Raw genomic sequence first — 57,110 nt, 5'->3', positions numbered from 1 at the left:
TTCGCCTCGGGCATGTTGGTCATGCCGATCACGGAATAGCCCGATGTCTTGTAGGTCATGCTTTCCGCATAGGTGGAGAATTGCGGCCCCTCCATGCAGACATAGGTGCCGCCGCGCGCAAACGCGATGCCCTCGGCTTCAGCTGCCGCCGCAAGATGGATGCGCAGGCGCGGCGAGACCGGATGCGCCATCGACACATGCGCGACGCAGCCCCGGCCGAAGAACGAGCTCTCGCGCTTGTGGGTGCGATCGACGAACTGGTCGACGAGAACGAAGGTGCCGGGTGGCAATTCCTCCCGAAACGAGCCGCAGGCCGACAGCGAGATCAGGTCGGTAACGCCGGCCCGCTTCAGAACATCGATATTGGCGCGATAATTGATGTCGGAGGGCGACAACCGGTGACCCTTGTCGTGCCGCGGCAGGAACACGATCGGCAGGCCGGCAATAGAGCCGCGCCGCAGAGGGGCCGACGGCTCGCCCCAGGGGCTCTTGATCACCTCTTCGTGCGCGCCCTCGAGACCCGGCAGATCGTAGATGCCGGAGCCACCGATGATGCCCAATACCGCCTGCGTCATGCCTGCTCCACCCGTTCGCCATGTGCGACATGGTTAAGCTATGCCAGTTTTGCGGCGGTTTTGGAACGGGGGCGGTGGGGCGATGCCGGTGCTGTGAGGGGCCTCGAGTGCTCGCCTCACTCTCAGTGTCGTCCCCGCGAAAGCAGGGACCCATAGCCACAGGGCGCAGTTTGGCGAGGATTCGTCGTTCTGTACCGCGACCTTCAACGATCGATAGATTCCGCGGTATGGGTCCCTGCGTTCGCAGGGACGACCCGGGGAGAGATAGGTAGGTCTAATTAAGCCGCGGCGGCCAGCTGCAGCTGGGTCGCGACCATCCGCTCCAGCGTCTCGACCGACTGGAAATTCTCGGGCGTGATCTCGGACTGCGGGATGGTGAAGTCGAACTCGGCTTCGACGCCGAGCATCAGATTGACCATGTCCATCGAGGTCAGACCCGCATCGACGAGCTTCGCCTGTGGTGTGATGTCCGCGGTGAGCGAGTTCTGCTCGAGGATGCCCTTCACCAGCTTGATGATGCGATCGCGCACGTCGGTATCGAAGGCCTGCATCGGTAAATTCCCATCTGTCTATTCAACGGTCGGACCGGTTGCCGGCTACGATGGGCGCGACGGGCCGATCCCACAATGGGCGCCACCATTACTTCGCCTTTCTTAGTAAACGATGACTCAGATTGTCTGGAATTCCGGGTTCTTCCAGATCCCTAACGCGATCGCGGAATTGTCGGCGATGCAAACAACCCGAACTTAACTGTTCGTTGGGAATTGCGGTTTGTTTACCCTCTATTTCATCGACGAATTTGAATTAAATCCGTAGCCTCGTCTCACAAGCAAAATGGTCGGAGGATCGCTTGCACGGCATCGCGAATGATGCCGGCGATCCTGAACGGCAAACCGGAGGCGGACGAGTATGAACGTGCGTGAAGCAGTCCTCACTGTCGACGAAACGCAAACGAGCTTTCTCGAACACGGCCCCTCCCTCATCGAACGCGCTACCCGGACAGCCGCTGCGGCGGCGGCCGACGCGGACGGGGTCGATCGCGACGCCCGCTTCCCCCACAAGGCTTTCGAGGTCGCGCGTGAGCAGAAACTGCTCGGCGTCATGATCCCGGTCGAGTTCGGCGGCCTTGGCGCTTCGATCTACGACGTCACCGACATCTGCTACACACTCGGGCGCGCCTGCGCCTCGACCGCGATGATCTATGCGATGCACACGACCAAGGTCGCCTGTGTCATCAGGCACGGCCACGGCATCCCCTGGATGGAAACGATGATGCGCCGGGTCGCCCGCGACCAGTGGCTGCTCGCCTCCTCCACCACCGAAGGCCAGAACGGCGGCAACATCCGCGCTAGCGCCGCGGCAGTCGACCACGCCGGCGACGCAGTCTCGCTGATGCGCGACGCCACCGTGATCTCCTACGGTGCGGAGGCCGACGGCCTCGTCACCATCGCCCGCCGCGCCACCGAGGCCGCCGCCTCCGACCAGGTTCTGCTGGCGCTCGCCAAGGACGATTATTCGCTGAAGCAGACGCAGGGCTGGGAGACGCTCGGCATGCGCGGCACCTGCTCGACCGGCTTCGAGCTGAAGGTCGATTGCCCGGCCGACCGCATCTTCCCGGAATCCTATGACAAGATCCATGCCCAGACCATGACGCCGTTCGCGCATCTGTGCTGGTCCTCGGCCTGGGCCGGCATCGCAGCTGCGGCCGTGACCCGTGCGCAGGCTTTCGTTCGCAAGGCGGCCCGCACCTCGGGCGGCCAGATGCCGCCGGCCGCGGCGCATTTCACGGCTGCGAAGATGTCGCTGGCCAAGCTGCGCGCGCTGATCGCAGCCAATGTCGACACCTTTGCCCGCGCCGAGCATGACGAGCGTGCGCTGAGCTCGCTCGATTTCCAGTCCTCGATCACGCTGTTGAAGGTGCAGGCCTCCGAGCTCGCGGTCGAGACCGTGATGCATGCGATGCGCACCGCGGGCCTCTCCGGCTACCGCAACGACGGCGAATTCACCATGGGCCGCCACCTGCGCGACGTGCTGTCCTCGCCGATCATGATCAACAACGACCGCATTCTCGCCAACGCCGCCACTTCGACGCTGATGAGCGGCATTCCGGCAAGCCTTCGGGACTAGAAAGCCTTCGCGACTGACGTGCCTTTCGGCCAAAAAGAACAATTTCAGATAGCAGGAAGTCGAACATGAACATTGCTGTTCTCCCCAGCTCGCCCGAGACCGCGCCGCAAATCGCCGATCCGCTCGATCATCTCGCTGACAAGCTGTTCCACCCCATGGGCTCGGACGGCGTCTACGCCCGCACCGCGCTCTATGAGGGCGTCGTCGAGCGTCTCGCCGCGCTGATCACGAGCCATCGCGAGACCGGCACCGAGGTCATGCGCTTTCCGCCGGTGATGAGCCGGGCCCAGCTCGAGAAATCCGGCTATCTCAAGAGCTTTCCGAACCTGCTCGGCTGCGTCTGCGGCCTGCACGGCACCGAACGCGAGATCAACGCGGCGGTGAGCCGCTTCGATGCCGGCGGCGACTGGACTTCATCGCTCTCGCCGGCCGACCTCGTGCTGTCGCCCGCCGCGTGCTACCCGGTCTATCCGATCGCCGCGAGCCGCGGACCTTTGCCGAACGGCGGCCTGCGCTTCGACGTCGCCGCCGACTGCTTCCGCCGCGAGCCGTCGAAACATCTCGACCGGCTGCAATCGTTCCGGATGCGCGAATATGTCTGCATCGGCAGCCCCGACGACGTCGCCGATTTCCGCGAGCGCTGGATGGTGCGCGCGCAGGCGATTGCCCGCGACCTCGGCCTGACCTTCCGCGTCGACTATGCCAGCGACCCCTTCTTCGGCCGCGTCGGCCAGATCAAGGCGGTGAGCCAGAAGCAGCAGCAGCTCAAGTTCGAGCTCCTGATCCCGCTTCGCTCGGAGGATCAGCCGACCGCCTGCATGAGCTTCAACTATCACCGCGAGCATTTCGGCACGACCTGGGGCATCCAGGACGCCAATGGCGAACCGGCCCACACCGGCTGCGTCGCCTTCGGCATGGACCGCCTGGCCGTCGCCATGTTCCACACCCACGGCACCGATCTCGCCGCCTGGCCCGCCAAGGTGCGGGAGATCATGGGCATGCAGCCGTTAGTCACGGCCGATGCCCATGGTGAAGGCTGGCGCTAGAGCATGATCCGGAAAAGTGCGGGGCGGTTTTCCGAAAAGATCGTGCTGAAACGATAGAGCGAACGAGGCCTCCCATTTCCACGGGTAAAACGAGCGTGATCCACACCAAGGTCCGATGCCGCGAGATCACCGAGGCCGACGTCGATGCGGTCGCGGACCTGCTGACGCGCGGCTTCGTCGGCCGCTCGCGCAATTACTGGATTCAGGGGCTGCGCCGACAGGCCTTCCGGCCCGTGCCGGAGGGCTATCCGCGTTTCGGCTACATGCTCGACAATGACGGCGCGCCCGTCGGCGTGCTGCTGCTGATCTACACGGCGCGAAAGCACGGCGAAGAGGCCGCCATCCAGTGCAATTTGTCGAGCTGGTATGTCGATCCGGCCTACCGGAACTACGCCCCGCTGCTGACCAAGATCGCGCAGCGGCACAAGGATGTCACCTATCTCAACATCAGCCCGGCGCCGTGGACCTGGCCGATCATCGAGACGCAGGGCTTTCGTGCCTATTGCCACGGCATCTTCTTCTCCGTGCCCGCCCTCGCGCGCCCTCCGCGCTGGAGCAAGATCGAGGTCATCTCGCAGCACGCCAAGACGATCGAAGGGCTGACCGACGACGAGACGCAGCTCCTCACGCGGCATGCCCGCTACAATTGCCTCAGCCTGGTCTGCCGCACGCCGAAGGGGACGTTCCCCTTCATCCTGCAGCCGGTGCGCATCCGCCGCGGCTTCATCGCGCCGCCGGCGATGAAGCTGATCTATTGCCGCAGCGCCGCCGAATACGCCGCCTGCGCAGGCCGCATCGGCCGGCTGCTGCTGCGACTCGGCAAGATCTCGGTGGCGATCGATTCCAATGGCCCGATACCCGGCCTCGCCGGCATCTACACCGAGCGGCGCGGTCGTAAATATTTCAAGGGCCCGCACCGGCCGCAGCTCGGCGACCTCACGGACACGGAACTCGTGCTGTACGGGCCGTAAGGGACACTCGACCCAAACATCCGCTGTCGTCCCTGCGAACGCAGGGACCCATACCGCGTGATCTGTCGGTAGGGGCGGGTATTGGTACTGCGGGAGACCCGCTCACTGCCAGTCTTCGCCAAACCTCTTCCTGGGGGTATGGGTCCCTGCGTTCGCAGGGACGACACCTGATTTGTTGCAGGCTCTCGGCCAACTCTGGCTTGCAGGCACTTCCGCATTCGCGCGCTTGGCGCACGCCGCTCCGCATCCCCAGTCACCCTCCGTAAACTACTGCGCTTAAGGGAATTTTCCGGCCTCTTCGTTACGCTCAGTGGCTGAATTACGTTGCGTTAAATCTATTGCCGGCCGAGACCCGTCGATCCCATGACGCCGATCCGCGATAACGAGCTTGGTGCACGCCACGCAGAGGGCCCGCAGGCCCTCGTCGGGCTGAGCCAGCTTGCGCTCGATCACATGGAGCAGGGCGTCTGCGTCTACGACGCCGACAACCGGATCGTGCTGGTCAACCAGAGCTATCTGTCGCTGTTCGACATGTCGGCCGACATCGTGCATGTCGGCACGAGCTACCGCGAGGTGCTCGCACACAGCGCGGCGCGCGGCAACTTTCCGCAACACGAGATCGACGCGCTGTATACGAAGCGAATCGCGCAGATCGCAGGCGGGCAGCCGTTCCGCACCGAACAGACACTCGCGAGCGGACTCGTCATGGCGCTCGAGCTGAAGCCGCTTCCCGGCGGCGGCTGGATGACGATCTGCGATGACGTCAGCCGCCTCGCCCGGCTCGAGGCGGAATTACGCGTGCAGACGGAGCGCAGCCAGCACGCGCTCGCCAACATGTCGCACGGCCTCATCATGTACGATGGCGACAGCCGTGTCGTCGTCTGCAATGAGCGGTTTCTGAACCTCTACAATCTCGACCCCGACATCGTGAAGCCGGGCGTCTCGCATTGCTCAGTGATCGAACACTGGATGTCGCGCGGCAACCTGCCGGGCATGTCGGCCGACGAGTTCCATGACACCAGGCTGGAGGATGTGCGCAGCAGAAAGGCGAAGAGCCTGCTGGTGATGCGCTATGACGGCCGGATGGTGCAGGCGGTGTCCCGCTTCCTGCCCGACGGCGGCTGGGTGACGGTGCATGAGGACGTCACCGAGCGGCTGCAGTACGAAGAAGCGCTGCGGCAACAGAACTTCATCCTCGATGCGGCGCTGGAGAACATGGCGCACGGGCTCGCCTTCTACGACAGCGACATGCGCCTGCGCGTCTGCAACACCACCTACCGCAAGATCTATCGGCTGTCGCCGGAGGAAACCAGGCCTGGCACGCATCTCGGCGAGCTGATCGAGCGGTCGATGGTGAACGGGGCGTTCGTATCCGAATACAGTCCGCAACAGCTGCTGGAAGCCGCCAGTGCGAGGATCGCGAACCACGATTCCTCGCCGATGCGCCGGCGCATGTCGAACGACACCGTGATCTCGGTGCGCTACTGCGCGCTGCCCGAGGGCGGCTTCGTCGCCACCTACGAGGACATCACCGACCGCGAGCGCGCGATCGAAGAGCTGAGCGAGCAATACCGCCGCTTCGACGCGGCGCTGAACAACATGAGCCAGGGCCTGTGCATGCTCGATGCGAGCCTGCGCGTCATCGTCTGCAATCGCCGCTACATCGAGATGTATGGGCTGTCGCCCGATGTCGTGAAGCCCGGCGTCTCGATGCGCGAGATCATGGAGCATAGCTGCGACCTCGGCATCCATCCGAACACGACCGCCGCGAGGATCTATGCCGACTATGTCGAAAGGCTGCGCGAGGGCGAACACACGCTGCACCGTCACCTGAACGACGGCCGCATCATCAAGCTCAATCACAAGCGGATGGAGCACGGCGGCTGGGTTGTCACCTATGAGGACGTCACCGAGCGCCACAAGGCCCAGGCCCGCGTGGCGCACATGGCGCAGCACGATTCACTCACCGACCTGCCCAACCGCACGCTGTTCCGCGAGAAAATGGGCGAGGGACTGAACCAGGTCGCGATCGCCGGCGGAGCGATGGCCGTGCTGTGCTTCGACCTCGATAATTTCAAGACGGTCAACGACCGCCTCGGCCACGCCGCCGGCGATCGGCTTCTGCGCTGGGTCGCGTCACGGCTGAAGGAGAATGTCGGCGAGCATGACACCGTCGCCCGCCTCGGCGGCGACGAGTTCGCCGTTCTCCAGCGCGGACCGCAGCCGCAATCGGCGGAACGGCTCGCCCGCCGCCTGGTCGAGATCATCGGCCACCCGCCGCCGCTGGAAAGCCAGTCGATCCATGTCGGCGTTTCCGTCGGCATCGCGATCGCGCCCGATCACGGGCTCGATGCCGACGAGCTGATGAAATGCGCCGACCTTGCGCTGTACCAGGCCAAGGCCAAGGGGCGCGGCGCCTACCAGCTGTTCGAGCCGGAGATGGAGGAACAGGCGCGCGGCCGGCACGCGCTGGAGCACGATCTGCGTGGCGCGCTTGAGGCACGCGAATTTCACCTCGTGTTCCAGCCGCAGGTGCGGCTCGACACCACCGAGCTCACCGGTTTCGAGGCGCTGCTGCGCTGGAAACACCCCTCGCGCGGCTTGGTCTCGCCGGCCGAATTCATTCCTCTCGCGGAAGAGAACGGGCTGATCGTCCCGATCGGCGAATGGGTGCTGCGCACGGCCTGTGCGACCGCGGCGTCCTGGCCCGATGTCACCGTCGCGGTCAATTTGTCGCCGGTGCAGTTCCGCTCGCGCGGACTGGTGGCGATGGTCACGAGCGCGCTTGCGGAAGCCGGCCTGCCGCCACGGCGGCTCGAGCTCGAGGTCACCGAGACAGCGCTGCTCGACGACAGCGAGGCGACAATCGAGATCCTGCACCAGCTCCGCGCTCTTGGCGTGCGCGTCAGCCTCGACGATTTCGGCGTCGGCTATTCCTCGCTGAGCTATTTGCGCAAGTTTCCGTTCGACCGCATCAAGATCGACCGTTCCTTTGTCGGCACGCTCGGCGAAAGCCCGGAGAGCGTCGCCATCGTCCGCACCATCGCCAGCCTCGGCTCCGTGCTCGGCGTCGAGACCACGGCGGAAGGTGTCGAGACGATCGAGCAGCTCGACTTCGTCCGCGAATGCGGCTGCACCGCGGTCCAGGGCTATTATTTCGGCAGGCCGTGCCCGGCAGCCGAGGTCGGCCACACGATCGAGCGACTGAACGCGGTCAGGCGCGTGGCGTGACGCTCCGCTTCACCTTGCCGCTCTCTCTATCGTTACGCCCGACACGACCTCAGGCGATTGAGCGTGGCACGATCGGCCGATGCGAGCGCATTGCTCCACTCCCGTTCGGAGAGGTCTCCGACCAGGCTGGAAAGGCTGATGGCAAGCGCACGAAGCCGCGCATTCTCCTCAAGAAGCAAAAAAACGTCGTTCGACGGGGATTCATCGTCCGAAAAGCTAGCGCCTTCGCAGAGCTGCTGCGACAAGAGTTCGAAAGACTCATCACGCACGATATCTTCGGCAGTGGAAATCAGCTTCTGTCTCTTATGACGCATTAAATCTTCATCACTCATGGCAAATTCCCCAACTCAGGACATGCCTCCAACCGCATTTGGATACATCGATTGAGTCGGCGGCGGATTTGAGTCCGAAATGGGCTCGCACGATGTACGCCTCGTGTCCCCCGACGCCTCGCTTGCTTATTCGTTCGCTTCGCCGGCGTCTTTCAGACCGGCTCGCAGTGCGGTCACGACGCGATGGGCCACGTCGATATCCCTGACCGACAATCCATCCGCAAGGCCGTTGACCCACGGGACCTGCAACCGGCCGGCGGCGTCGTAGACCTGCCTGCCCTTGTCGGTGAGCACCACGAGCTGCGCCCGGCGGTGATGCGGGTTGGTCTCGAACACGACGAGACCATCCCGCGCGAGGTCGTTGACGATACGCTGCACGTTCTGGCGATTGGCGCCGAGATTGCGGGCGAGCCAGGCGACCGGCTCCGGGCGCTCGGCGTCGGCGATCGCCCCCAGGATCTGCCAGCGCGCACTGGTGAGGCCGAGCGACGTCACCAGCCGATCGCCAGCGGTCAGAAGCAGGCTGTTGGCGCGGAACAGGTCGAGGATGAGGCCGGTCAGGGCTTCGCCCGCCGGGGTCCGTTTGGTCTTGTTCATTTGGAACTATTGCTCCGTATTGACATCATGATGTCAATTGCCTATATCCGGGACTGTCGAATTGACATTATGACACCAACTTGACCGGAGCAATGTCATGCCCCTCATGCGTCCCCTCGACCCTGCCTTCCCGATCGACCGTCAGATCGCGCTCGAAACCGGCCCCGTGGTGCTCGTCAACGTGTTCACGCTCGACGCCGAGGATGAGCGGGTCTTCCTCAAGACGTGGCAGGACGACGCCGCCTTCATGAAGCGCCAGCCCGGCTTCATCTCCACCCAGCTTCACCGCGCCGTCGGCGACAGCCCGACCTATCTGAATTACGCGGTGTGGGAATCCAACGCGCATTTCCGCGCCGCTTTCACCCACCCGGAATTCCGCGCAAAGATTGCCGCCTACCCCGCATCGGCGGTCGCGAGCCCGCATCTGTTCCAGAAGGTCGCGGTACCCGGTATTTGCGTGGGGTAGCTGCCTCATCGTCATTGCGAGCGCAGCGAAGCAATCCAGACTGCCGCCGCGGAAAGATTCTGGATCGCTTCGCTGCGCTCGCAATGACGGAGGAATGTGGCGCGAGGGGTGGGCGCGCTTCCGCCTTCGCCCTTCGAGCTACGGCGGACAAGCCGCTTCGTCCACCTACGATGTCTCAGCTCGCCGCGGGCAGCGCGCTGTCCGGCGGCGTGCCCCATGGGCGGTCGGCTGAGGCGAGCCCGATCAAGCGGCCCTGGATGTAGTCGCAGCCCCAGTCGCGCAGCATGGCGGCGGCCTCTTCGTCCTGCACCCACTCGGCGACCGTCTTGATGTCGAGGCGGCGGGCGAGGTCGATCAGGGTCTGCACAAAGGCGCGGTCGTCGGCGGAACGGGTGATGTTCTGCACGAAGGCGCCGTCGATCTTGACGATGTCGACGCCGAGCTTGCGCAGGTTTCGGAACGAGGTGTAGCCGGCGCCGAAATCGTCGATGGCGATGCGGCTGCCGAAATTCTTCAGCCGCGTGACGAAGCCGCGCACGTCATCGATGTCCTGGATCGCGACCGTCTCGGTGATCTCGACGATCAGCCGCTCGGCGACGCCGGGATGGGCCAGCATCAGCGACTCAATTCCAGCCCACCAGTCCGGATCCATCGTCGTATCAGGCGAGATGTTGAGGCTGAGGCAGATGTCGGGCGCGGACGCGAGCTCGGCGACCACGAGCTCGAGCACGCGGTGATCGACCAGGCGGATCAAGCCGAGCCGTTCGGCAACCGGCACGATGTCGGGCGCCAGCAGCACCTGGCCGTCGCCCTGGTCCATCCGCACCAGACATTCGTGGAACGCGCACTCGCGCGAGGCGGCCGCGACCACCGGCTCATAGGCGAGCTTGATGCGGCGCTCGTTCAGCGCGGTGACGATCTCGTCGGTGACACGGATGTTGACGCGGCGCTGTGCGTCGCGCGCAGCATCCGGGCGCCACGCCGCGAACGAACCGACGCGGCGTTGTTTTGCCGCGTCCAGCGTCTCATGGGCGCGATTGACGGCCTCGTCGGTGCTGCGGGCATAGCGCGGCACGCTGACCGCGCCGATCGACGCTGTGACCGAGACCGGGCCGGATTTGGTCGGCACCACCTCGTCGCGGATGCCGGCAAGGAAGCGCTCGGCGGCGACGTTCATGTCATCGACGGTGCAGTTCTTCAGGATCAGGCCGAACTTGTTGCCGGAAAAACGGCCGAGCACGTCGCCGCCGCGCAGGCGGGCGCGGATGCGCTTGGCCACGTCGAGGATCACGGCGTCCGCGACATCGAAGCCGAAGGCGTCGTTGACGCGGGCGAGATGATCGATGCCGACCAGCATGAAGGCTGCGGTCGAGCGGAAGCGGGTCGTCTCCTCGATCGCCTCGGCCAGCGCCGCGATCAGGTGGGAACGATTGAGCTCGCCGGTCAGCGGATCGAGCCGAGCCAGCTTGGTCAATTCCTCATCGCGGGCGTGGCGCTCATTGTTGATGCGGATAGAGCCGATCGCGCGCACCGGGCGGCCATCGGGGCCGGCGAACCAGCGGCCGGTCTCCTCGATCCAGACCACAGGATCGGCGGCGCTCATGCGCACGCCGTATTCGACCCGGTAGGGCGTGCCGTCGGCGCCGTGCACCGGCGAGGTCTGCGCCAGCGCGGCGGTCCGCAGCGTCTGCGCGGGCTCGATCAGCTTGGCGAATTCGGCGCCAGTCGCGAGCCGCTCGGGCGGGATGCCGGGAAAGACGCTGGCGACCTGCTCACCCCACACGATGGAATCGCTGGCGATGTCCCAGGCGAAAACGGCCTGACCAAGAGCGGCCAGGATGTCGGAGGCTTGCGGCAATGCAGGGGTCAAAATCGCCTCGTTTCGGGACAGCAGGGAGTCCTGAGTCGGCACAGAATACGGCCAGATTCGACTCCGACTCTAGGCAAAGTTCATAAACAATTTGGAAACCATGTTTCGCAGGCCCGTGGAACCAAACCGGCCCGGCCGGCATAGGCCTTGCGAGTACATGACACGCACCGGCGCCAGCGTCTCGAAACGCGACAGGCCTCGCCGGATCAACGGTGATTGCGATGTTAAGTACTGATCGATCGGACTGCACGGACAATGGCGCGGGCACGGCCCTGGTGCCGCTGCTGCCGACGTTGCAGTGGGTCCACAAGGCGCCGCTGCCCCGTCCCGATCCGAGCTTCGTCACCCAACTCATCGCCAATGCCGAGCACCTGCCCCAGGCCAGCCGGCTCCGCCGCGCCTCGTCCGAGGATGCGCAGATGGCCTATGGCGACAAGCACCCGCTCGGAAGCGTCACCGCGCGCACGCGGCAGGTGGCTTAAGCACGACGAATTTGCTGAGAGAGGTGGTGCCCTTCACCTCGCCCCGCTTGCGGGGAGAGGGAGCGCACCGCCATTGCGGCGGCGACTCACGATCAGCGCGGCGCGTCGGGAGACGGCGGCGTGCCGTTGCCCGGTTGCAAATCCGGCGAGGGAATTTCCGGCGAGGGCGGGTTCACCGGCTTCGGCGCGGGGTGATCCTTCAGCACGGATTCGGCGACCGACTGCGCTGACGGCGCGGGTGGCACCGCCGGCGCAGACACCGGCTCGAACTTGGGTTCGGGCGCCGCGTCGTCCGCTGCCGCTTCGGCCTGGCGCTTGGCCTTGCGCGGCGCCGGCACTGTCGTCTCCGCGACATAGGTGACGCGGCGGCGCGTGCGCTGGGCGATACCGCCGAGGAAATCGGCCATCGCGAGCAGCACCAGCAGGAAATAGGTGGAGTTGCCGAACTTGGGCCACATCACGAATTCGGCCGCGGCAGCACCGAACACGATCAGCGACAGCAGATGATCCATCAGGAATTTCGAGCCGGGCCGCGCGCCTTTGACCACCTCTAACAGCAGCAAGACGATACCGAGCGCGAGCATCACGTCGGCAAGCGTGACCGGCCAGGTCTCGCCCGTGATCATCGGCACCTTGAACAGCACGTCCGTGAAGGACACGGACGGCATCAGGAAGGCGATGATGTTGTAGACCGCGAGCGGGATCAGGAGCAGCGGGAAACCGACCATCGGCGAAATGCCTTCTCGATCAAGATATCCGGACAGGACAATGCGGCCGCGAAGCATTAGCTCCGCCGCCGTCATTGTCATATCTCATTGGGTGGCCGAAATCAGGCAGGCGAAATGATCCTGCCCGGAGAAAGGTCCTAAATTCAGGACTCTTTCTTCTTCAGGACCTGACGGCCCTTGTACATGCCGGTCTTGAGGTCGAGATGGTGCGGACGACGGAGCTCGCCGGAGTCCTTGTCTTCCGCATAGGTCGGCTTCTTGATGGCGTCTGCCGAGCGGCGCATGCCACGACGCGACGGCGAGGTTTTTCTTCTCGGAACGGCCATTTCAATATCCTCTAGGGATTGGTGTTGTCAGGGCATCGTCCGCGAGGGGACGGCTCAGCACCCGCAAACCGAGGCGAGCTGAATGCCGATCAAGGCCGGGCTTATAGAGGAAGGCTGGCCGTAAATCTAGGCTTTTGGACCGGAAAATACGTCCGAAAAGGGCCCAAAATCAGCGAATTTCCCGCCAGCAGGTCAAAAGCGAGTTCGCCTGCGCCCTCGCCACATAGGTCCCCGCCAGCCGCCGGACGCCAGGCCCGGGGGTCCGGGCGCTCCGTTTGACCGGATTGGGCAGGATCGAGGCCAGAAGTGCCGCCTCCCGAGGCGAGAGGTTGGCCGCCGATTTGCCGAAGGCATAGGCGCTGGCCGTCTCGACCCCGAACTGGCCCTGGGGACCGAGCTCGGCGATGTTGAGGTAAATCTCGAGGATTCGCGCCTTGGGCAGCACGAGATCGATCCACAGCGCCAGCGGGAATTCCAGCGCCTTGCGGACGAAATCCCGCCCCTGCCAGAGGAACAGGTTTTTTGCCACCTGCTGGGTGATGGTGGAGGCGCCCCGGAAGGGCGTACCGTCCTCCTTCGCATCGTCGATCGCCTCGCGCAGCGCGCCCCAGTCGATGCCATGATGCTTGCAGAAATGGGCGTCCTCGGCCGCCACCACCGATCGCAGCAGCGAGGGCGACATCGCGGCCAGATCAATCCACTCCCGATGCATCGGCGCACCCCGGAGCGACCGCCAGGCCATCAGCGTCGAAACGGGATGGCCGGTGCGGTAGAACGGCGCGATCATGTAGGGCGCGAGAGCCACGACCACGAGCGCTACCAGCAGGATCTTGACGATGCGCAAATCGACCTTTCCGGCGCAAAATGAAACGCGGCCACGGATCCCGCCATTAAGTCTGTGATAATTCGGGCCTTTTCCAGCACTTTTTAGGCCTTCCAAACGATTGACTGAGGCGGGCGCATAAAGGATTGTCCCGCCGAATTTTAGTTCTGGAGCCCTTCTTGATGACCGGCACGTCCCCGTCCGATTTCGCCAAACGCCTGGACAAGACCGCTGATGACACCGAAGCCCTGCTTGGACGCCTGCTGGCTGACGACATCCTGCACGATGAGATCGCCCGTCCCAAGCGACTGATGGACGCAATGCGCTATTCGAGCCTCAACGGCGGCAAGCGTCTGCGGCCGTTCCTGGTGGTCGAGAGCGCGGCCGTGTTCGGCGTTCCCCGCGAGGCCGCCCTGCTCGCCGGCGCCGCGCTCGAATGCATCCACTGCTACTCGCTGATCCATGACGATTTGCCGGCGATGGACAATTCGGACCTGCGCCGCGGCCGTCCCACCCTGCACAAGAAGACCGATGACGCGACTGCGATCCTCGCCGGCGACGGCCTGTTGACGCTCGCCTTCGACATCATCACCCGCGATGAGATCCACCGCGACGCCAATGTGCGCCTTCTGCTGACGCGCGCGCTGGCGCGCTGCGCCGGCATCGGCGGCATGGTCGGCGGCCAGATTCTCGATCTCGCCGGCGAAGGCCGTTTTGGCGGCAACGAGCCGATCGATGTCGCCCGCATTCAGCAGATGAAGACCGGTGCGCTGCTGCGCTACGGCTGCATCGCGGGCGCGATCCTCGGCCAGGCCTCGCAAAAGGAATATCAGGCGCTCGACGATTACGGCCGCGCGCTCGGCGAAGCCTTCCAGATCGCCGACGATCTGCTCGACGTCGAGGGCGATGCGGCAGCACTCGGCAAGCCGGCCGGCGCCGATGCCGCGCTCGGCAAGACCACCTTCGTCACCCAGCTCGGCATCGAAGGCGCCAAGCAGCGCGTGCGCGACCTGCTCGCGCGGGCCGACGGCGCCGTGTCGATCTTCGGCGACCGCGCCGCCGTTCTGCAGGCCGCCGCGCGCTTCGTCGCCGAGCGGAAGAACTGATGTAGTGCACGGTCTTCACCTCGCCCCGCTTGCGGGGAGAGGTCGATATTCAGGCACGGCTTGAATATCGGGTGAGGGGGAGCCTCCGCGAATCCAGCTCTCACCGTCCTTGCGGAGGCGCCCCCCACCCCGACCCTTTCCCCACAAGCGGGGCGAGGGAGCAGGCCGCCGCTGCGGCGACAACGAGAGTTGAGCGAGAGGGCTGGAGCCATCATGGCCACCGACAAAGACGATCCCGTCCTCGTCCGCTTCCGCAAGATGTCGCGGCCGATGCGGCTGATCTATGCGCGGCCGCGCACCTTTATCGCGCTCGCTGCCGGCATCCTGGTCTGCCTGCTGCTGCCGGGATCGCACCGGCTGGTGACGCGGCTGCTGTTCGGCTGGGATGCGTTGATCGCGGTTTATCTCGTGCTGGTCTACGCAATGATGCTGTGCAACGACCAGCAGCACATCCGCCGCAGTGCCGCAATGCAGGACGACGGCCGCTTCGTGATCCTGCTGGTGACGGCGATCGGCGCCTTCGCCAGCATCGCAGCGATCATGTCTGAGCTCGGCACGCCGCATCGCGGGGCGTGGGAGTTGACCATCGCGATCGCCACCATCGCGCTGTCATGGGCCGCCGTGCACACGACCTTCGCGCTGCATTACGCCCATGATTATTACCGGCACCCGCCGGGCGGATTGCAGTTTCCGAGCGGCGATAAGGAAGATCACGCCGATTATTGGGACTTCGTCTATTTCTCGTTCGTGATCGGCATGACCGCGCAGGTCTCCGACGTCGGCATCACCGACAAGACCATCCGCCGCACCGCGACCGCGCATGGCATCGTGTCGTTCATCTACAACACGGCGTTGCTGGCGCTGACAGTGAACATCGCGGCAAGCGCGATCTCGAACTGACGTCGACGGCGCGATCCTAGTTGCACACCTCGGCATTGGCGTCGTTGCCGGGGCCGCCGCCGCCGCGATATTCGAGATGACAGCCGTGGTTGACCGGGCGGCAGCTGCCGCCATTGCAGAAAATCTGCCCGCCACCCGAGGCGCGGCCGGCGCTCGCGGCAGCCGCAATGCCCGCCGCGCCACCGGCCTGACGGCGCTGCCGTGCGGGACGCTCATCGCCGTCGTCGCGCTTGGCAGTTGCGGGCTTGGCCGTCGCAGGTTTGGCGACGCGCTGCTTCTCGCACTCATTGTCATCGTTGATCGCATAGCCCTCACGGCAAACGATCTTCGTGCACTTGTCGCCGTCGGCCTTGAAGCCGTGCTCGCAGACCAGCGGGCAGACGCGCGACGGCTTTGACTTGACCGTATCGAGCGCATCTGTGCTCGCCACTTTCACGTCGAGCCTGGTGCCGGCATAGCGGTTGAACTGCGACAGCGAGCGCCGCGAAGTCGTATTCCAGTTGCCATCGGCCTGCCCGGAGAAGCAGCCGACGCGGCCGAGCTCGGTCTGCACCAAGCGGCTGAGGTCGACCGGCGTGGTCGTCGGCGTCAGCGAAGCGACGCTGGTGCCGGCGGGGCTCGCCGTGCTGGCGGGTGCAGCACCTGGCGCCGCTGCGGCGAGGTTGACGCGCTGCTGCTCGGCCGCGGCCGCCTGCTGCTGCACCTGCTCCTTGGCCTTCTGCGCGGCGAGCTGCGCCTGCTCGGCGGCTTTCGCATCAGCCGCAGCCTTGGCCTGCGCATCCTTCTGCGCGCCGAAGGTGGCAAGACGATCGCGTTCGGCCTCGGCCTGCTTCGCCTTCTCGGTGGCCGCCGCATGGGCCTGCTCGGCACCGATTTTTTCGACCTGAAGCTTGGCGAGATTCGCATAGAAGCCGTCAGGATGCTGGGCCAGGAATGCTTCCCAGGCCGGCCTGTTGCCAACCTGGAGCGCGAGTTCGTAATCGCGGCGGATATCGGCCGCCTGCGGGCTCGCCACCGGCGCCACCGGAGCGGCCGCGACCACCTTGACCGGCACCAGCGGCACGTCCTCGCCGCCGAGCGAGCCGTACACGAACGGCTCCTGCTTGTTGCCGGTCGATTTGAGCACGTCGTCGCGCACGAAGCCGAAGGCGCGGCGGACGTCGAGGCCCGGCGTCGTCAGATGCTTCGACAGTGCCATAGTAAAGGGGCTGTTGGCGCCGTCGCCGTCCTGCGCCGTGAAGCCGGCCTTGGCCGAATACGCGATCAGCGTGTTGGGGCTGTTCGGCTCGACCTGGGCCAGGCCGCGGCCGATGCCGCGCGAGACAACCGTGCGCTTCATGGTCTTGCCGAACGGATTATCGCGGCAGGCGTCGAGGATCACCAGGCGAAGCTGCTTGGCGGGCTCGACCGTGACCAGGACGCGGTCGAGCGACAGCCCCTGGTCGTAGACATCGGTGTCGCGTTCGAGCTTGGCGTCAACAGGGATCAGATAGTTCGAGCCTTCGACCTCGATGCCGTGGCCGGCATAGTAGACCACGGCGATGTCGGCATCGCGCGTCGCATCGGCAAAATCGCGCAGCACGCGCCGCGTCTCCAGCGCGGACAGATCATGCCGGGACTCCACAATTTCGAAGCCGGCGTCCTTCAGCGTCTTCGCCATCACTGCACCGTCATTGACGGGGTTCGCGAGCGACGGCGCGTACTGATAGGACGAGTTGGCAAGGACCAGCGCCACGCGCTTTCCGGCGAGAGCGGGCGCAGCGCCGAACAAGAGAGCCAGAAAAAGCGGACAAAGTCCGAGCAGGCTACGCATGACAGAACTTCCAGAGATCGGGAACAATTCGGTCGCCCTTTGGGGATTGCCTTAGCAGAATCCGCCGTCGCATTTGTGATTGAGATCACGAAGACGATGCCTGCAAACTGCCAAGGAACTCTTTAGTCTCGCCAGAGCGATAGCGGTTCGCTGGCGCAGGCCAAGTATGCGCTCAGTCACCCCCGATGTGTCCCCGGTATTGCGGCAGCTCGTCCGTGATCTCATGCCAGGGCGCCTTCGAGCCCACGAAAATGTGGGCGCTCGGCCGAATCGAGGGGGCGTCAACCAGGGTTCCCATGGCGACATGGACCCATTTTCCCTCGCGCACCCGGGAATAAAGCAACGAGCCGCAGCGGGCGCAGTGCGCGTCGTGGGTTGTGTCGTCGCCATAGATGAGGCGCTGGTCCTCGCCACGGACGATGCGGAGCTTGTCCTGCACGATCCCGGCGAACGGCTTGAAGGCGGAGCCGGTGGTGCGGCGGCAGTTCGAACAGTGGCAGTTCAGTGCGTAAGAGAACGCGTCCACGACCTCGTAGCGCACGGCACGGCAATAGCATTCACCGGTGAGGATCCGAGCGTTCGAATTTTCTGATCCGGTCATTCCAGCGTCCTCGCGCAATTGGCGCAGACACCCATAGCGCATTTTGATGTGTACGACTAAGTTCGCCCCGAGCCATCATTCAAAGGGATGACCCATGAGCCAGAACCGTTCGAGCGTCGAAGCCGTCGTGCAATCCTATTTCGACGGACTTTACGAGGGCGATGCCGAAAAACTCGGCGCCATCTTCCATCCCTCCGCCGATTTGCGCTGGGTCGAGAAGGGCGAGCTTCAGGTGCTGACCGTGCCCGACTGGCTCGATCGCGTCCGCAAGCGCCCTTCCGGCAAGGCCGAAGGCAAGCCGCGCGAGGATTTCATCGTCACCATCGACCGCTCGGACGACAAGACCGCCTTCATCAAGGTCAGGTGCCAGCTGCCGCCGCGCTTTTTCACGGACTATCTGGTGGCGATGAAGCTCGCCGACGGCTGGCAGATCGTGTCGAAATCGTACCGGTATGACCTGAGGGAGTGAGGGCACCCTCGCACTGCCCGAAATCCGGCACACTCGCCCCGCATTCTCCGTCATTGCGAGCGCAGCGAAGCAATCCAGTCTGTCTCCGCGGAAAGATTCTGGATTGCTTCGCTGCGCTCGCAATGACGATGCCTGAAAGTCCCTTATGCCGCTCGACCGCCGTACCCTGCTCGCCTCTCTCTGCTGGATGGCCGCCTCCCCCGCGCTCGCCGCGGAGGCGCCACCCGAGCTCGAATCCTACGAGCGCGAAACCGGCGGCCGGATCGGGGTCTATGCCGAGAACCTCGCGACTGGCGCGAAGCTCGCATGGCGCGCCGACGAGCGCTTCGTCATGTGCTCGACGTTCAAGGCTTCGCTCGCGGCCTGCGTGCTGACGCGGGCCGATCGCGGCGAGGAGCAGCGTGCGGCCATGATCCCCTACGGCAAGGCCGACCTGCTCGACTACGCGCCGGTCGCCAAACAAAATCTCGCCGCCGGCACGATGTCGGTGACCGACATGTGCAAGGCGATCGTCGAGCTCAGCGACAACACCTGCGCCAACCTGCTCTTGGCGCGGATCGGCGGCCCCGCCGCGCTCACGGCCTTCTGGCGATCGCTCGGCGACACCACCTCGCGGCTCGACCACAACGAGCCCGAGCTCAACCGCTCACCGCTCGGCAATCCCCAGGACACCACGACGCCGGCGGCGATGGCCGGCAATCTGAAGCGGCTGGTGGTAGGCGAAGCACTGTCGCCGGCCTCGCGGACCCAGCTCACCGAATGGATGGTGGGCTGCAAGACCGGCGCCAATCGGCTGCGCGGCGGCCTGCCGGCAGGCTGGAAGATCGGCGACAAGACCGGTAACAACGGCAAGGATGCGTCGGGCGATATCGCGGTCGTCTGGCCCAAGCTCGACAACAAGGCGGACGTACCAATCCTGATCGCGGCCTATACCCAGGGCGGCAGGCCCAACGCCGCGCAGATCGAAGCCGTGTTCGCGCGCGTCGGACGCATGGTGGCCGAACGGCTGGCGTGAGCCGCGACGCATTGACCTTTTGGCCGCTTCCGGGCCAAGACAGGCCATGATCGCAGCGAAATTTCAGACCTTTCTCATCCTGCTCACGGTGCTGGCCGGCACCGCGCTGGTCGCCCGCCGCTTCAACATCGCACCCGCCATTCTCCTGATGCTGTCCGGGGTCGGCCTCGCCTTCGTGCCGGGCATGCCGCCGGTGGAACTGCCGCCGGAACTGGTGCTGCTGATGGTGCTGCCGCCGCTGATCTACTCGGCGAGCGTCGCGATGAGCTGGCGCGAGTTCAGGAACAATCTGCGGCCGATCGTGCTGCTCGCGGTCGGCGCGGTGATCTTCACCGCGGCGCTGGTGGCTGCGGCCACGCATTATGTGATCGGCCTGCCCTGGACCATCGGATTCCTGCTGGGGGCCATCGTCGCGCCGCCCGACGTGGTGGCGCCGCTCGCGATCGCGCGCCGTCTGAACATACCGCGCCGGCTCCTGGTCATCCTCGAGGGCGAAGGGCTCGCGAACGACGCGACCGCTCTGATCCTCTACCGCTTCGCGCTTGCGGCCATCATGGTCGGCCATTTCTCACTGCCGCTGGCGGCTGGCGAGTTTGTCCTCATCGTCGCCAGCGAGATCGCCTTTGGCATCGGCATTGGCTGGCTCTCCCTTCGCTTCCGCAAATGGTCCAGGGATCCGCAGGTCGAGCTGACGCTGTCGCTGATCACGCCCTACGTCTCCTACTGGCTGCCCGAGCATCTCGGCGGCTCCGGCGTGATCGCGACCGTGGCCTGCGGCCTCTATGTGAGCTGGAACGGGCCGCTGCTGATCTCGGCGTCGACCCGCCTGCAAGGCATCTTCTTCTGGGATCTCATCATCTATCTGATCGAGGGCCTGCTATTCCTGCTCACCGGCTTCCAGATGCGGGCACTCTACGAGAAGTCGAAGGCGTTTCCGCTCGACGATATCATGATCGCGACCGCGGTGGTCCTGGCGGTCATCGTCATCGCACGCTTCGTCTGGCTGTATCCTGCGATCTATCTGCCGCGGATATTGAGCAAGAGCCTACGCAAGCGTGACCCATCGCCGCCATGGCAATGGCCGTTCGTGCTCGCCTTCACCGGCGTGCGCGGCGCGGTGTCGCTGGCGGCCGCGCTGGCGCTGCCGTTCGCGTTGCCTGATGGCAATGCCTTCCCGTATCGCGACCTGATCCTGTTCGTCGCCTTCGGAGTCATCTTCGTGACGCTGATCGGCGTCGGCCTGACGCTTCCGCCGGTGGTGCGCTGGCTCGGTGTCGCCGAGGCCGGCCGCAACGAGCATGTCGCCGAGCACGAGGCCGAGATCGCGGCACGCCGCCAGGCGCTCGAGGCGGCGCTGAAGTCGCTCGACGCGATGACCGAGGAAAAGGATGTGTCGGACGAGGTGATGCGGCTCCTGCGCGCGCGTCACGAGATTCGTGTCAACCAGCTTCCGGATTCACTCGACCCCAACCATCACGACGTCTCCGCCGCCGGCACCGCCCTGACTCGCGACCTGATCGTCGCCGAGCGAAAGTTCATCCACGACCTCCTGCGCGACGGCCAGATCACCGACGAGACGCGGCGCCGGATCGAGCGCGACCTGGACCTGGAAGAGGCAAGCCTGGCGAACAGGGAGTATCGGGGGGTGCCGTTGTAGCTTTTTCGTCATTGCGAGCGAAGCGAAGCAATCCGGACTGCTGCCGTGGAAAGACTCTGGATTGCTTCGCTTCGCTCGCAATGACGGCAGCGCCAACTATCGCCGCTCGCAAAATTCCCCGACCCCCGCCGCGACGGCGCCCGCAATCAACTCCTGCCGCTCCGACGAGTTCATCTCCATCTCCTCGTCGCGGTTGATGATCGAGCCGGCTTCGAGCAGCACTGCCGCGCTTCGCGTTCGCGACAGCACGATGAGCCCGTCATAGCGGTAGACGCCGACATCCTTGTCGAGCAGCTGGCGCCGGTAGCGGCCCATCACCGGCAGGGTGTATTGGCTGGCGTAGTGCAGCCCCTGCTCCTTCAACTGCCTGCCGATCATCCGGGCCAGCTTCAGGCTGCTGGTGAAGTGCGGATTGCGCTCGGACACGAACAGCGAGTGACCTGAGAAGCGGTCGCTGAAATAGCTCTTTGCGCCGTCGAATTCCCAGGTCTCGAGCAGCTTGTCCGGCACTGAGTCGTGATGGATCGACAGCACGAGATCGGCCCGGCCGTCATTCGCGGCACTGACGCGCTTGAACAGGCTCGGCCGCGCCTTGCCGTCCGTGACGAGCAGCCGGGTTGCGGTAAAGCCTTCGGATTTGAGTTTTGCCGTGACCAGCCTTGCGAGCCGGAAGTTGAAGCCGAACTCCGGATCATTGCGCGCGCTGAGAGCGCCGTAGGAGTCCGGGGTGTGCCCGACGTCGACGACGATCCGGAATTTCGGCATCTCACATTTGGCTGGTGCGGGCGCAGGCTTAGGTCTGGCTTTCGCAACCTTCCGGGCCGGGGCAGCACGGCCCGCGTCGATCGACGGAAGCAACAGTGCGACCAGCGACACGAGGAGAATTGTGACGATGCCCCGTCCTAACGACAAGTCCTACTCCGCTGCCACGATCAGATCGGACAGCTCGGGCATAGCGTCCGCCGGGACCGAGCCGGACTCGATCTGGAACTTGTTGTCCTCGGCGCGGAGCATGGCGGATCCTCCCGATTTGATTTTCGGGAAGATTGGCGCGGACGCGGGAAGACGTCAACGCAAGAACGGCTTCGTGAAGTGGGTTGGCGCAGCGCAATCGCCGCCTTTATCGCAGGCCGAAGGGGGCAGATCTTAGGGCTCCTATCCGCCCCCATCGCAACTACCTGACGGTGACGGCGACTGTGTATACCTTGCCATTATCCGGGTCGGTAGGGTCCGCCGTCACGCGCCGATACGTGAAGGAGTCTTCACCGACATACCCCTTCTTGGATTGGTACACCACGCTGGTGAGCCGCACGGTCTTGGCCTCTCCGCTTCTCAATTTGCGTTGCCCGGTGCTCGCTCGCGTCGTCACGGCACCGCTCTTCGGCGGAGTCACGACTTCAATGCTGACGGGCCAGACCTTGCCACTGCTGTCGACGCGCCAGTGTCCGCCGCATTTGCAGATTTCCTTTGCCTCGCCCGATTTCACGACGAGCGACGTGTTCCCCCCGCCCGCATGTGCGCCACAGAGGATTCCGAAGAACAGGACGAGCCCCGCGGTGATTTTGATCAAGAGGGCCGACGGTAGGCGTACCGGGTAGGTTGTCATTTCATAAGTCTCCAATGAAAAAATCTTAGAGTTATTGTATGGGATTGTTCCGGCTGGCGAGGCCGATGCACTCGTGCCCGGCTATCTCAAGGTTCTCGCGACTCGAAATCCAACGTTGCTCACGCGTCCTTCGGACTGCACGCCGTAACGGCTCCCCGCTTCGACTGCATCCGCCTTGCTGACCCAGGAGCCTCCCCTGAGGACACGCTGCTCGCATCGGCCTTTCAGCCAAGGACTCCCGTCCACAGGCGCGCCCTCATAAGTGTCGTTGACGCAATCCTCGACCCATTCCCAGATATTGCCGTGCACCTGATAGAGGCCCCACGGATTCGGCTGGAAGGAATCGACAGGAGCCGTCTTTTGCCCGGAGGCACCCTTTGCATTCTTGTCCTGGCTGGCCCTGTCATCGTAGTTGGCCTGGCCCCGAGACACGGAGACTCCCCACCAGAACGATGACGTCGTTCCCGCGCGCGTCACATATTCCCGCTCGGCTTCGCTCAGGAGGCGGTACGTCTTGCCGGTGCGGGCCGACAACCAGGCTGCATAGCTCTTGGCATCCGACCAGGAAATGTTGATCGCCGGTCGTCTCCCGCGGCCCCAACCGTTGTCCCAGGGCTTGTACCCATTGCATCCCCCATCGGCGACGCAGGCGTCCCATTCCGCAAACGTGACAGCGTAACGGCCAACCGCGAATGAATGGGCGAACGTCACCTTGTGGCGAGACGATTCCGCGGTGCGTTTCGATGCACTCTCCGACGTCCCCATCATGAACGCGCCCGGCGGGACCACAACCATCTCCGGACACTTTTCACATTCCTTGAAGCTGGCCTTCTGCTTCAGAGCCGCCTCTTCCGAATCGGACAACACCTTGATGCCGAGCGCCGTCAATCCTTCGCGCTGCTGGGTCGTGTCAGGAGCCGGAAGCGTGGCGTTGGTGGAGGCCACCTGCACCGCCTGTAACGCCTTGAGCCGCTCGCGAACCTCTGCCGACCGCGAGCTTTCGGGAAATTTTCTCAGAAATTCTTCGAACATGGCCGGCGACCGGCCGTCCTTTATCGCGTTCCAGACGATCTCATCGGTTGCGAGCGGGGCGGAGGAGGTGCCGCTGCCGCCGCGCGTTCCTTCTTCAGCTCGTCACGACGCGACAGTGCGGCGGAGAGGTGCGAACTGTTCGAATATTTGGCGGAATATTCCTCGAAGATCGCGGGGTCGTGCGACTCCTTGATCGCGTTCCAGACGATCTCATCTGCAGGCGGAGGTGGCGGCGCTTGAGCGGCGGCGATCTCCTTCCGCAGGTCATCCCCGCGCTGTCGTGCGGCCGCGATGTGCGGGCTCGCCACATATTTACTCACGAACTCATCGAAGATCGCGGGATCGCGCGATCCCTTGATCGCGGCCCAGACGATGTCCTCGGCGGCGGGAGGTGGCGGAGCTTGCGTGGCGGCAATCTGCTTTTTCAGCTCATCCCTGCGCCTCTGGGCGTCCGCCAGATGCGGGCTTGCCGGAAACTTGCTGGCGAAATCATCGAAGATTGCCGGATACGTCGAGCCTTTGATGGCATCCCAGACGACCTCGTCGGCGGTCGGAGGCGGTGGAACGCGGGCGGCAGCGGCGGCGATCTGCTTTTGCAGCTCGTCGGCGCGCGATTGCGCCTCGGCTCGATGCTTGCTGGCTGGAAACTTGCTGAGGAAATCATCGAAGATCGCGGGATAGTTCGAATCCCTGATCGCCGCCCAGACGATTTCGTCGGCGGTCGGCGGCGGGGGTATGCGCGCGGCAGCCGCAGCTTGCGCCTGCTTGAGCTCATCACGCCGTGATTGGGCCGCCTTCAGATGTGGCGTCGTCGGAAACTTCGCGATGAACTCCTCGAACACGGCCGGATAGGTCGAATCCTTCACGGCGTTCCAGACGATGTCATCCGTCGTTGGCGGTGGCGGCAGTTTCGGTGCATCGACGATCGAGATGACAGAGCCGCCCAGTGATCCATAGACGAACGGCTCCTGGTGACGATTGGTGACCTGCAGCACTTCGTCGCGAACTCGGCCGAATGCAATCCTCAAGTCCAAGCCGGGAGCGGCGATGTTGTGCAGCAGCGCGGCCGTGAAGGGACTGTTTTTGGCATCGCCGTCCAACGCAACCGATCCGGCCTTGGCCGCGAAGGCAATCAGCGTATCGGATATCGCGGGCTCGACCTTCGCCAACCCGCGACCGATCGATCGGGACGCTATGGTTCGCTTCATGGTCTTCAAGAACGGGTTGTCCCGGCACGCATCCAGGATGACGAGGCGAAGCCGCCTGGTGGGCTCGATCGATTTCAGAATGCGATCGAGGGAAATAGCCTCATCCTCGATGTCGAAATCGCGCGACAACTTCGCGTCGACGGGGATGACGTAGTTTGCACCATCGACCTCGATGCCATGGCCGGCGAAATAGACGACGGCCACGTCGGCATCGCTTGCCATCTCGGCGAAATCGCTGATCGCGCGCCGCATGTCTGAAATCCCAAGATCACGGCGGGCATCGACCGCGGAAAATCCTGCAGATCTGAACAGGGAGGCAATCTCGGCGGCGTCATTCCGGGGATTCGGAAGGCTCGGGACATTCCGGTACGACGAATTGCCAATCACCAGAGCGACGCGCTTCTCGGCCAGCGCCTGACCCGCGAACCCGTAAAAAACGAGCGCAAGAATGGTAGCCGCCACCCAGCGCATAATTCCCCCCAAATCGCCCTTTGCGAGTATATCGCTGGTTGTAGCCCCTGCAAGCAGCACCGCGAGCCCACATCATTCGACGGGGGCGATACCAAGTCCGTGATTCAGGTCACTGAGCGATTGGCGACGGCGGCGACTTAGATCGGCCTTTCCCCCTTCACCGTCACGCGCGTCCCTGAACGCGTATGCGGCCAGTAGTCCCACATTGCGCGGTGCTGGGTGCAGCGGTTGTCCCAGAACGCGATGGCGTTCTCGGTCCAGCGGAAGCGGCACTGGAACAGCGGGTTCTCGGCGTGCTGGTAGAGATAGGCGAGCATCGCATCGCTCTCGTCGTGCGGGATACCGTTGATGTGGCGGGTGAAGCCGCGGTTGACGTAGAGCGCCTTCCTGCCCGTCACCGGATGCGTGCGCACCACCGGATGCTCGGCGCTCGGATAGGACGGACGATCGGCGACGCCGTAATTGGCGTAAAGCCCGCGATAGATCGGCTCGCCGTCATGCAGCGCAGTCAGCCCGTCGAGATAGGCCTTCATCCGATCCGACAGCGCCTCATAGGCCGCGTACATGTTGGCGAACAGCGTGTCGCCGCCGCGCGGCGGGCACTGCTTGATGTAGAGGATCGAGCCCATCGGCGGCTCGAGATCGCAGGACACGTCCGAGTGCCAGCCCTCGCCGTTCGCCCGCGGCGAGTTCTTGTCGGCGTAGATCTTCATCAGCGCCGGATCTTCGTCCTCATGCGGCGCGGCAGGATGGAAATGCAGCTCGCCGAACTTGCGGCCGAACGCGAGATGCTGTTTTGGCGTGATGTCTTGATCGCGGAAGAAGATGACGAGGTTTTCGGCAAGCGCGCGGTGGATCTCGTCCATCTGTCGGTTGGAGCGGGCATCGCCATCGACGAGACTGCCGAGGTCGACGCCGGATATTTCCGCGCCGATGATGGGGGTGAGCTTTTCGACCGCGATGGTCTCGTAAGCCGCGCCGTCTTCAGCCGTGTGGCGGTAGCGCGGACCTTGCTTGCCGGATAGCGAGCTCATGGGTGTTGCTCCCAATCATTGTTGATTGGGGACATCGTAGCCCGGACGGAGCGAAGCGCAATCCGGGAACGGTCGTTCCGCGGTGGGCAGCGCCCCGGATTTCACGGTCGCGCAAAAAATAAGGCGGGTTACGCTTGCGCTAACCCGCCCTACAATTTCAATGTTGAGTGGGCGCTTACTCCGCCGCGGTCACCGGCACCTTGGCGCCCTGGCCGTAGCGCTGGTCGATGTAGTCGATCACCAGCGCCTTGAAGTCGGCGGAGATGGTCGGGCCGCGCAGCGTGCGGAATTTCTTGCCGTCGACGAACACGGGCGCGGCCGGCGCTTCGCCGGTGCCGGGCAGCGAGATGCCGATATTGGCGTGCTTGGATTCGCCGGGGCCGTTGACGATGCAGCCCATCACCGCGACGTTGAGCTCTTCGACGCCCGGATATTTCGTCTTCCAGCCCGGCATCTCGTCGCGGATGAACGCCTGGATCGAGCTCGCCAGCTCCTGGAACGTGGTCGATGTGGTGCGGCCGCAGCCGGGGCACGCCGCAACCAGCGGCACGAAGGTGCGGAAGCCCATGGTCTGCAGCAATTCCTGGCCGACCTGCACTTCGCGGGTGCGGTCGCCGCCGGGCTCCGGCGTCAGCGAGATGCGGATGGTGTCGCCGATGCCCTGCTGAAGCAGGATGCCGAGCGCGGCCGACGAGGCCACGATGCCCTTGGTGCCCATGCCGGCCTCGGTGAGACCGAGATGGATGGCGTAATCGGAACGCGCCGCGAGATCCTGATAGACCGCGATCAGATCCTGCACCGCCGACACCTTTGCGGACAGGATGATGCGATCCTTGGGCATGCCGAGCTCTTCGGCGCGCGCGGCCGAGAGCAGCGCCGACTGCACCATGGCCTCGCGCGTCACCGCGCGCACGTCGCGCGGATTGTCGGACGCGGCGTTCTCGTCCATCAGCTTGGTCAGCAGCTCCTGGTCGAGCGAGCCCCAATTGGCGCCGATGCGGACCGGCTTGCTGTTCTTGTTCGCGATCTCGATGATGTCGGCGAACTGGGTGTCGCGCTTGTCCTTGAAGCCGACATTGCCGGGATTGATGCGATATTTCGCGAGCGCCTCGGCGCAGGCCGGATAGGCCGCGAGCAGCTTGTGGCCGATATAATGGAAGTCGCCGATCAGCGGCGTGGTGATGCCGCGCTTGGCGAGGCCATCGCGGATGTGCGGAACGGCGGCGGCAGCCTCCTCGCGGTCCACGGTGATGCGGACCATTTCGGAGCCGGCGCGCGCGAGCGCTGCGACCTGGGCGATGGTGCCGTCGATGTCGGCGGTGTCGGTGTTGGTCATCGACTGCACGACGATCGGCGCACCGCCGCCGACGGCGACGTCGCCGACCTTGACCTGGGTGGTCCGGTGCCGGGGCGCCGGGCCCGCGATGTCGGAATCAATGGGGTTTTCGAGCTTGTTCATGGGGTCCAAATATCAGGTTTTGGTGACGTTGAGCAATGCATCGCGCGGCGCCGCAGCCGTTGAGCTGGGACGGTTAACCAGGAAAAGCCCAGCAATTACAAGGATCGCAGCGGCCCCGAATGTCAGGCTCAAGGTGTCGTGCATGATGAAATAGCTACCCACCACGCCAAACAAAGGGGTGATGAAGGTAAAAGCCGACAATTTGCTGGCCGAATAGGTCTTCACCAGCGCAAACCAAAGCGTGAACGTGGTTCCAACCACCCAGATCGCCTGGAAGGCCATCAGGCCGAGCGACAGCGGCGACGGGGTCCGGGTGATGGTCTCGCCAAACAGCCAGGCGGCGGTGCCCAGGATCGGGATCGAGGTCGCGACCTGATAGCCGAGTGCCTTTTCCGGCGCCGCGAAGCGCAGCCGGGTGCCCTTGGCGACCAGTGTGGTCGCCGCCCAAAGCCCCGCGCCGGCCACGATCAGGAGATCGCCGAGCAGGATGTGCGAATCCACATTGGGCTGCGGCACGCCGATCGCGAGCGCAACTCCGGCAAAGCTCACAGCCAGCCCCAGCCATTGGGTGCCGCCGAGCCGCTCGCCGAGCACCTGGTAGGACCCGAGCGCGACGAAGAATGGCGCCGTGTAGAGGAACACCACCGCGCGCGAGGCCGAGGTCAGGCGCAGGCCCTGGAAAATCAGCACGAACTCGACGCCGAACATCAGCCCGGCGATCAGGCCGGCCTTCCAGGTGCCGTCGCGCTCGAAGAATTTGACGCCGCGCAAGCTGCCGATAATGAACAGCACGGGCAACGCACCCATCGAGCGGATCATCGCCTGGAGCATCGGCGGCACCTCCGGCAGCACCAGCTTCACTGCGATCTGATTGAAACCCCAGGTCAGGCACAGCATGAGCATCAGGGCGATGGCGCCGGCACTGAGGGGGCGACCGGCGGACGGTATGGCTTGTGGTGCGGACATTTCTTCCCGAATACCGGCTTGCGCCGTTGTTGCTTTATGCAGCTTTCTGACAATGGGCGCAGACGCCCGTAATCTCCACCACGGACAATTTTGGTGCGAAGCCTGAGCTGCGCGCGGCGGCATTGAGGTCCTTGGCGAAGGACGCCGACGGGATCTCGCCGACCAGGCCGCAGCGCTCGCAGATCAGGAACGCTACCGCCGAGGTCGCGTCATGGTCGTGGGCGGCGCAGGCGAGATAGGCGTTGCGGCTTTCGATGCGGTGCACGAGGCCGTTGGCCATCAGGAAATCGAGCGCCCGGTAGACCGTGATCGGCGCCGGCCGCGGCATCGACTTTGCCAATTCGTCGATGATCTCATAGGCGCCGAGCGGCCGGTGGCTGGAGAGCAGCGCTCCCAGCACCTGGCGGCGGATCGGCGTGAATTTCTGCGCGCGAGCCTCGCAAACCGTCTCGGCGTGCGCCAGCGCGTCCGCGGTGCAGCGGCCGTGATCGTGGTCAGGCGTTGGAAATGCCGGCTTTGCGAGGGTCATGTGGCCTGCCTTCTAGCATTTCGGCCGTGGAACCCAAAGCGCGACGGGGAATGCGCCTGTCAGCCATGCTCTTGCTGCGGGACAGCGTCCCGCTAATCCGCCACGAAATAATCATAAGCTTGCTTATTATAGTCAAGCTCATTGGAGATAACGTTATGACCCGCGGGTCCGTCGACCAGAACTTCCTGTTCACGCTCGGTGAACTCTACCGCCTCTTGCGGGTCTATGCCGACAAGGAAGCATCGCGCTTCGGCATCACCCGCGCGCAATGGGCGGTCCTTGCCAAGGTCGAGCGCAGCGAGGGCATGAAGCAGTCGGAACTCGCCGAGTTGCTGGAGATGCAGCCGATCACGCTGACGCGCCTGATCGACAAGCTCTGCGACAGCGACTGGATCGAGCGCCGCAGCGACGCCTCGGACCGCCGCGTCAAGCGCCTCTATCTCAAGAAGGCCGGCCGTGCGCTGCTCGGCAAGATGAGCGGCCTGAAATCGGAACTCACCGCGAACGCACTCGACGGCATCAGCCCGGCGGACGCCCACCGTCTCCTCACCCAACTCGAATCCATCAAGGAAAACGTGCGTAACGCGATCCAGACATCCGGCGCGGAACAAGCGCGTAAGGAGCAGCGCTATGGCTGATCAGGTCCTCAAGTTCCAGCCCGAGCAGAAGAGCGACAGCGGCAAGCCCACCAAGAAAGCCGGCACCGATCCGCGCCGCCGCCTGGTGGCGGGCCTGCGCCGCTATCGCCGCTTCCTGCTGCTGGTCGTGCTGCCGCTCGTCGTCGCCGTCGGCGGCCTCACCTTCTATCTGAACGGCGGCCGCTATGTCGGCACTGACGATGCCTATGTCGGCGCGCAGAAGGTCCTGGTGACGCCCGACATCTCCGGCAAGATCCAGAAGGTCGTCGTGAGGGAAGGCCAGATCGTCAAGCAAGGCGACGAGCTGTTCGAGATCGATCCCGTGCCGTTCCGCCTCGCGGTGGACGAGGCCAGGGCGCAGCTGATGCAGGCGCAGTCGACCTATGACAATCTCCGCGCCAACATCAAGATCTACGGCGACATGCTCAACCTCGCGCAACAGGGCGTCGACCTGAAGCAGCGCGACGTCGAGCGCAAGCAGGCGCTGGTGAAGAACAGCTACGGCTCGCAACTCGACCTCGACAACTCCGCGAACGCGCTGGTCACGTCCGGTTCGATCGCGCAATACGTCAAGCAGCAGATCTCGACGGCCAAGACGCAGCTGCTCGGCGACACCGACCTGCCGCTGGAGAAATTCCCCCCTTACGCGCAGGCCAAGTCCAAGCTTGACAATGCCGAGCGCAATCTCGACCACGCCGTGGTGCGGGCATCGATGGGCGGCGTTGCGACGCAGGTCGAGCAGATTCAGCTCGGCCGCTACGTCACCGCCGGCACGCCAGTGTTCTCCATCATCGACGTCGCTCACCCCTGGGTCGACGCCAATCCGAAGGAGAGCGACCTCACCCACGTCACCGAGGGACAGCCTGTTACCCTCGAGGTCGACGCGTTTCCGAACCACGTCTTCAAGGGCAAGATCGGTTCGCTCTCGCCCGGCACCGGCGCGCAATTCGCGATCCTGCCGCCGCAGAACGCCACCGGCAATTTCGTCAAGGTGGTGCAGCGCGTGCCTGTCAGGATCTATTTCGACGAGACCGACAAATACGTGCGAAAGCTGAAGGCCGGCATGAGCGTCTACGCCACCATCGACACCGGCCACAAGCGCTCGCTCGCCGGCCTGTTCGGATTGTCGGCGACGGCGAACCAGGACAAGGACTGATCCGATGTCCGGCCCCAATGCCAGCCTGATGGTCCCCGGCCTACGCCGGAACATGGTGACGATCTGCGCCATGACCGCGACCATCATGCAGGCGCTGGACACCACCATCGCCAACGTCGCCTTGCCCTACATGCAGGGCTCACTGTCGGCCTCGCAGGACCAGATCAACTGGGTCTTGACCTCCTACATCGTCGCCGCCGCGATCATGACGGCGCCGGTCGGCTGGATCGCCAACCGCTTCGGCCGCAAGCGCATCTTCATCATCTGCGCCGCCGGCTTCACCTTCGCATCCGTGCTGTGCGGGCTGGCGCAGGACATCAACCAGATGGTGCTGTTCCGCCTGCTGCAAGGCGTGTTCGGCGCGGCCCTGGTGCCGCTGTCGCAATCGGTCATGCTCGACTATTACACGCTCCAGGAACGCGCCAAGGCGATGTCGATCTGGGGTATGGGCGTGATGATGGGCCCGATCATGGGACCCTCCCTCGGGGCCTGGCTGACCGAGACCTATTCCTGGCACTGGGTGTTCTTCGTCAATTTGCCGTTCGGCGCCATCACCGTGCTCGGCCTGATCGTCTTCATGGACGAGACCCGGAAGGATATCAGCCTCAAATTCGACTGGTTCGGCTTCGCCGCGCTGGCGCTCGCGATCGGCTCGCTTCAACTCGCGCTCGACCGCGGCGAGCAATTGGGCTGGCTCGAATCCGGCGAGATCATCGCGGAGTTTATCGTCTCAGCCGTCGCCTTCTATTTCTTTCTCGCGCACTCCTTCACGACGTCGACGCCGTTCATCCGCTTCGCGCTTTTCAAGGATCGCAATTTCGTCACCGGCTGTATGTTCATGGTCGTGATGGGGCTCGTGCTGTTCTCGACCATGGCGCTGGCCTCGCCCTACATGCAGAACGTGATCGGCTATCCCATCATTACCGCCGGCCTGCTGCTGGCGAGCCGCGGCTTCGGCACCTTCTTTGCCATGATGCTGGTTGGCCGCATGATGCGTTATTTCGAGGCACGCACACTGATCATCACCGGCCTGACGCTGACCGCGGGCTCGCTGTTCCAGATGACCGGGTGGACCGACCTGACCCAGGTGCCGGAGATCGTCACCGTCAGCGTCATCCAGGGCTTCGGCTTCGGCCTCGTCTTCGTGCCGCTCTCGACGGTGGCGTTCCTGACCTTGTCGAACGAGCTGCGTACCGACGGCACCGCGATGCTGACCCTGATGCGCAACGTCGCGAGCTCGGTCGGCATCTCCGTCGTCATCGCCGAGCTGACGCAGGGAACGCGACGGACCTACGCGATCCTGTCCGAATACATCAACCCGTTCAACCACGCACTCCAGATGCCCAGCGTCAGCGGTATGATCAATCTCTCCACCGACGCCGGCCGCGCCATGGCCGACAGAATGGTCAGCGTGCAGGCCCAGATCATCGCCTTTGCGCACGACTATATGCTGGTGATGATCTTCATCCTCTGCACCATCCCGCTCGCCTTGCTGATCGGCTCGACCAAGGCCACGCTGCGCAAGCAGGCGGCCGGGCCGGAACATGCGGTGATGGAGTAGCCACAGGTGTCATGCCCCGGCTTGACCGGGGCATTCAGTAAGCCGCGGCTTCTCTGAATCCCACAACCGTCTCTGGAATACTGGGTCGCCCGGTCAAGCCGGGCAACGACAGCGAACAGGTGGCACGAGCTTCTACAACAACTCCTCGCAGCCCAAATCGTCCACCGCCATCATCACCCGCTCCAGATTGTTCCACCAGATCACCGGCGGGATGTTGATGCTCCACTGCCAGACCGGCTTGGTGATGTGCCAGAGCACGGACCAACGGTAGTCGCGATCGAGCGCACCTCGCGTGTAGCCCGTGATGCCGCTTTCGATCAGCGTGTCATGATAGAAATTGAGCAGCGAGCGTTCGAGCGCCTGCCGTCGCTCCGGGTACCATTGCATCGCCATCATGTAGGCGAGATCGTTGGTCGGGACGTCGATGCCCCACAGGTCGAAGTCGAAGATGCGCGCGGTATCGGCGACACCGGTGCGGGGCAGCAGGAAATTCCAGCTATGGGCATCACCATGGGTGATGCTGAGATGACGGCGCGAATGATAGCGCTCGGATAGCCGGGCCGACTGATCGATGAGGCGACGGTAGATGAGGCGTCGCTCCTCGCTGAGACGGTCACCGAGCAAATCGGCAAAGCGGTCGTAATGACCCGCGAACGCCTCCATGTGCTGCGTGCTGTCTTCGGTACTCGCCCAGCGGCCGACGGTCTCGCCGAGATCGGGATGGTCCCACCAGGCCGCATGCCAGCGCGCCAGCGTCGTGACGATCGCGATCGCCTGCTCGCGTGACGGCGGCAGCGGCCATTGCGTTGCGACCTCGTGGCTGTCGGTGAGATCCTCGAGCAGCAGGTGCCAGGCGAGGCTCTCCTCGTCGAAATGCGCGTCGAAGCAGCGCGGCACGAGTCCCAGCGGCATCTTCGGCGCGGGCTGCGTGTAGTAGGCCACCTCGTGCCGGCCGGCATTGGCGAGCGTCTGTGCGAACGCGGAATTGGCGGTCTTCAGGATCAGCGATTGCGGCGCACCGGCGGATTCCCCGACATAGCGCAGGCCGAGGCGGACGATGTGTGACACGACGGTGTCACGCTGATGCAGCACCTTCACCTCGCGCACCGCGCCAGCGTCCAGCACGCCACCCCTGCGCAGCGCAGCCGTCAGTTGGGCGGGCTCAACGACCGCCGGCAGTTGTGGAGGTGTCATGACCACGATGCCCCTGTCCCGCGCCATACTGCACGATCACGACCCCACGCACCAGCCGCAGACCTCGCGCCCGGCTCAAGCCGCTGCGGTCGAGTCGCGCACGGTCCGGACGACGACCGACCGCAGCGATTCCAGGTTGGCCGCCATGCCCGCGATCGCCTGCCTCACCTCCGTGGCGCGCTCGTCCACCGAGGCGGCGTCGCGGCTGACATTGGCGATCTTGGCCGAGACCTCCTTCGCAGCGGATGCCGATTCGGAAATCGATCGCGCGATCTCCCGCGTTGCGGAGTCCTGTTCTTCCATCGCCGCCGCGACCGATGTCGCCACGCCGTCGATCTCGACGATGTGGCCTCCCATCGTCTCGACGGCATCGACTGCGGCCTGGGTCGAGGCCTGAACCTCGGCGATCAGGCGCCCGATCTCTTCGGTGGATTTGGCGGTCTGGTCGGACAGCGATTTCACTTCGGCCGCAACCACCGCAAAGCCGCGGCCGGCCTCGCCGGCCCGCGCGGCCTCGATCGTGGCATTGAGCGCCAGGAGGTTGGTCTGGCCGGCGATGCCGCCAATGAGGTCGGAGACCTCCGCAATCTTCTTCACCGCGCCCGCCAGCGCCTGGATGGTCGAACGCGCCTGCTCGCGGCCCGCGACCGCCGATTTCGTGACCGTGCTGGTCCGCGCCACCTGCGTTGCGATGTCCCGGATCGAGGCGCTCAGTTGTTCGGCGGCGGCCGAGACGGTCTGCGAGCTGCCCAGCGCCTGGGTGGAGGCCGAGGCCACCGCCTGCGACCCCGCGGACAGCGACCGGGCGATCTCGGACAGGCTGGAGGCGGCCCGTTCGACGCCCTGGCTTGCCACGCTCGCGGAATCGACCGAGCGGCCGGTCTCGCGCTCGACGGTCTCGGCCATCTGGTGCAGGGCGCCGCGCTTGGCAGTCGCGGCCTCCTGGTCCTTCCGCAACTGCTCCTCGCGCAGGCGCGAATTCTCGATCGCCCCCTGCTTGAACACCTGGAGCGCACCCGCCATCGAGCCGACCTCGTCCTGGCGGTGCGCGAAGGGGATGTCGACAGCGAGTTCGCCGGTCGCGAGCTTCTGCATCGTGTCCGTCATGCGCACGATCGGGCGCACCACGCCAAGCGCGACGCCGAGCAGGCCTGCAGCAATGAGGGCCAGGACGGCTGCGGAGACGCCGAGGAGAAAGTAGAGGATCGAGCTGTCGCGCTCGGCCGCCAGCTTCTCCATGTCGGCATTCTGCTTGTTGGAGCTCTCGACGATGCTGTCGATGACGGCGCGGTGCGCGGTGTAGGCGTCCTTGAGCTGCGCATAGGCGCGTTCGGCGCCGGCCACGTCCTTGGCTTTGAGGGCCGGCAGGAGCTGGTCGGACAAAAGCTTCCAGAATTTCTGCACCTCGGCGTCGGATTTCGACACCAGCGCCGTCTTCAGATCGGTGGAGAGGCTGGAGGTGGTCCAGAATGCCTTGCGCTCATCGTAATCCTTGCGGAGCTGGACCAGGCGTTCGCCATGGGCCGACAGCTGGTCCGGCTCGCGCATGGCGAGCGTGGCCTCGAGATAGGCTTCGATCACATATTCGGGCGGCGGCAGGATGTCCGCGATGAGGTCGTTGCCGAGCTTGATGTCGGAGTAAAGCGGACCGCCGACCTTGAGCTCGCGCAGGGCGTAAAGGCTGGTCGAGACGACGGCAGTAAAGCCGATGGCGAGCACGATCCCGAATGCAATGACTGCAGAAGAAAGCGAGAGACGAATTTTCATGAAACAATCCAATGGCGCAGGTCGAAATCCGAACGGACCCTAAACAACTGCGGTAAACACGGGATTGCTTCGCGCGGAAATTGTATCCCGCGGGCACCGGAAAATTACGAAAAGAGGACGTCAGTCGGTCGTTTTTGAGTCAGCGAGACCGACTCGGGGCACGAACAGAAACGTCTCAGCCCCGATTCAACGCAGCGACCAGCTCAGTTGCGCTGGATGAGAAACGCGTGGCGGCTGCCGATATCGCCGTCACGCGTTGCTGCCTCACATGTCGAAGAAGACCGTCTCGTCGTCGCCCTGAAGCCGCAGGTCGAGCCGATAGACCGCCTTCCCCGCCTCGCGCGTCGCGATCAGCGTCGCGCGGCGATCGGCCGGCACCAGTCCCAGCACGGGATCGGCGGCATTGCCGGCCTCGTCGCTGAAATAGATACGGGTGTAGAGATGCCGCAGCATGCCGCGGCCGAACACCGCAAGCACGATGTGCGGCGCCTGTGGCTTGCCGTCGGGATCGGGCACCGCGCCCGGCTTGACGGTGTCGAAGGAATAATTGCCGTCCTTGTCGGTGCCGCAGCGGGCAAAGCCGCGGAAGCTGGCATTGGGCAGCGCGCGCTTGTCCTGGGGGTCGGCGAAGCGGCCCTGCGCATCCGCCTGCCAGATCTCCAGCATGACGTCGGGCACCACGACGCCGTCGCCGTCGAACACGCGGCCTTCGATGCGGACGCGATCCCCGGTGACGTCGGGCGTCAGCGTCGAGTTGGTGAACGCGTCGTTCCAGGCGTATTCGCCGGTCGGCGTCAGGCCGTATTTGAAGAACGGACCGACGGTCTGCGATGGGGTAATACCGTTGTCCTGCACTTAAGTGTTCTCCATTGGCGTGGCGTTCTTGCCGCGCAGCACGATGTCAAAGCGGTAGCACAGCGCCCATTCGGGCTGGGTGTTCTCGAGGTCGAATGACGACACCATCCGCGCCCGCGCCTTCTCGTCCGGCACCGAGTTGAAGATCGGGTCGAACGGAAACAGCGGGTCGTTCGGGAAATACATCTGCGTCACGAGCCGCGTGACGAAGGAATGGCCGAACACCGACAGATGGATATGCGCGGGACGCCAGGCGTTGTGGTGATTGCCCCAGGGATAGGCGCCAGGCTTGATGGTGACGAAGCGGTAGTAGCCGTCGGCATCGCTCACGGTGCGGCCCGCGCCGGTGAAGTTCGGATCGAGCGGCGCCGGATGCTGGTCGCGGACGTGGACGTAACGGCCGCAGGAATTGGCCTGCCAGATCTCGACCAGCGAGTTCGGCACGCCGCGGCCATCCTCGTCGCGCACATGGCCATGCACGATGATGCGCTCGCCGATCGGCTCGCCGGTATGCTGGGTGGTGAGATCGGCATCGCCCTCGCGCACGGTCTCGTGGCCGTAGACCGGGCCGGTCAATTCCGACAGCGTGTGGCGCATCGGGATCAAGGGCTTGTTCGGCGCGCGCTTGATCGAGCTCTTGTATTCGGGCGACAGCGGCAGGGGATGCGCCTTGTTGCTGTCGACGGGATAGATGAATGTCATTGGCGAACTCCTCCCCGGCCATTTTGCTCCGGCCGGTCAACGCTTCCCCCGATCATTATAGAACATAACTAATCTAGGGAAGCGGGTTTGGCAGGTGTCCTGCGCCCGGCAGGACCGCCCTATTTGATCGGCGGACGCGGCAGTACGGCCTCACCGGCCTCCAGCCGGTAGGTGTGGTCGAGCGAATACCAGGGGGTCGGGACGTCTCGTGCGGTCGGATGCGGCGTGTCGTGGCGCTGGAACTTGCCGATCAGTGCCTGCGTCACCCCGAACTGCACGTCGCTGTCGATATGCGGGTCGGCGGGGTCGTAGACCTGCGAGATCAGCACCTTGAATCCGGGCTTGAAGATCAGCGCGTGCAGATGCGCGGGCCGATAGGGATGCCGGCTCTGCGCCTCGAGGAGGCGCCCGACCACGCCATTGGTCGGGATGGGATAGCCCACCATCATCACCGAGCGGAAGGCGAAGCGTCCGTCCTGGTCGGTCGTGAACTTGCCGCGCAGGTTCATGTCGGCCTGATCAGGGTCCTGGTTCTCGTAGAGACCGACCGGCGAGGCGTGCCAGACATCGATCTCCGCACCCGTGACGGGACGGCCGTCCCTGTCGATGACGCGGGCGCTGACGAACAGCGGCGCGCCGGGCGTCTCCGAGCGGACGATCGAGCCGCCATTCTCGACCCGCGGCGAGTTCAGCCGCCAGAACGGGCCGAGCAGCGACTGATCGGTTTCGGTATTGCCCTGATCGCCGTTGTTGAGCAGGCACACCAGCGGCGAGACGCCGAGCGAGCCCGCCATCAGCACGACTTCGTTGTGCGTGTCGGTCGTGAGCTTGCCGAGCTCGGCCACGATCGCGGTCGCGTCCCGGAATTCCTTCTCGGTCAGGCGGACATCGCGGACGAAGGCGTGCAGATGCTTGACCAGGGAGACCATGATCTGGCGCAGCCGCGGATCGGACGTCCGCTCCATCACCGCCAGTGCAGCGGCCGTGACGTCCTGCTCGCGCTCGATGATCACGGGACGGTCCCCTCACCTTGCGTCATGGCCGGGCTTGTCCCGGCCATCCACGACTTTCTTCTCGCGGCACCAAGAACGTGGATGCCCGGGACAAGCCCGGGCATGACGAGTCTGTGGCACCCGTCTCCGGGATGACGGGCCACTTGGTGGCCCGTCAGTTCAGCTTCTCGATCGCAACGGCAACGCCCTGGCCAACGCCGACGCACATCGTGGCCAGCGCGAGCTTGCCGCCGCGCTTTTCCATGCCGTGGACGGCGGTGAGCGCAAGACGGGCGCCGCTCATGCCGAGGGGATGGCCGAGCGCGATGGCGCCGCCATGCGGATTGACGAAATCGGCGTCGTCGGCAACGCCGAGCTGGCGCATGCAGGCGATGCCCTGCGAGGCGAAGGCCTCGTTGAGCTCGATCAGGTCGAAATCGCTGATCTTCTTGCCGAGGCGTTCCATCAGCTTGCGGGTCGCCGGCACCGGGCCGATGCCCATGATGCGCGGCGGCACGCCGGCCGAGGCGAGGCCGAGGATGCGGGCGCGCGGGGTGAGGCCATGCTTCTTCACAGCGGCTTCAGAGGCCAGGATCATCGCGGCGGCGCCGTCATTGACCCCGGAGGCGTTGCCGGCGGTCACGGTGCCGGGATTGCGCACGATCGGCTTCAGTTTTGCCAGGCCCTCCAGCGTCGTCTCCGGACGCGGATGCTCGTCCTTGTCGATCGTGATCGGGCCCGCCTTGCCGCCGGGGATGGTGATCGGCGTGATCTCCTCGGCAAAATAACCCGCCGCGATCGCTGCGCCCGCGCGCTGCTGCGAACGGATGGCGAAGGCGTCCTGGTCGGCGCGCGAGACCTGGAATTCCTCGGCGACGTTCTCGCCGGTCTCCGGCATGGCGTCGACGCCATACTGCGCCTTCAACAGCGGATTGATGAAACGCCAGCCGATGGTGGTGTCAAAAATCTCGGCGGAGCGGGAGAAGGCCTCCTGCGCCTTGCCCATCACGAACGGCGCGCGGGTCATGGATTCGACGCCACCGGCGATCGCAAGCTCGATCTCGCCGGAGCGGATGGCGCGGCCGGCCGCACCGACCGCGTCCAGGCCGGAGGCACAGAGCCGGTTCAGGGTCTGGCCGGGAACCGAATCCGGCAGGCCCGCAAGCAGCAGGGCCATGCGCGCGACGTTGCGGTTGTCCTCGCCGGCCTGGTTGGCGCAGCCGAAGAAGACTTCGTCGACCTGTGCCCAGTCGAGATTGGGATGCTTGGCCATCAGCGCCTTGATCGGGGCCGCCGCGAGGTCGTCGGCGCGCACCTTGGCGAGCGAGCCGCCGAAACGGCCGATCGGGGTCCGCACGGCATCGCAGATAAAGACGTCACGCATCGTTGTTCTCCCTGAATGCCGCGGTCCGGCCCAAATTCTTCAATGTCCGCGGAGTTTTAGGAGGGCGCCCGCGGCAGGTCAATTGACGGTTTCTTGCTTGTTCCGAGGGGGGCGCACGCTGCCAATGCATGCCGTGGTGCGGACAACGTGGAAAACCTCCCCTCGCCGGCCAAACCGGTAGGAGCAGGAGGCGAAATTTTGTAGGTTGCGCCGCCCATGACAATGCAACAGCCGATACCTGTGCCGCCCCCTGACGAAGCGCCCACGCCGCCGGCGGAAGCCATCGCGCGCGTCACGCCGATGATGGAACAGTACCTTGAGATCAAGGCGGCGCATCAGGGCCTGCTGCTGTTCTACCGGATGGGCGACTTCTACGAGCTGTTCTTCGAGGACGCCGAGATCGCCTCGAAGACGCTCGGCATCGTGCTGACCAAGCGCGGCAAGCATCAGGGCGCCGACATCCCGATGTGCGGCGTGCCGGTCGAGCGTTCCGAGGATTATCTGCATCGCCTGATCAACGCCGGCCACCGGGTCGCGGTTTGCGAGCAGACCGAGGATCCCGCCGCCGCCAAAGCACGCGGCAACAAGAGCGTGGTGCGCCGTGGTGTGGTGCGGCTGGTCACGCCGGGCACGCTGACCGAGGACACGCTGTTAGATGCGCGCGCCAACAATTATCTGCTGGCGATCGCGCGCGCCCGCGCCTCCGGTGGCGGCGACCGTTTTGGGCTTGCCTGGATCGACATCTCGACCGCCGAATTCACGGTGATGGAATGCTCTAGCGGCGAGCTCGCCGCAACGCTGGCGCGCATCAATCCGAACGAGGCGATCGTCACCGACGCGCTCTACAATGACAGCGAGCTTGGACAGACCTTGCGCGAGCTGCCGGCGGTGACGCCGCTGACCCGCGACGTATTCGATGGCGCCACCGCGGAAAAACGCCTGTGCGATTATTTCGCTGTCGCGACCATGGACGGGCTGGCGCAACTCACGCGGCTCGAAGCGACCGCTGCAGCCGCCGCCGTCACCTATGTCGACCGGACCCAGGTCGGCAAGCATCCGCCGCTGTCGCCGCCCGCGCGCGAGGCCTCGGGCGCGACCATGGCGATCGATCCGGCCACCCGCGCCAATCTCGAATTGACGCGAACGCTCGCGGGCGAACGCCGCGGCTCGCTGCTCGACGCGATCGACTGCACGGTGACCTCGGCCGGCTCGCGCCTGCTGGCGCAGCGGCTGGCGGCGCCGCTGACGGACGCGCCGGCGATCGCGCGGCGGCTCGATGCCGTGAGCGCCTTCGTTGCGGACTCCGCTGCGCGCGAAGACATCCGCAGCATCCTGCGCGGCGCGCCCGACATGTCGCGGGCGCTGGCCCGCCTCTCGGTCGGCCGCGGCGGACCGCGCGACCTCGCCGGCCTGCGCGACGGCATCATCGCCGCCGACCAGGTGCTGACGCGCCTCGGCGAGCTCGACCAGCCGCCGCAGGAGATCGCCGTGGTGATGGCGGCCTTGCAGCGTCCGTCGCGCGAGCTCGCATCCGAGTTTGCCCGCGCCCTCGACGAGCAGCTGCCGCTGATCAAGCGCGACGGCGGCTTTGTTCGCCAGGGCTACGAGCCCGCCCTCGACGAAGCGCGCAATCTGCGTGACGCCTCGCGCCTCGTGGTCGCCTCGATGCAGGCGCGCTACGCCGACCATACCGGCGTGAAGGGCCTCAAGATCCGGCACAACAACGTGCTCGGCTATTTCGTCGAGGTCACCGCGCAGCACGGCGACAAGCTGATGTCGGCGCCGCTGAACGCGACCTTCATCCATCGCCAGACGCTGGCGGGCCAGGTGCGCTTCACCACCTCGGAGCTCGGCGAGATCGAGGCCAAGATCGCCAATGCCGGCGACCGCGCGCTCGGCCTCGAGCTCGAGATCTTCGAGCGGCTGTCCGCGAAGGCGCTTGATATCAGCGACGATCTCCGCGCCGCCGCCCATGCCTTTGCGCTGCTCGACGTCGCGACCTCGCTGGCCAAGCTCGCGGTCGACGACAATTATGTGCGGCCGGACGTGGATGACTCCCTCGGCTTCGCGATCGAGGCGGGCCGCCATCCCGTCGTGGAACAGGCGCTCAAGCGCAATGGCGAGCCGTTCATTGCCAATGCCTGCGATCTCTCGCCAACACCGGCGCAAAAATCCGGCCAGCTCTGGCTGCTCACCGGTCCCAACATGGCCGGTAAATCGACCTTCCTGCGCCAGAACGCGCTGATCGCGCTCCTGGCGCAGATCGGAAGCTTCGTGCCGGCGACGCGCGCGCGGATCGGCATCATCGACCGCCTGTTCTCGCGCGTCGGCGCCGCCGACGATCTCGCGCGCGGCCGCTCCACCTTCATGGTGGAGATGGTCGAGACCGCAGCGATCCTGAACCAGGCCGGCGAGCGCGCGCTCGTGATCCTCGACGAGATCGGCCGCGGCACCGCGACGTTCGACGGCCTCTCCATCGCCTGGGCCGCGATCGAGCATCTGCACGAGAGCAACCGCTGCCGCACGCTGTTCGCGACGCATTATCACGAACTGACGGCGCTCTCGGCAAAACTGCCGCGCATGTTCAACGCGACGGTGCGGGTGAAGGAATGGCAGGGCAATGTCGTGTTCCTGCACGAGGTGCTGCCGGGCTCGGCCGACCGCTCCTACGGCATCCAGGTCGCCAAGCTCGCAGGCCTGCCGCCGGCCGTGATCACGCGCGCCAAATCCGTGTTGGCGAAGCTCGAGGCGCAGGATCGCGGCCAGACCGCGCGGGCCCTCGCCGACGACCTGCCGCTGTTCGCCGTGCCCTCACGCGCCGCCGCGGAAGCCGCGCCGCCGAGCGAGGCCGAGCTATTGATGGACGCCGTGAAGGCCCTCCACCCGGACGAGATGTCCCCGCGCGAGGCGCTGGATGCGCTCTATGCGTTGAAGGCCAAGCTGCCGAAGCAGTGACGGTGCCGTAGGGTGGGCAAAGCGCAGCGTGACCACCATTCAACGACCAATTCGCGGAAAGATGGTGGGCACGGCGCGCGAAGAGCGCGCCTTTGCCCACCCTACGACTTCTGCGCGCTTGGCTTACGCCCTTGCCGCCATCGCAGCAGCTTCCGCGGCGGCGCGCTGCATGCTGGTCGACATCTCGTTCGTGACCGTGCTCTGCTCCTCGACGGCGGCGGCTGTCGAGGTGACGTATTCGCTGACGTTGTTGATGGCCTGCTTGATCGAGCCGAGCGCGCTGACGACGTCGCCGGAGATGCCGTTGAGGCTGCCGATCTCCTGGCCGATCTTGTCGGTCGCCTGTCTCGCCTGATTGGCGAGGCTCTTCACCTCGGAAGCGACCACCGCGAAGCCGCGGCCAGCCTCGCCGGCGCGCGCCGATTCGATCGTGGCGTTGAGCGCGAGCAGGTTGATCTGACTGGTAATGCTGTTGATCATCTCGATGATGCCGCTCATCGCCTTCGCCGCCTCGGTCAGCCGCTGCGCCTGCGCGTCGGCAGAGGCAACCTGCTCCACCGCGCTCATCGCGGTCTCGCGGGACTTGGTCATCGCTTCGGAGATCTCGCGCACCGACGCGTTCAGCTCCTCCGAGCCTGCGGCGACCGATTCCATCATGCCGCGGACGCGCTCATTGCCCATGCGGACCAGCACCTGCCGCGTGGTGTCAGTGGCGTATTTCACGACCTTGAACGGCTTGCCGTTGAGATCGAGGATCGGGTTGTAGGAGGCCTGGATGTAGACCTCCTTGCCGCCCTTGCCGATGCGCTTGTATTCAGCCGCCTGGTACTGGCCGCGATTGAGCGTTGCCCAGAACTCGCGATAGGCAGCGCCGTCGCGCTCCGACGGCTCGACGAACATGCTGTGATGCTTGCCCTTGATCTCGGCCAGCGAATAGCCGAGCGTGCCGAGAAAATTGGCATTGGCGGTGATGATCGTGCCGTCCATGTTGAATTCGATCACGGCCTGCGCCTTGTCGATCGCCGAGATCTGACCAGCGAGGTCGGCGTTCTTTAGCTTCTCCGCGGTGACGTCGGTCGCAAATTTGGCAACGCCGAACGGCTTGCCGTTCTCGTCGAGCAGCGGGTTATAAGAGGCGAGGATCCAGACCTCGCGGCCGCCCTTGCCGATACGTTTGTATTCGCCCGCCTGGTATTCACCGCGGTTGAGCCTGGCCCAGAATTCGCGATAGGCCGCGCTGTCGCGCTCAGCGGGGGCTACGAACAGGCTGTGATGCTTGCCCTCGATCTCGGCCAGCGAATAGCCGAGCGCCTGGCAGAAATTCTGGTTCGCAGTCACGATAGTGCCGTCGAGCTTGAACTCGATGACGGCCTGGGCGCGGCCGATGGCGGACACCTTGGAGGCTTCCGTCATGGCATTGATCTTCTTCGCGGTGATATCGGTCGCGATCTTCACGACCTTGACTGGCTTGCCGTCGCCGTCAAGCACGGGATTATACGACGCCTCGATCCAGATCTCGCGACCGCCCTTTGCAATCCGCTTGAACTCCGCGGCCTGGAACTCGCCGCTCTTCAACGCGGACCAGAACGCCTTGTACGCCGCGCCGCCTCGCTGATCGGCGGGCACGAACATGGAGTGATGCTTTCCCTTGATCTCCTCCAGCCCATAGCCCAGGGCCTTCAGGAAATTCTCGTTCGCGGTGAGGATGGTGCCATCCAGTGCAAATTCGATCGTCGCCTGCGAACGGCCGATGGCGTCGAGCTGTGCCTGGGCATTTCCATGGGAATTACGACCAAACATCAAAACATCTCCGGAATGGATCGCATGGTGCCGCAGCGCAACGCGCCTCAAAGACAGGCGAGCGGACGCCCTCGGACAGACCGAGCGTTGGAATATGACTAGCTGTGAACTATGTGGGTCCGTTCACGCGTACAGAGGACCCGCCTTGATGCCCATGTCCGCCCAAACGCGGAAACGACAACCGACGAGTAGCTTTACGGGGAATGCACCAAATTTAGATTAATGCACCTATCGGAATCGGGCAGCCCATCTCCGAAGAAATACGGAGTGATGGAACCGAAAATGGCCGGCGGAAGAAACGGCCGAAACGCGAATTAGCAACGATCAAATCGATACTTAGCGACGTCGCGACATGAACGGATTGCGGCCCCGCGCGCGCTTTTCCGCGCGACTACCGTCCAGGATGCTGCCCCATTAACGCAACGCCTTCCGGCGGCCGTCAGCGGCCCGCCCTGGCAAACGGCTCGATCAGCTTCAAGGTGGCGGCGAGGCGGATGCTGCGCTTGCCGGCGAGCGCGATCGCTTCCATGTCGGCGCCCTTGTCATCGCAGTGGCCGGAGAAGCCGATGCCCACCTCATAGCCACCGAACAAGGGATGCTCGCTCTTTGCCAGCGTGTGTTCCTGATTAACGAATTCACCTTTCCAGCGACCGTTCGCCGAAGAATAGGCGCCGAGATAATAGAAGAAGGCATCGCCGCCGAGGATCCGGCCGTCGCGCAGCAACATCACGCCGGTATGGCCACCGGTAATTCCATCCAGCATCCGGATGTCGATCGAATAGAGTCCGCTGACGATGCCGCCTTCGCCGACCGCACCGGGTGGGGGAACGTCATCGTCGCCGAGCGGCGTCATCACGGCGCGAAACACCGAGGCGTCCTCGACCACTTCTCCCTCGAAGCGGTAGAGCTTGCCCTGCGGTCGACCGCGAATGCTGATTGTGACGGCGTCGGAACTGACCAGCGACCTGTGCTGCGGCGACCGGCTGTGGCGCTTCGTCCGGAGCCTGGCGACGATTTCGCCGTCCACAATCTCGTAGGTGCCGAAGTGGGCGAAGGCCGTATTGCCGCCAAGCATTTTCCCGGCATGGGCGTACAGCACGCTGCGGCCGGAGCCGTCGTTGATATCGTATTCGACCTTGTACAATCCCTCCACCGCACGCCCCGATCTTGCTCTGTTGCCAGTTTAGCGGGTCTGCCAGCCCGGGTAACTAACTATCCTGACGCAGGGTTGAGGTCCCAAGCGTAGCGTATCTCGCCTTACGAAGCGCGGCGCGGCTGATGCATCGGCCTCTTCCGTCGTCCCATCCACCACAGCGTCAGGTTCCAGCCGATGCAGGTGGCGAGTGCGCAACTCAAGCCGATCGCCGAGCCGAACTGCGTGACGGCGACGTGCAGCACCGCAATTGCCAGACCGAAGCCGAGCAGGCCCCAGGCGGAGTTGGCGAGCACGGCGGCGGTCGGCGGGCCGCCGATGCGCGGATGCAGGATCACCATCATGCTGGTGAACACGATCGGGTAGAGCGCGATGACGCCGCTCACCCGCGGGCCGACCCAGCCCGAGGTCGAGACCACGATCGCAACCAGCGTCGCGACCAGCGAGGCGCGGAATGGAATGTCGTACCAGCGACGCGTCACCAGCGGCATCTTCACATGGCGGTACCTTGCGAGCAGCGGAATGCAGATGCCGAAGGCGACCAGGTTGACGGCGAGCCCGGCGGTCAGGGTCCAGTCGAACAGGCGGATGATGGAGGCCAGCACGATCCACACCGCGACCGCGCTGCCGGCGCTCACCAGCAGATTGTTCCGCTGCGCCAGCACGACATAGGTGAGCCCAAGGACGATCGTCGCGGCGTTGACCGGAAGGCTCGACAGCGCGCCTTGCGCGATGAAGGCGGCGTCATGGTCGAGCGCGAGGAAGACGTAGGAAGGACCGGCCGAGATCGGCAAGGTCGCCACCAGTCCGCCGATCACCGGACCGGTGCGCTCGGCAATGAACGACGCGGACACGACGAACGCCGCGGCGATCGCCATGCGCAGGACGAGGAAGATGATGAAGTGGAGCTCGGGGGGCATTTTTTGCTTCTTACCCTGCCCTGGCAGGGGTCCGAGACGAGCGAAGCTCGCTCGTGGGTCGGCTCATCTGGAGCGTAGCGAAATATGAGACGGGGTGGGGTGACAGTCTCTCGACGGATACGGTGCCCGAGTGGAGAGATCACCCCACCCCGCTCGCGCTACGCGCGATCGACCATCCCCCTCAAGGGGAGGGGCAGGAAGTCACATCCGCTGCATCGACACCGAAACCTTCGGGCCGCTCTTGATGGTCTGGTAGACCACGCAATAGCGCTCGGTGAGTTTGAGCAGGAGATCGAGCTTGTCCTGCGGCGCGTCGGTGTCGACCTCGAAGCGCAGGCGGATCTCGGCGAAGCCGACCGGGGTCTCCTTGTCGACGCCGAGCGTGCCGCGGAAATCGAGATCGCCCTCGGCATAGACGTTGCCGGTCTTCAGCGGGATCTCGATGGCGGTCGCAACCGATTTCAGCGTGACGCCGGCGCAGGCGACCAAGGCTTCCAGCAGCATGTCGCCGGAGCAGAGCTCGAGGCCGGAGCCGCCGGTGGCCGGATGCAGGCCCGCCATCGCGATGGCGCGGCCGGTCTCGACCTTGCAGGCGATGCCTTCGCTGTCGGTCGAGCCCTTGGCCTTCAGCGTGATCATCGCGGTCTTGGGATCGGTCTTGTAGCGTTCCTTGATCGGGGCCTGCATCTGGCGCAGTGCTGCGGCGTCCATCTTGTTCTCTCCCGGAAAAATCGTCCTTCGATGTACCGGCTCAGAGAGAAAATGTCACCACCACATGGCCTGACCGGGACCCTGGGTTGCGTCACGGTCGGGCACGTTGCGGTCCAGCGAACGGTCGAGTGACGTCAGCACACTTCGCTTGAAATTCTCGAACAGCGGCGAATTGCGGTCGCGCGGCCGGCCCAGATTGATCTCGATCTGGTCGAACAGCCGGCCCGGCCGCGGCCGCATCACCAAAACGCGATCAGCCAGCACCACGGCCTCGTCGACGTCATGTGTGACGAGGATCAAGGTCGGCCGCGTATCGGCCCAGAGGTCGAGCAGATGATCCTGGAGATCCCTGCGGGTGAAGGCGTCGAGCGCCGAGAACGGCTCGTCGAGCAGCAGCACTTCCGGTTGCGGCACCAGCGCACGCGCGATCGCGACACGCTGCGCCTGCCCGCCCGAGAGCTCACGCGGCCAGGCCTGCGCCTTGTCGGCGAGGCCGACGCGGGCGAGCGCGCGCGCCACCTTCTCGCTCCGCTCAGTCGCGGGCAGGTCGGCAAGGCCGAAGCCGATATTGTCGGCGACGCTGAGCCAGGGCAGAAGCCGCGGCTCCTGGAAGATGATGCCGATTTTTGCGTGCGGCGAATTGATCGCCTCGCTGTCGAGCGTCACCGTGCCTGCGCTCGCGCGATCGAGGCCTGCGATGGCGCGCAAGAGCGTGGACTTGCCGCAGCCGGAGCCGCCGATGATGGCGACGATCTCGCCCTGTTTGATCTCGGCGGAGAAGCGCGCCAGCGCCTGCACGCCGTTGGGATAGGTCTTGCTGACCCGGTCGAGCGCCAGCATCGTGTTACGTTCCCTTCGCGCGCCCGAAGGCGTCCTGCCAGCGCAGGAACGGCGCGGCTGCGACCTCGATCAGCCAGTCGGTGAGCTTGCCGAGGATGGCGAAGATGACGATCGCGGCCAAAATCTGCGCGGGCTTGCCGAGCTGCTGGCCGTCGAGCAGGAGATAGCCGAGGCCTTCCGAGGCGCCGATCAGCTCGGCCGCCACCACGAACATCCAGCCAAGCCCGAGGCCGACACGCAACGACACCACATAGGCCGGCAGCACGGCAGGCAGCAGGATGCGGCGGATCATGGCGAACCCGGAGAGGCGGAAGGTGCGACCAACCTCGACGATCTTGCGATCGACGGAAAGGATCGCGCCCATCACGCCGAGATAGACCGGGAAGAACACGCCGACCGCGATCAGCGCGATCTTGGAGGTCTCGAAGATGCCGAGCCAGAGGATGAATAACGGCACCCAGGCCAGCGAAGGGATCGCACGCAGCGCCTGCACGGTCGGATCGAGCAGCCGCCGCGCCAGCGACCAATAGCCGGAGATGGCACCGAGCACGGTGCCCGCGATCACGCCGAAGGCGAAGCCGAGACCGACCCGCCATAGCGTCGCGGCGATGTGGCGGACCAGCTCTCCGGAGCGGGCGAGCTCGGCGATGGTCGCAAAGACGCGCGAGGGCGGCGGCACCAGACGGCCGTTGGACCAGCCGGACCAGACCACCAGCTCCCAGCCGAGCGCGAGGATGAGCGGCAGCAAGATTCCAAGCAACGGCCGCGCATAACGCGACAGCCGCGAGGGCGCGGCGGCGCTCTCGGCCGGTTCCGATGTCTGTTGCAGGACTGGCGCGTCGGTGATCATGGCCGGTAGGAAGCGCGTCTGGCGAGGGAATGCAACACTACTCTTGCCGCGCTTTCTTGCGTCGTCCCCGCGAAGGCGGGGGACCCATAGCCACAGGCAGACATGGCTACGGGGACTCGGAGTGACCGCCTTCGCGTCAAACTACTCCCTGGGCTTATGGGTCCCGGGCTCGCTTCGCGCCCCGGGACGACAGCGGAGTTTGTTGCGCGCACCTGCCTCTTGCGCAGAACTAGTTCGTCGGCAGCGGGACCTGGTCGTCGATCAGGGCATCCAGCGTGGCCTTCACGTCGACCTTGGCGTCGACGACGCCGGCCTGCTGCAGGGCAAGGCCGGCGGCGAGGATCGACTCGCGCTGGGGTGCGCCGATGCGGCTGTGGGTGAGCTCGGTGCGCTCCTTGAGCTGCTTGTCGACGACCGCGTCCGGCAGCTTGGTCACGGCGATGAAGGTCTTCTTCAGGTCGTCGTAATTCGCCAGCGAATATTTGCGGGCCTCTTCATACACCGCGAGCACGCGGCGGGCGGCGTCCGGATAGTCCTTCAAGAACTGCTCGCGCACATTGAGGATGCCCCAGGTGTTGGCATCCGCCTTGCGATAAAACAGTTTTGCACCTTCCTCGACCTCGGCCTGCGCCATCATCGGATCGAGGCCGGCCCAGGCGTCGACGTCGCCGCGGATCAGCGCGGTCTTGCCGTCGGCGTGCTGGAGCAGCACCGGCGTGATGTCCTTCTCAGTCAGGCCTGCACCGAGCAGCGCGCGCACAAGGAAGATGTGCGGATCGGTGCCGCGCGTCACCGCGACGCGCTTGCCCTTGAGATCAGCAACGCTCGCGATCTTGGAATCCTTTGATGTCACCAGCGCCGTCCATTCGGGACGCGAATAGACGTAGATCGACTTGATGGGGTTCCCGTTGATCTTCGCCACCAGCGCCGCCGAGCCCGCGGTCGAGCCGAAATCGATCGAGCCGGCGTTGAGGAATTCGAGCGCCTTGTTGGAGCCGGCCGACTGCACCCAAATGATGCTGATGCCGTCCTTGGCGAACTCCTTCTCCAGCAGACCCTTCTGCTTCAGGACCATCGACACCGGATTGTAGGTCGCCCAGTCGATGCGGATTTCCTTGAGCGGATCCGCCGCCCGTGCCGCGGGGGTCATGGCGAGCGCAACAGCCCCCGCCAACAGAATGCGTCGTGTAATCCCGGTCATGCCCAGCCTCCTCAAAAACTTCATTGTTTTTCAATGAGTTATTTCTAGAGGTCAACGAGAAAATCGCTATCCCGAAAGCCCCTCGGCCGAGAACGATTTTGCCCGAGGCCGGCCTTTTCCAGCATGGAACGACTATTGCCAGAGAATGGCGGGTGACAGCGCCTGTCACCTCTTATATCCGGTGAGACATGGACAGCGTCGCGACTGAGCACAAGCCAGAGGTGGACGATCGCTTCGACACCGCGCGGATCACCGCCGCGGTCGATGCGCTTGCCGAGAAGCATCAGGGACGTGAGGACACGTTCCGCACGGCCATGGCGCAAATGCTGAAGGCCGAGCTGATCGCAGCGCGCGCCGCGGCGCAGGCGATCCTGCTGAAGGACCGTCACGGCCGGCGCTGCGCCGAGCGGCTGTGCCACGTGCAGGACGAGATCATCCGCATCCTGTATTCGGCGGCGACCCGGCATCTCTACCGCTCGCCGATCCCGAGCGGCGCGGAGCGCATGGCGGTGGTCGCGACCGGCGGCTATGGCCGCGGCCTGATGGCACCGGAATCCGACATCGATCTCCTGTTCATCCTGCCCTACAAGCAGACCGCCTGGGGTGAGCAGGTGGCTGAGGCTATTCTCTACTGTCTCTGGGACATGGGGCTGAAGGTCGGGCACGCCACGCGCTCGGTCGATGAATCGATCCGGCAGGCGCGCGGCGACATGACCATCCGCACCGCGATCCTGGAAACGCGCTTCCTGACCGGCGACCAGCCGCTCTATGACGAACTGGTCGCGCGCTTCGACAAGGACGTGGTGCAGGGCACGGCGTCCGAATTCGTCACCGCAAAGCTCGCCGAGCGCGAGGAGCGCCACCGCCGCGGCGGCCAGTCGCGCTACCTGGTCGAGCCCAACGTCAAGGACGGCAAGGGCGCCTTGCGCGACCTGCACACGCTGTTCTGGATCGCCAAATACGTCTACCGCGTCCGTGATACCGACGAGCTGGTCGAGCGCGGCGTGTTCGACGCGCAGGAATACCGCACCTTCCGCCGCTGCGCCGACTTCCTCTGGTCGGTGCGCTGCAATCTGCACTTCTACTCCGGCCGCGCGGAGGAGCGCCTCTCCTTCGATCTCCAGCGCGAGATCGCGGTCCGGCTCGGCTACACCTCGCATCCCGGCATGCAGGACGTCGAGCGCTTCATGAAGCACTACTTCCTGGTCGCCAAGGAAGTCGGCAACCTCACCGCCATCCTCTGCGCCAAGCTCGAGGACCAGCAGGCCAAGCCCGCGCCGGTGCTGAGCCGGATGATGGCGCGGCTGCGCCCCGCGCCCGCGAAGCGCCGCGTCCCCGACAGCGACGACTTCCTCGTCGACAACAACCGCATCAACGTCGCCGCGCCCGACGTGTTCAAGCACGATCCGGTCAATTTGATCCGGATCTTCCGTCTGGCGCAGAAGAACAACCTCGCCTTCCATCCGGACGCGATGCGCGACGTGACGCGCTCGCTCGGACTGATCAACGCGCAGCTGCGCGAGAACCCGGAAGCGAACCGGCTGTTCATGGAGATCCTGACCTCCGACAACGCCGAGATCGTGCTGCGGCGGATGAACGAGACCGGCGTGCTCGGCCATTTCATCCGCGCCTTCGGCAAGATCGTCTCGATGATGCAGTTCAACATGTATCATCACTACACCGTCGACGAGCATCTGATCCGCTGCGTCGGCTTCCTGCAGGACATCGAGCGCGGCGGCATCGAGGAGTTCACGGTCGCCAGCGATCTCTTCCGCAAGATCCGGCCCGAGCACCGTGCGGTGATCTACATCACGACGCTGCTGCACGACATCGCCAAGGGACGGCCGGAGGATCACTCGATCGCGGGCGCCAAGGTGGCGCGCCGGCTGTGCCCGCGGCTCGGCTTCAGCGCGGCCGACACCGAGCTCGTGGCCTGGCTGATCGAGGAGCATCTGACGATGTCCACGGTCGCGCAGTCGCGCGACCTCTCCGACCGCAAGACCATCGAGAATTTCGCCGCCGTGGTGCAGTCGGTCGAGCAGATGAAATTGCTCACGATCCTGACCACCGCCGACATCCGCGGCGTCGGCCCGGGCGTGTGGAACGGCTGGAAGGCGCAGCTGCTGCGCTCTCTCTATTATGAAACCGAACCGGTGCTGACCGGCGGCTTCTCGGAAGTCGACCGCGGCAAGCGCCTCACGGCCGCCTACGCCGAATTCCGCATGGCCTTCGCCGAGTGGCCGGCGGACGAGCTCGATGCCTATATCGGCCGGCACTATCCCGCCTATTGGCTCAAGGTCGAGCTGCCGCGAAAGATCCGCCATGCCCGCTTCGTCCGCTCCAGCGAACAGGCCGGCCACAAGCTCGCGATCAATGTCGGCTTCGACGAGGTGCGCGGCGTCACCGAGCTCACGATCTTCGCCGCCGACCATCCCTGGCTGCTCTCGATCATCGCCGGCGCCTGCGCCTCGGCCGGCGCCAACATCGTCGACGCGCAGATCTACACCACGACCGACGGCCGCGCGCTCGACACGATCTCGATCTCCAGGGAATACGATCGCGACGAGGACGAGGGAAGGCGCGCCACGCGCATCGGCGAGATGATCGAGGACGTGCTGGAAGGCAAGCTGCGGCTGCCCGAAGTGGTGGCGCGGCGCACCGTGCGCAGCAAGGCGCGGCCTTTCACGATCGAGCCGGAAGTGACCATCAACAACCAATGGTCCGACCGCTACACGGTGATCGAGATGTCCGGCCTCGACCGCCCCGGCCTGCTCTACGAGCTGACCACCGCGATCTCGAAGCTCAACCTCAACATCGCCTCGGCCCATGTCGCGACCTTCGGCGAGCGTGCCCGCGACGTGTTCTACGTCACCGACCTCCTGGGCGCGCAGATCAACGCGCCGACGCGCCAGTCCGCAATCAAGAGCGCGCTGACCCACGTGATGGCCGGCGACAAGGCGGTGCAGCCGGCGGCGTGAGGAGAGAGCTAAATCTCTACCCCCTCATGCCGCAGCAGCCAGCGCTTCCGCTCGAGCCCGCCGCCATATTTCACCAGCGAGCCATCCGCGCCGATCAGGCGGTGACAGGGCAGCACCACGCTGATCGGGTTTGAGCCGTTGGCATGGCCGACGGCACGAATGGCTTTGGGCATATCGATCCTTGCGGCCATCGCGCCATAGCTCATCGTGGTACCGGCAGGAATTTGCGCGAGCGCGGTCCAGACCCTTTGCTGGAAAGGCGTGCCGGCGATGCGCCATGCGACGCGCGAGAGCTGGCCGAGATCGCCTTCGAAATAACCCGACAGCGCCGTCCGCATCTCCGTCGGCGCAGGCAGATCGCTCAGATCCACGGCGCCGTATTGCAGGCGCAACAGCTCGCGCATGCGGTGCTCGTAGTCTTCCCAGTCGAGCGCACGCAAGGCGCCCTCGGCATCGGTGACGAGCAGCGCGATCCCGATCGGCGTCGTCAGGCGATCGAGGCCGAATCGTTCAGGCGGTTTGGTTGATCGAGCGGGCATTGCGACACCAGGCCATCGAAACACGCCATCGCACTTGCCATGCCGGCCGTGCTAACGTCCACCCGAAAGCTGACGCTTTGGGGGGCTCAACTTGATTCTGATCACCAATGTCCTGGTGGCGCTGGTCGCCGCACTGCACGCCTACTTCCTGATCCTGGAGATGTTTCTCTGGGACAAGCCGCTTGGCTTGAAGACATTCCGCAATACGCCTGAAAAGGCCGAGATCACGAAGGTGCTGGCGGCCAACCAAGGGCTCTATAACGGCTTCCTCGCCGCCGGCCTGATCTGGGGCCTCGTCCACGGCAACCCGGCCTTCGCATTCCAGATCAAGGCATTCTTCCTGCTCTGCGTGATCGTGGCCGGCGTCTACGGCGCGGCGACCGTCAGCACCCGCATCCTGCTCGTGCAGGCGCTGCCGGCGGCGATCGCACTGGTTGCACTGTTTCTGACCTGATTCTCGTGACCTGAGACGCTACGGCGCAGCGTCGCGATCCTTGCGCGGCGCCGGACCTTCCTCCACACTCTCCGGCAGCGATGGCGACCGTTGCAATCAACGGGAAAAGACCGTCGACCGGAAATTCCGTCAGGAGGAACAACCAAGATGAACAATCGCAGAGCCTTCATAGCTGCCACGGCGGCGCTCGCCTTCGCGTTCTCCGCCAGCCAAGCCCTCGCCCAGAAGAAATATGACACCGGCGCGAGCGACACCGAGATCAAGATCGGCCAGACCGTGCCGTTCTCCGGCGCCTATTCCGTCTACGCCAATATCGGCAAGACCCAGGCCGCCTACTTCAAGATGATCAACGATCAGGGCGGCATCAACGGCCGCAAGATCAATCTGATCCAGTATGACGATGCCTATTCGCCGCCGAAGACGGTCGAGCAGGTGCGCAAGCTCGTCGAAGGCGACGAGGTGCTGTTCACCTTCCAGATCATCGGCACGGCCGCGAACGCCGCCGTGCAGAAATATCTCAACGGCAAGAAGATCCCGCAGCTGCTGGCCTCCACCGGCGCCGCACGCTTCAACGATCCGCAGAACTATCCCTGGACCATCGCCTACAATCCCAACTACGTGTCCGAGGGACGCATCTACGCCAAGTACATTCTCGCCAATCATCCCAATGCCAAGATCGGCGTGCTCTACCAGAACGACGACATGGGCCGCGACTATCTCGCCGGCCTCAAGAGCGGCCTCGGCGAAAAGGCAGCCAAGATGATCGTCGGCGAGGTGTCCTACGAGGTCACCGACCCGACCGTCGACTCGCAGGTGGTCAAGCTGAAGTCGCTCGGCGCCGATCTTTTCTACGATGCGTCGACGCCGAAATTCGCGGCGCAGGCCATCAAGAAGGTGGCCGAGCTCGGCTGGACGCCGGTGCACATCCTCGACATCAATGCGAGCCCGATCTCGGCGACGCTGAAGCCGGCCGGCCTCGACATCTCCAAGGGCATCATCTCGACCCAATACGGCAAGGAGCCGAGCGATCCGCAGTGGAAGGACGATCCGGGCGTGAAAGCGTTCTTCGCCTTCATGGACAAGTATTTCCCCGAAGGCGACAAGCTCAACACGGTCAACACCTATGCTTATTCGGTCGCCGAGTTGCTGACGCAGGTGCTGAAACAGTGCGGCGACGACCTGTCGCGTGAGAACGTGATGAAGCAGGTCGCCAACATCAAGGACTTCACCCCGAGCTTCGCGCTGCCCGGCATCAAGATCAACACCGGACCGAACGATTATCGCGTCAACAAGCAGATGCAGATGATGAAGTTCAACGGCGAGCGTTGGGAGCTGTTCGGCCCGATCATCGAGGACAACGGCCCGGCGGGTTAGTAACTGCGTAGGGTGGATTAGCCCTGCAGATGCGCAAAGCGCATCTGCTCGGCGTAATCCACCTCTTCGACATCCGCGGCAACAGAAGTGGTGGGTTACGCCTGGCGGACTGCGCTTCGCGCAGCCGCAAGGCTGACCCACCCTACGAACTGCGCGTCTCCACCCACCTTGCGTTGCAGCAACGCCTCATCCACAATCGCCCTCAGCGGTGACGTCCTGTGCGCAAGAGCACCCGGGCAGATCATCGACAATAACAAACCGAGGAAATTGCGAATGAGGAATGGAATGCTGCATCTGGCCACGGCAACGGCGCTGGCCCTGGCGCTGTCCGTCTCTGCGGCCAATGCCCAGAAAAAATATGATCCGGGCGCCAGCGACACCGAGATCAAGGTCGGCCAGACCATGCCGTTTTCGGGACCGGCGTCGGCCTATTCGTCGATCGGCAAGACCCAGGCCGCCTATTTCAAGATGATCAACGACCAGGGCGGCGTCAACGGTCGCAAGATCAATCTGATCCAGTATGACGACGCCTACTCGCCGCCGAAAGCCGTGGAGCAGATCCGCAAGCTCGTCGAGAGCGACGAGGTGTTGCTGACCTTCCAGATCATCGGCACGCCGGTGAACGCGGCGGTGCAGAAATATCTCAATTCCAAGAAGGTGCCGCAGTTGTTCGCGGCCACCGGCGCATCGCGGTTCACCGATCCGAAGAACTTCCCGTGGACCATGGGCTTCAATCCCAACTACTTCGTCGAAGGCCGCATCTACGGCCAGTACATTCTGAAGGAGCATCCCAACGCCAAGATCGGCGTGCTCTATCAGAACGACGACCTCGGCAAGGACTATCTGAACGGCATCAAGGCCGGCCTCGGCGACAAGGCCGCCAAGATGATCGTGACCGAAGCCTCCTACGAAGTCTCCGATCCGACCGTCGATTCGCAGGTCCTCAAGATCAAGGACGCCGGCGCCGATCTGTTCTTCAGCGCCACCACGCCGAAGCAGGCCGCACAAGCGATCAAGAAGATCGCCGAGATGGGCTGGCATCCGGTGCAGATCGTCGACATCAACGCCACCTCGGTCGGCGCGGTGCTGAAGCCGGCCGGCCTCGATGCCGCCAAGGGCTTGATCAGCGTCAACTACGGCAAGGAACCGCTCGATCCGACCTGGAAGGACGATGCCGGCCTGAAGAGGTATTTCGACTTCATGGCGAAGTACTATCCGGACGGCGACAAGGACTCGAACTTCAACACCTACGGCTACAGCACGGCGCAGCTGCTGGTCCATGTGCTGAAGCAGTGCGGCGACGACCTGACGCGCGAGAACGTCATGAAGCAGGCCGCGTCGCTGAAGGACGTCGTCAGCGACACCGCGCTGCCCGGTATCAAGGCCAACACCTCGGCGACCGACTACCGCGTCAACAAGCAACTTCAGATGATGAAATTCAACGGTGAGCGCTGGGAGCTGTTCGGCCCGATCCTGGAGGATGCCGGCCCGATCGATTAGTTCTCGGAAACAACTGCCTCAACGACGTCATGCCCGGGCTTGTCCCGCCTGCGCGGCCGAAGCCGCTTCGGCGCGGCGAAGGCCCGGGCATCCACGTTCTTGGAGCGGCAAGTCAAAGGCGTGGATGGCCGGGTCAAGCCCGGCCA

General features: G+C 64.6%; 51 protein-coding genes (1 of these 51 running past the window's edge). 19 read left to right on the top strand and 32 right to left on the bottom strand.

The window, feature by feature from the left end:
* On the bottom strand, positions 1–575 hold the 5' portion of the coding sequence (locus tag AB7535_RS37960) for an S-methyl-5'-thioadenosine phosphorylase (RefSeq protein WP_166347844.1). Its footprint begins 301 nt before the window's first position; only the first 575 of its 876 coding nucleotides appear in the window; its start codon is at positions 573–575; its stop codon lies off the left edge, out of view.
* Between the two features lie 278 nt (positions 576–853).
* Positions 854–1,126 (bottom strand): phosphopantetheine-binding protein, encoded by a 273-nt coding sequence (locus AB7535_RS37955; protein WP_014491153.1) that lies wholly within the window; start codon positions 1,124–1,126, stop codon positions 854–856.
* Positions 1,127–1,484: 358 nt separating this feature from the next.
* On the opposite strand from AB7535_RS37955, the gene AB7535_RS37950 reads away from it, so the two are divergent.
* From AB7535_RS37950 to AB7535_RS37935, 4 genes are all read left to right on the top strand, one after another.
* Positions 1,485–2,702, top strand: a complete 1,218-nt coding sequence (locus tag AB7535_RS37950; RefSeq protein ID WP_283017859.1) for an acyl-CoA dehydrogenase family protein — start codon at positions 1,485–1,487, stop codon at positions 2,700–2,702.
* Positions 2,703–2,767: 65 nt separating this feature from the next.
* Positions 2,768–3,748: an amino acid--[acyl-carrier-protein] ligase gene (locus AB7535_RS37945; RefSeq protein WP_166071877.1), complete on the top strand. Its 981-nt coding sequence runs from the start codon at positions 2,768–2,770 to the stop codon at positions 3,746–3,748.
* A 95-nt stretch (positions 3,749–3,843) separates the two neighbouring features.
* A complete protein-coding gene (locus tag AB7535_RS37940) occupies positions 3,844–4,719 on the top strand; it encodes an acyl-CoA acyltransferase (protein WP_085404032.1) in 876 nt (291 codons plus the stop codon).
* A 363-nt stretch (positions 4,720–5,082) separates the two neighbouring features.
* Positions 5,083–7,950 carry a PAS-domain containing protein gene (locus AB7535_RS37935; protein WP_439037550.1) on the top strand — a complete coding sequence of 956 codons (2,868 nt, stop codon included), beginning with the start codon at positions 5,083–5,085 and terminating at the stop codon, positions 7,948–7,950.
* Between the two features lie 32 nt (positions 7,951–7,982).
* On the opposite strand, the gene AB7535_RS37930 is transcribed toward AB7535_RS37935, so the two are convergent.
* Both AB7535_RS37930 and AB7535_RS37925 read right to left on the bottom strand, forming a co-directional pair.
* Positions 7,983–8,282 carry a hypothetical protein gene (locus AB7535_RS37930; RefSeq protein WP_038942196.1) on the bottom strand — a complete coding sequence of 100 codons (300 nt, stop codon included), beginning with the start codon at positions 8,280–8,282 and terminating at the stop codon, positions 7,983–7,985.
* 126 nt (positions 8,283–8,408) lie between these two features.
* Positions 8,409–8,879 (bottom strand): MarR family winged helix-turn-helix transcriptional regulator, encoded by a 471-nt coding sequence (locus AB7535_RS37925; protein ID WP_166347826.1) that lies wholly within the window; start codon positions 8,877–8,879, stop codon positions 8,409–8,411.
* A 97-nt stretch (positions 8,880–8,976) separates the two neighbouring features.
* Here AB7535_RS37925 and AB7535_RS37920 point away from each other — a divergent pair, with 97 nt between their 5' ends.
* Positions 8,977–9,345 carry an antibiotic biosynthesis monooxygenase family protein gene (locus tag AB7535_RS37920; protein ID WP_354113317.1) on the top strand — a complete coding sequence of 123 codons (369 nt, stop codon included), beginning with the start codon at positions 8,977–8,979 and terminating at the stop codon, positions 9,343–9,345.
* A gap of 175 nt (positions 9,346–9,520) precedes the next feature.
* On the opposite strand, the gene AB7535_RS37915 is transcribed toward AB7535_RS37920, so the two are convergent.
* Positions 9,521–11,215 carry a bifunctional diguanylate cyclase/phosphodiesterase gene (locus AB7535_RS37915; RefSeq protein WP_354113316.1) on the bottom strand — a complete coding sequence of 565 codons (1,695 nt, stop codon included), beginning with the start codon at positions 11,213–11,215 and terminating at the stop codon, positions 9,521–9,523.
* A gap of 221 nt (positions 11,216–11,436) precedes the next feature.
* On the opposite strand from AB7535_RS37915, the gene AB7535_RS37910 reads away from it, so the two are divergent.
* The gene (locus AB7535_RS37910; protein ID WP_354113315.1) at positions 11,437–11,697 is read left to right on the top strand and encodes a hypothetical protein; all 261 of its coding nucleotides are present in this window, start codon (positions 11,437–11,439) and stop codon (positions 11,695–11,697) included.
* 92 nt (positions 11,698–11,789) lie between these two features.
* Here AB7535_RS37910 and AB7535_RS37905 read toward each other — a convergent pair whose 3' ends face one another.
* From AB7535_RS37905 to mtgA, 3 genes are all read right to left on the bottom strand, one after another.
* Complete coding sequence (locus tag AB7535_RS37905; protein WP_071917057.1) at positions 11,790–12,425, bottom strand: hypothetical protein; 636 nt, start codon at positions 12,423–12,425, stop codon at positions 11,790–11,792.
* 143 nt (positions 12,426–12,568) lie between these two features.
* Entirely contained in the window at positions 12,569–12,751 is a 183-nt protein-coding gene (gene rpmF, locus AB7535_RS37900; protein WP_028149139.1) for a 50S ribosomal protein L32, read from the bottom strand.
* A gap of 169 nt (positions 12,752–12,920) precedes the next feature.
* Positions 12,921–13,595 (bottom strand): monofunctional biosynthetic peptidoglycan transglycosylase, encoded by a 675-nt coding sequence (gene mtgA, locus AB7535_RS37895; protein WP_166347818.1) that lies wholly within the window; start codon positions 13,593–13,595, stop codon positions 12,921–12,923.
* A 161-nt stretch (positions 13,596–13,756) separates the two neighbouring features.
* On the opposite strand from mtgA, the gene AB7535_RS37890 reads away from it, so the two are divergent.
* Together AB7535_RS37890 and AB7535_RS37885 are read left to right on the top strand one after the other, a co-directional pair.
* Positions 13,757–14,680, top strand: coding sequence for a polyprenyl synthetase family protein (locus AB7535_RS37890; RefSeq protein ID WP_028149141.1), 924 nt, complete (start codon positions 13,757–13,759; stop codon positions 14,678–14,680).
* A 213-nt stretch (positions 14,681–14,893) separates the two neighbouring features.
* A complete protein-coding gene (locus tag AB7535_RS37885) occupies positions 14,894–15,580 on the top strand; it encodes a DUF1345 domain-containing protein (RefSeq protein ID WP_063980020.1) in 687 nt (228 codons plus the stop codon).
* A gap of 16 nt (positions 15,581–15,596) precedes the next feature.
* On the opposite strand, the gene AB7535_RS37880 is transcribed toward AB7535_RS37885, so the two are convergent.
* Together AB7535_RS37880 and AB7535_RS37875 are read right to left on the bottom strand one after the other, a co-directional pair.
* A complete protein-coding gene (locus tag AB7535_RS37880) occupies positions 15,597–17,393 on the bottom strand; it encodes a caspase family protein (protein WP_354113314.1) in 1,797 nt (598 codons plus the stop codon).
* Positions 17,394–17,565: 172 nt separating this feature from the next.
* Entirely contained in the window at positions 17,566–17,994 is a 429-nt protein-coding gene (locus AB7535_RS37875) for a GFA family protein (protein WP_354113313.1), read from the bottom strand.
* 94 nt (positions 17,995–18,088) lie between these two features.
* On the opposite strand from AB7535_RS37875, the gene AB7535_RS37870 reads away from it, so the two are divergent.
* From AB7535_RS37870 to AB7535_RS37860, 3 genes are all read left to right on the top strand, one after another.
* A complete protein-coding gene (locus tag AB7535_RS37870) occupies positions 18,089–18,463 on the top strand; it encodes a nuclear transport factor 2 family protein (RefSeq protein ID WP_007598116.1) in 375 nt (124 codons plus the stop codon).
* A 145-nt stretch (positions 18,464–18,608) separates the two neighbouring features.
* On the top strand, positions 18,609–19,478 hold the full coding sequence (bla, locus tag AB7535_RS37865; RefSeq protein ID WP_354113312.1) for a class A beta-lactamase: 870 nt from the start codon (positions 18,609–18,611) through the stop codon (positions 19,476–19,478).
* Between the two features lie 46 nt (positions 19,479–19,524).
* Positions 19,525–21,135, top strand: coding sequence for a Na+/H+ antiporter (locus tag AB7535_RS37860; RefSeq protein WP_439037549.1), 1,611 nt, complete (start codon positions 19,525–19,527; stop codon positions 21,133–21,135).
* A 96-nt stretch (positions 21,136–21,231) separates the two neighbouring features.
* Here the strand turns inward: AB7535_RS37860 and AB7535_RS37855 are convergent, their stop codons facing one another.
* From AB7535_RS37855 to AB7535_RS37820, 8 genes are all read right to left on the bottom strand, one after another.
* The gene (locus AB7535_RS37855) at positions 21,232–22,047 is read right to left on the bottom strand and encodes an N-acetylmuramoyl-L-alanine amidase (RefSeq protein ID WP_354113310.1); all 816 of its coding nucleotides are present in this window, start codon (positions 22,045–22,047) and stop codon (positions 21,232–21,234) included.
* Positions 22,048–22,309: 262 nt separating this feature from the next.
* A complete protein-coding gene (locus AB7535_RS37850) occupies positions 22,310–22,741 on the bottom strand; it encodes a hypothetical protein (RefSeq protein ID WP_063980026.1) in 432 nt (143 codons plus the stop codon).
* An 81-nt stretch (positions 22,742–22,822) separates the two neighbouring features.
* Positions 22,823–23,773 (bottom strand): formylglycine-generating enzyme family protein, encoded by a 951-nt coding sequence (locus tag AB7535_RS37845; protein ID WP_439037548.1) that lies wholly within the window; start codon positions 23,771–23,773, stop codon positions 22,823–22,825.
* A 20-nt stretch (positions 23,774–23,793) separates the two neighbouring features.
* Positions 23,794–25,452 carry a caspase family protein gene (locus AB7535_RS37840; RefSeq protein WP_439037547.1) on the bottom strand — a complete coding sequence of 553 codons (1,659 nt, stop codon included), beginning with the start codon at positions 25,450–25,452 and terminating at the stop codon, positions 23,794–23,796.
* 137 nt (positions 25,453–25,589) lie between these two features.
* On the bottom strand, positions 25,590–26,486 hold the full coding sequence (locus AB7535_RS37835) for a TauD/TfdA dioxygenase family protein (protein ID WP_439037546.1): 897 nt from the start codon (positions 26,484–26,486) through the stop codon (positions 25,590–25,592).
* A gap of 175 nt (positions 26,487–26,661) precedes the next feature.
* Positions 26,662–27,945, bottom strand: coding sequence for a flavodoxin-dependent (E)-4-hydroxy-3-methylbut-2-enyl-diphosphate synthase (gene ispG, locus AB7535_RS37830; RefSeq protein WP_354113307.1), 1,284 nt, complete (start codon positions 27,943–27,945; stop codon positions 26,662–26,664).
* A gap of 12 nt (positions 27,946–27,957) precedes the next feature.
* Positions 27,958–28,911 (bottom strand): DMT family transporter, encoded by a 954-nt coding sequence (locus tag AB7535_RS37825; protein ID WP_354113306.1) that lies wholly within the window; start codon positions 28,909–28,911, stop codon positions 27,958–27,960.
* Positions 28,912–28,945: 34 nt separating this feature from the next.
* Positions 28,946–29,440: a Fur family transcriptional regulator gene (locus AB7535_RS37820; RefSeq protein ID WP_038943833.1), complete on the bottom strand. Its 495-nt coding sequence runs from the start codon at positions 29,438–29,440 to the stop codon at positions 28,946–28,948.
* A 155-nt stretch (positions 29,441–29,595) separates the two neighbouring features.
* On the opposite strand from AB7535_RS37820, the gene AB7535_RS37815 reads away from it, so the two are divergent.
* The 3 genes from AB7535_RS37815 to AB7535_RS37805 are packed head-to-tail and all read left to right on the top strand — an operon-like array spanning position 29,596 to position 32,795.
* Positions 29,596–30,078 (top strand): MarR family winged helix-turn-helix transcriptional regulator, encoded by a 483-nt coding sequence (locus AB7535_RS37815; protein WP_014491125.1) that lies wholly within the window; start codon positions 29,596–29,598, stop codon positions 30,076–30,078.
* Positions 30,071–31,234, top strand: a complete 1,164-nt coding sequence (locus AB7535_RS37810; RefSeq protein WP_354113305.1) for an HlyD family secretion protein — start codon at positions 30,071–30,073, stop codon at positions 31,232–31,234. Before AB7535_RS37815 ends, AB7535_RS37810 begins: the two co-directional genes overlap by 8 nt.
* Before the next feature lie 4 nt (positions 31,235–31,238).
* Positions 31,239–32,795 (top strand): MDR family MFS transporter, encoded by a 1,557-nt coding sequence (locus AB7535_RS37805; RefSeq protein ID WP_354113304.1) that lies wholly within the window; start codon positions 31,239–31,241, stop codon positions 32,793–32,795.
* Between the two features lie 132 nt (positions 32,796–32,927).
* On the opposite strand, the gene AB7535_RS37800 is transcribed toward AB7535_RS37805, so the two are convergent.
* The 6 genes from AB7535_RS37800 to pcaF form a co-directional block, all read right to left on the bottom strand.
* Positions 32,928–34,016, bottom strand: a complete 1,089-nt coding sequence (locus AB7535_RS37800) for a phosphotransferase (RefSeq protein ID WP_354113303.1) — start codon at positions 34,014–34,016, stop codon at positions 32,928–32,930.
* Between the two features lie 48 nt (positions 34,017–34,064).
* The gene (locus tag AB7535_RS37795) at positions 34,065–35,756 is read right to left on the bottom strand and encodes a methyl-accepting chemotaxis protein (RefSeq protein ID WP_354113302.1); all 1,692 of its coding nucleotides are present in this window, start codon (positions 35,754–35,756) and stop codon (positions 34,065–34,067) included.
* A gap of 264 nt (positions 35,757–36,020) precedes the next feature.
* Complete coding sequence (pcaG, locus tag AB7535_RS37790) at positions 36,021–36,611, bottom strand: protocatechuate 3,4-dioxygenase subunit alpha (protein WP_071909018.1); 591 nt, start codon at positions 36,609–36,611, stop codon at positions 36,021–36,023.
* On the bottom strand, positions 36,612–37,313 hold the full coding sequence (pcaH, locus tag AB7535_RS37785; RefSeq protein WP_028149381.1) for a protocatechuate 3,4-dioxygenase subunit beta: 702 nt from the start codon (positions 37,311–37,313) through the stop codon (positions 36,612–36,614). It abuts the gene before it with no gap.
* 119 nt (positions 37,314–37,432) lie between these two features.
* Positions 37,433–38,326, bottom strand: coding sequence for a dioxygenase family protein (locus AB7535_RS37780; protein WP_354113301.1), 894 nt, complete (start codon positions 38,324–38,326; stop codon positions 37,433–37,435).
* Positions 38,327–38,480: 154 nt separating this feature from the next.
* The gene (pcaF, locus tag AB7535_RS37775; protein WP_071909016.1) at positions 38,481–39,689 is read right to left on the bottom strand and encodes a 3-oxoadipyl-CoA thiolase; all 1,209 of its coding nucleotides are present in this window, start codon (positions 39,687–39,689) and stop codon (positions 38,481–38,483) included.
* Positions 39,690–39,905: 216 nt separating this feature from the next.
* On the opposite strand from pcaF, the gene mutS reads away from it, so the two are divergent.
* Positions 39,906–42,644 carry a DNA mismatch repair protein MutS gene (mutS, locus tag AB7535_RS37770; RefSeq protein WP_354113300.1) on the top strand — a complete coding sequence of 913 codons (2,739 nt, stop codon included), beginning with the start codon at positions 39,906–39,908 and terminating at the stop codon, positions 42,642–42,644.
* Between the two features lie 123 nt (positions 42,645–42,767).
* Here mutS and AB7535_RS37765 read toward each other — a convergent pair whose 3' ends face one another.
* The 7 genes from AB7535_RS37765 to AB7535_RS37735 form a co-directional block, all read right to left on the bottom strand.
* Positions 42,768–44,444 carry a methyl-accepting chemotaxis protein gene (locus AB7535_RS37765; RefSeq protein ID WP_354113299.1) on the bottom strand — a complete coding sequence of 559 codons (1,677 nt, stop codon included), beginning with the start codon at positions 44,442–44,444 and terminating at the stop codon, positions 42,768–42,770.
* A 439-nt stretch (positions 44,445–44,883) separates the two neighbouring features.
* Positions 44,884–45,597, bottom strand: coding sequence for a GrlR family regulatory protein (locus AB7535_RS37760; protein ID WP_354113298.1), 714 nt, complete (start codon positions 45,595–45,597; stop codon positions 44,884–44,886).
* A 104-nt stretch (positions 45,598–45,701) separates the two neighbouring features.
* Complete coding sequence (locus AB7535_RS37755) at positions 45,702–46,517, bottom strand: hypothetical protein (protein ID WP_063980040.1); 816 nt, start codon at positions 46,515–46,517, stop codon at positions 45,702–45,704.
* A gap of 201 nt (positions 46,518–46,718) precedes the next feature.
* On the bottom strand, positions 46,719–47,228 hold the full coding sequence (locus tag AB7535_RS37750; RefSeq protein WP_166066808.1) for an OsmC family protein: 510 nt from the start codon (positions 47,226–47,228) through the stop codon (positions 46,719–46,721).
* 54 nt (positions 47,229–47,282) lie between these two features.
* The gene (locus AB7535_RS37745) at positions 47,283–48,068 is read right to left on the bottom strand and encodes an ABC transporter ATP-binding protein (protein ID WP_166066789.1); all 786 of its coding nucleotides are present in this window, start codon (positions 48,066–48,068) and stop codon (positions 47,283–47,285) included.
* A 4-nt stretch (positions 48,069–48,072) separates the two neighbouring features.
* Positions 48,073–48,918, bottom strand: a complete 846-nt coding sequence (locus tag AB7535_RS37740) for an ABC transporter permease (RefSeq protein WP_166066780.1) — start codon at positions 48,916–48,918, stop codon at positions 48,073–48,075.
* Positions 48,919–49,147: 229 nt separating this feature from the next.
* A complete protein-coding gene (locus tag AB7535_RS37735; RefSeq protein WP_014491109.1) occupies positions 49,148–50,119 on the bottom strand; it encodes an aliphatic sulfonate ABC transporter substrate-binding protein in 972 nt (323 codons plus the stop codon).
* 188 nt (positions 50,120–50,307) lie between these two features.
* Between AB7535_RS37735 and AB7535_RS37730 the strand changes: the two genes are divergently transcribed.
* Positions 50,308–53,097, top strand: a complete 2,790-nt coding sequence (locus AB7535_RS37730) for a [protein-PII] uridylyltransferase (protein ID WP_166066760.1) — start codon at positions 50,308–50,310, stop codon at positions 53,095–53,097.
* A gap of 8 nt (positions 53,098–53,105) precedes the next feature.
* Here the strand turns inward: AB7535_RS37730 and AB7535_RS37725 are convergent, their stop codons facing one another.
* Positions 53,106–53,636 carry a methylated-DNA--[protein]-cysteine S-methyltransferase gene (locus AB7535_RS37725; protein ID WP_208067687.1) on the bottom strand — a complete coding sequence of 177 codons (531 nt, stop codon included), beginning with the start codon at positions 53,634–53,636 and terminating at the stop codon, positions 53,106–53,108.
* A gap of 97 nt (positions 53,637–53,733) precedes the next feature.
* Here AB7535_RS37725 and AB7535_RS37720 point away from each other — a divergent pair, with 97 nt between their 5' ends.
* From AB7535_RS37720 to AB7535_RS37710, 3 genes are all read left to right on the top strand, one after another.
* Positions 53,734–54,090 (top strand): DUF1304 domain-containing protein, encoded by a 357-nt coding sequence (locus tag AB7535_RS37720; protein WP_206706279.1) that lies wholly within the window; start codon positions 53,734–53,736, stop codon positions 54,088–54,090.
* A 147-nt stretch (positions 54,091–54,237) separates the two neighbouring features.
* Complete coding sequence (locus AB7535_RS37715; RefSeq protein ID WP_166066633.1) at positions 54,238–55,464, top strand: ABC transporter substrate-binding protein; 1,227 nt, start codon at positions 54,238–54,240, stop codon at positions 55,462–55,464.
* A gap of 273 nt (positions 55,465–55,737) precedes the next feature.
* The gene (locus AB7535_RS37710) at positions 55,738–56,964 is read left to right on the top strand and encodes an ABC transporter substrate-binding protein (protein WP_354113297.1); all 1,227 of its coding nucleotides are present in this window, start codon (positions 55,738–55,740) and stop codon (positions 56,962–56,964) included.
* Positions 56,965–57,110: the final 146 nt, after the last annotated feature.

Source organism: Bradyrhizobium sp. 956_D2_N1_4, assembly GCF_052076025.1.
In the GTDB taxonomy this organism is placed as follows: Bacteria; Pseudomonadota; Alphaproteobacteria; order Rhizobiales; family Xanthobacteraceae; genus Bradyrhizobium; species Bradyrhizobium barranii.
This window is presented reverse-complemented; position numbering and strand designations above follow the sequence as displayed.

Excerpts from the sequence above, each read along its gene's own strand:
- AB7535_RS37955 (WP_014491153.1), bottom strand. The coding sequence starts at position 1,126 with ATGCAGGCCTTCGATACCGACGTGCGCGATCGCATCATCAAGCTGGTG.
- AB7535_RS37950 (WP_283017859.1), top strand. The coding sequence starts at position 1,485 with ATGAACGTGCGTGAAGCAGTCCTCACTGTCGACGAAACGCAAACGAGC.
- AB7535_RS37945 (WP_166071877.1), top strand. The coding sequence starts at position 2,768 with ATGAACATTGCTGTTCTCCCCAGCTCGCCCGAGACCGCGCCGCAAATC.
- AB7535_RS37935 (WP_439037550.1), top strand. The coding sequence starts at position 5,083 with ATGACGCCGATCCGCGATAACGAGCTTGGTGCACGCCACGCAGAGGGC.
- AB7535_RS37930 (WP_038942196.1), bottom strand. The coding sequence starts at position 8,282 with ATGAGTGATGAAGATTTAATGCGTCATAAGAGACAGAAGCTGATTTCC.
- AB7535_RS37925 (WP_166347826.1), bottom strand. The coding sequence starts at position 8,879 with ATGAACAAGACCAAACGGACCCCGGCGGGCGAAGCCCTGACCGGCCTC.
- AB7535_RS37920 (WP_354113317.1), top strand. The coding sequence starts at position 8,977 with ATGCCCCTCATGCGTCCCCTCGACCCTGCCTTCCCGATCGACCGTCAG.
- AB7535_RS37910 (WP_354113315.1), top strand. The coding sequence starts at position 11,437 with ATGTTAAGTACTGATCGATCGGACTGCACGGACAATGGCGCGGGCACG.
- AB7535_RS37905 (WP_071917057.1), bottom strand. The coding sequence starts at position 12,425 with ATGGTCGGTTTCCCGCTGCTCCTGATCCCGCTCGCGGTCTACAACATC.
- rpmF (WP_028149139.1), bottom strand. The coding sequence starts at position 12,751 with ATGGCCGTTCCGAGAAGAAAAACCTCGCCGTCGCGTCGTGGCATGCGC.
- AB7535_RS37890 (WP_028149141.1), top strand. The coding sequence starts at position 13,757 with ATGACCGGCACGTCCCCGTCCGATTTCGCCAAACGCCTGGACAAGACC.
- AB7535_RS37885 (WP_063980020.1), top strand. The coding sequence starts at position 14,894 with ATGGCCACCGACAAAGACGATCCCGTCCTCGTCCGCTTCCGCAAGATG.
- AB7535_RS37880 (WP_354113314.1), bottom strand. The coding sequence starts at position 17,393 with ATGCGTAGCCTGCTCGGACTTTGTCCGCTTTTTCTGGCTCTCTTGTTC.
- AB7535_RS37875 (WP_354113313.1), bottom strand. The coding sequence starts at position 17,994 with ATGACCGGATCAGAAAATTCGAACGCTCGGATCCTCACCGGTGAATGC.
- AB7535_RS37870 (WP_007598116.1), top strand. The coding sequence starts at position 18,089 with ATGAGCCAGAACCGTTCGAGCGTCGAAGCCGTCGTGCAATCCTATTTC.
- bla (WP_354113312.1), top strand. The coding sequence starts at position 18,609 with ATGCCGCTCGACCGCCGTACCCTGCTCGCCTCTCTCTGCTGGATGGCC.
- AB7535_RS37860 (WP_439037549.1), top strand. The coding sequence starts at position 19,525 with ATGATCGCAGCGAAATTTCAGACCTTTCTCATCCTGCTCACGGTGCTG.
- AB7535_RS37850 (WP_063980026.1), bottom strand. The coding sequence starts at position 22,741 with ATGACAACCTACCCGGTACGCCTACCGTCGGCCCTCTTGATCAAAATC.
- AB7535_RS37845 (WP_439037548.1), bottom strand. The coding sequence starts at position 23,773 with ATGTTCGAAGAATTTCTGAGAAAATTTCCCGAAAGCTCGCGGTCGGCA.
- AB7535_RS37840 (WP_439037547.1), bottom strand. The coding sequence starts at position 25,452 with ATGCGCTGGGTGGCGGCTACCATTCTTGCGCTCGTTTTTTACGGGTTC.
- AB7535_RS37835 (WP_439037546.1), bottom strand. The coding sequence starts at position 26,486 with ATGAGCTCGCTATCCGGCAAGCAAGGTCCGCGCTACCGCCACACGGCT.
- ispG (WP_354113307.1), bottom strand. The coding sequence starts at position 27,945 with ATGAACAAGCTCGAAAACCCCATTGATTCCGACATCGCGGGCCCGGCG.
- AB7535_RS37825 (WP_354113306.1), bottom strand. The coding sequence starts at position 28,911 with ATGTCCGCACCACAAGCCATACCGTCCGCCGGTCGCCCCCTCAGTGCC.
- AB7535_RS37820 (WP_038943833.1), bottom strand. The coding sequence starts at position 29,440 with ATGACCCTCGCAAAGCCGGCATTTCCAACGCCTGACCACGATCACGGC.
- AB7535_RS37815 (WP_014491125.1), top strand. The coding sequence starts at position 29,596 with ATGACCCGCGGGTCCGTCGACCAGAACTTCCTGTTCACGCTCGGTGAA.
- AB7535_RS37810 (WP_354113305.1), top strand. The coding sequence starts at position 30,071 with ATGGCTGATCAGGTCCTCAAGTTCCAGCCCGAGCAGAAGAGCGACAGC.
- AB7535_RS37805 (WP_354113304.1), top strand. The coding sequence starts at position 31,239 with ATGTCCGGCCCCAATGCCAGCCTGATGGTCCCCGGCCTACGCCGGAAC.
- AB7535_RS37800 (WP_354113303.1), bottom strand. The coding sequence starts at position 34,016 with ATGGCGCGGGACAGGGGCATCGTGGTCATGACACCTCCACAACTGCCG.
- AB7535_RS37795 (WP_354113302.1), bottom strand. The coding sequence starts at position 35,756 with ATGAAAATTCGTCTCTCGCTTTCTTCTGCAGTCATTGCATTCGGGATC.
- pcaH (WP_028149381.1), bottom strand. The coding sequence starts at position 37,313 with ATGACATTCATCTATCCCGTCGACAGCAACAAGGCGCATCCCCTGCCG.
- pcaF (WP_071909016.1), bottom strand. The coding sequence starts at position 39,689 with ATGCGTGACGTCTTTATCTGCGATGCCGTGCGGACCCCGATCGGCCGT.
- mutS (WP_354113300.1), top strand. The coding sequence starts at position 39,906 with ATGACAATGCAACAGCCGATACCTGTGCCGCCCCCTGACGAAGCGCCC.
- AB7535_RS37765 (WP_354113299.1), bottom strand. The coding sequence starts at position 44,444 with ATGTTTGGTCGTAATTCCCATGGAAATGCCCAGGCACAGCTCGACGCC.
- AB7535_RS37755 (WP_063980040.1), bottom strand. The coding sequence starts at position 46,517 with ATGCCCCCCGAGCTCCACTTCATCATCTTCCTCGTCCTGCGCATGGCG.
- AB7535_RS37750 (WP_166066808.1), bottom strand. The coding sequence starts at position 47,228 with ATGGACGCCGCAGCACTGCGCCAGATGCAGGCCCCGATCAAGGAACGC.
- AB7535_RS37745 (WP_166066789.1), bottom strand. The coding sequence starts at position 48,068 with ATGCTGGCGCTCGACCGGGTCAGCAAGACCTATCCCAACGGCGTGCAG.
- AB7535_RS37740 (WP_166066780.1), bottom strand. The coding sequence starts at position 48,918 with ATGATCACCGACGCGCCAGTCCTGCAACAGACATCGGAACCGGCCGAG.
- AB7535_RS37735 (WP_014491109.1), bottom strand. The coding sequence starts at position 50,119 with ATGACCGGGATTACACGACGCATTCTGTTGGCGGGGGCTGTTGCGCTC.
- AB7535_RS37730 (WP_166066760.1), top strand. The coding sequence starts at position 50,308 with ATGGACAGCGTCGCGACTGAGCACAAGCCAGAGGTGGACGATCGCTTC.
- AB7535_RS37725 (WP_208067687.1), bottom strand. The coding sequence starts at position 53,636 with ATGCCCGCTCGATCAACCAAACCGCCTGAACGATTCGGCCTCGATCGC.
- AB7535_RS37715 (WP_166066633.1), top strand. The coding sequence starts at position 54,238 with ATGAACAATCGCAGAGCCTTCATAGCTGCCACGGCGGCGCTCGCCTTC.
- AB7535_RS37710 (WP_354113297.1), top strand. The coding sequence starts at position 55,738 with ATGAGGAATGGAATGCTGCATCTGGCCACGGCAACGGCGCTGGCCCTG.